Source organism: Massilia agilis, from assembly GCF_024756255.1.
In the GTDB taxonomy this organism is placed as follows: domain Bacteria; phylum Pseudomonadota; class Gammaproteobacteria; order Burkholderiales; family Burkholderiaceae_D; genus Telluria; species Telluria agilis.
The window spans coordinates 1-57,671 of the sequence record NZ_JANUHB010000002.1 but is presented as its reverse complement, the minus strand read 5'-3'; the positions used below and the strand labels follow the sequence as shown (position 1 = coordinate 57,671).

Below are 57,671 nucleotides of genomic sequence, written 5' to 3'. Positions count from 1 at the left end.
TCACCGCGCTGGAAAACGTGATGCTGCCACTCGAACTGCGCGGCGACGACGGCGCGCGCGACAAGGCTGCCGCCATGCTCGAGCGCGTTGGCCTTTCGAGCCGGCTGAAGCACTATCCCAAGTACCTGTCCGGGGGCGAGCAGCAGCGGGTGGCGCTGGCGCGCGCCTTCGTCACCGAGCCGCCGCTGCTGTTCGCGGACGAGCCGACCGGCAGCCTCGATGCCGCCACCGGCGAAGCCGTCATCCAGCTGATGTTCGAGCTGAACCGCGAGCGTGGTTCGACGCTGGTGCTGGTCACGCACGACGCCTCGATCGCGGCCCGCTGCGGGCGCACCCTCACCATCGCCGCGGGCAGGCTCGTCTAGCGAGCCGTCGCCTCGCGCACCAGCCGGTTCAGGATCGTGCGGATCGCGCCGGGCAGTTCGCCCGCCGTCAGGCCGATCGGGCCGATGCCTTGCTCCACCAGCGCGTCCGCCGCGGCGCCATGCATCCACACCGCGCCCAGCGCCGCGGTGTAGGCGCTCCACCCCTGGGTCAGCAGCGCACCGCACACACCACTGAGCACGTCGCCGGTACCGGCGGTCGCCAGGCCCGGATTGCCGGTGGTGTTGATCGCTACGCCGTTGGCCTCGTTCTCCGCAATCACCGTCCCCGAACCCTTGAGCACGACGGTCGCGTCGAAGCGCCCCGCCAGCTCGCGCGCCGCCTCGATGCGGTCGGCCTGCACCACCGCCGAGGTCACGCCGAGCAGGCGCGCGGCTTCAAGCGGGTGCGGCGTGAGCACGGTCGGGGCCTTGCGCTGGGCCAGCTTGCCCTGCAGGTCGGCGTCGCCCGCCAGCTGGTTCAATGCGTCCGCGTCGAGCACCAGCGGGCTGTCGCTGTCGATCAGCTTAAAGAGCAGGCGGCTTGCCGCCGGGGCGTCGCCCATGCCCGGACCGGCAACCACGGTGCGGCCGCTGAAGTCAAAGCTCACGGCGTCGCGGAACATGAGCTCGGGGTGCACGCTGTCGTAGGCCAGGCCTGGATCGAGCGCGGCCACGAACACGCGGCCCGCACCCGCCAGCAGGGCGCCGCGCGCGGCCAGCACCGGCGCGCCCGCCATCCCATGCGCGCCGCCGACGATCACCACGTCGCCAAAGCTGCCCTTGTGCGTGTTCTGCGGACGCCGCGCCAGCGCCAGGTCGGACGCGAACATGCCCACGGCATTGAGCCGGGCATTGGGCGCGACGAAATGGCGCCGCTCGATGCCAAGGTCGTCCACGCGCACGATGCCCGCATGGTCGCGGCCATCGCAGGTGTGCAGCCCCGGCTTGTCGCCGATGAAGGTGATGGTGTGCGTCGCCGACACCGCGACGCGGTCGTCGTTCATGCCGACCACGGCGCCGGTGTCCGCATCGAGCCCGCTGGGCACGTCGAGCGCGAGCACCGGGCAGCCGAAGGTGTCCAGCCGCAGCGCCAGCTCCGCATGGCGCCCCTGCAGCTGGCGCGCAAGGCCAATGCCGAACAGCCCGTCCACGACCAGGCCGAGCTGCGCATGGTCCGGCAGCGCGTCGATGAAGCGCGCGCCGCTGGCCTGCGCGCGTGCCAGTGCATGCGCCGTTTCCGCCGAGGGAGAAGCCGCGCCGGGAAGGTGCAGCACCAGCGCCTCGACGCCGGCCTCGCGCAGGTTGGCCGCCGTCTCCAGCGCGTCGCCACCGTTGTTGCCCGGGCCTGCCACCAGCAAGACCGGGAGGTTGCGGTGCTCGCCAAGCAGTTCCAGCGCAAAGCGCGCCGCGGCCTGGCCGGCACGCTGCATCAGCACGCCTTCGCCAAGCGCCGCGGCGGCGGCATGTTCGATGGCGCGGATCGATTCGACACTGTAGAGCAGGTTGTCCATGTGAGTGCAAAGAAGAGGTTATTCGCCGTTGAGGTGCATTTTCGCTAAAATCCGGAGCCCGCGCGACTAGAATATGCGCTTGGTTGACTTGGCTCGGAGAAAAACATGGACTGGCAGTTCTGGATCGATCGCGGCGGCACCTTTACCGACATCGTGGCGCGGCGCCCGGACGGCCAGTTGGTGACGCACAAGCTGCTCTCCGAGAACCCCGAGCAATACCGCGACGCGGCGGTGGCCGGCATCCGCCACCTGTTGGGCCTGGCGCCAGGTGCGGCGATCCCGGCCGGCCAGGTCGAGGCGGTCAAGATGGGCACCACCGTGGCCACCAACGCGCTCCTGGAACGCAAGGGCGAGCCGACCGCGCTGGCGATCACGCGCGGATTTCGCGACGCGCTGCGCATCGCCTACCAGAACCGGCCGCGCCTGTTCGACCGCCACATCGTGCTGCCGGAGCTGCTCTACCAGCAGGTCATCGAGATCGACGAGCGCATCGGCGCGCACGGCGACGTGGTCACGCCGATCGACGAGGCAGCCGCGCGCGCCGCGCTGCAGCAGGCCTACGACAGCGGCTTGCGTTCGCTCGCCATCGTCTTCATGCATGGCTACCGCTACACCGAGCACGAGGCGGCGGTTGCACGCATCGCACGCGAGATCGGCTTCACGCAGGTCTCGGTGTCGCACGAAGTGAGCCCCCTGATGAAGCTCGTCGCGCGCGGCGACACAACGGTGGTCGACGCCTACCTCTCGCCCATCTTGCGGCGCTACGTGGACCAGGTGGCGTCCGAGCTGCCGGGTGTGAACCTCCAGTTCATGCAGTCCAGCGGCGCGCTGACCGACGCGCGGGCGTTCCAGGGCAAGGACAGCATACTCTCCGGCCCGGCCGGCGGTATCGTCGGCATGGTGCGTGCCAGCCAGCTTGCGGGATTCGACAAGATCATCGGCTTTGACATGGGCGGCACCTCGACCGACGTGTCCCATTTTTCGGGCGAGTTCGAACGCCTGTTCGAGACGCAGGTGGCAGGCGTGCGCATGCGCGCGCCGATGATGAGCATTCACACCGTGGCTGCCGGCGGCGGCTCGATCCTGCACTTCGATGGCAGCCGCTACCGCGTCGGCCCCGACAGCGCCGGCGCCAACCCGGGCCCGGCCAGCTACCGGCGCGGCGGTCCGCTCACGGTCACCGACTGCAATGTCATGCTCGGCAAGATCCAGCCGCAGCACTTCCCGCGCCTGTTCGGGCCTAACGCCGACCAGCCGCTCGACGTGGACACGGTGCGCGAGCAGTTCGGGGCGATGGCGCGCCGCATTGGCGAAGCGACCGGCGCAACGCCGGCACCCGAGGAGGTGGCCGAAGGGTTCATCCAGATCGCGGTCGGGAACATGGCCAATGCGATCAAGCAGATTTCGGTGCAGCGCGGGCACGACGTGACCGAATACGCGCTCACCAGCTTTGGCGGCGCTGGCGGGCAGCATGCCTGCCTCGTCGCGGACGCGCTCGGCATGAAGACGGTGTTCGTCCACAGCCTGGCGGGCGTGCTGTCCGCGTACGGCATGGGCCTGGCCGACCAGGGCGCCATGCGCGAGCTGGCGATCGAGCGCCGCCTGCGCGAGGTGGGCGTGGATGCGCTCGGACAGCAGCTTGCCGAACTGGGTACAGCAGCGCGCAACGAGCTGGTGGCCCAGGGTGTGGCGCCCGAACGGATCGCACTCGTCCAGCGCGTGCACCTGCGCTACGAAGGAACGGATTCGGCGCTGCTCGTGCTGTTTGCGAGCGCGCCCGACATGCAGGCGCAGTTCGAGGCCGCCTACAAGCGCCGCTTCTCGTTCCTGATGCCGTCCAGGGAGCTGGTGGTCGAGGCGATCTCGGTCGAAGCACTCGGGCGCTCCGATGCGCCGCCCGAGGCGGAGCAACCGGCTGCGCAGCGCGCGGACCAACTCGCACCCAACGAGACGGTGCCCATGTTCGGCGGCGGCGAGTGGTGCCAGACTGGCATCTACCGGCGTGATGCGGTCGGGCCGGGCGACGTCATCAAGGGGCCGGCCATCATAGCGGAAAAGAACGCCACCACGGTGGTTGAAGCGGGCTGGCAGGCCCAGGTCACGCCGTACGACCACCTGGTGCTCACGCGCGTGGAAGCGCTGCCAGAGCGGCGCGCCATCGGCACCACGGCCGACCCGGTCATGCTCGAGATCTTCAACAACCTGTTCATGTCGATCGCCGAGCAGATGGGCCTGCGGCTGCAGAACACCGCGTACTCGGTGAACATCAAGGAGCGGCTGGACTTCAGCTGCGCGATCTTCGACGCGGACGGCAACCTGGTGGCCAATGCGCCGCACATGCCGGTGCACCTGGGCTCGATGGGCGAGAGCATCAAGACCGTCATGACAGCCAACGCCGGTAAGATGCGCCCGGGGGACGTCTACGTGCTCAACGACCCGTACCACGGCGGCACGCACCTGCCGGACGTGACCGTGATCTCGCCGGTATTCGACGAGGGCGGGCGCGAGATCCTGTTCTACGTCGGCTCGCGCGGCCATCATGCCGACATCGGCGGCACCACGCCGGGTTCGATGCCGCCGGACTCGGTGCACATCGAGGAAGAGGGCGTCCTGATCAACAACTTCAAGCTGGTCGACGGGGCCGACGGCGTGCTGCGCGAAGCCGGGGCGCGGGCGCTGCTGGCCGGCGCGCGCTACCCGGCCCGCAATCCGGACCAGAACCTGGCCGACCTGCGCGCCCAGGTGGCAGCCAACCAGAAGGGCGTGGAGGAACTGCGCAAGATCGTCGCGCACTTCGGGCTGGACGTGGTGCAGGCCTACATGGGCCACGTGCAGGACAATGCCGAGGAAGCGGTGCGCCGCGTGATCACGGCGCTCAAGGACGGCCACTTCGTGTACGACCTGGACAACGGGGCGCGGATCGAAGTGGCGATCCGCGTGGACCAGCAGGCGCGCAGCGCCGAGGTGGATTTCACCGGCACCTCGGGCCAGCTCCCCAACAACTTCAACGCACCTTCGGCGGTGTGCATGGCGGCGGTGCTGTACGTTTTCCGCACGCTGGTCGACGACGAGATTCCGCTTAACGCCGGCTGCCTCAAGCCGATCAAGGTGATCATCCCCGAGGGCTCGATGCTCAATCCGCGCTATCCGGCATCGGTGGTGTCGGGGAACGTGGAGACCTCGACCTGCATCACCAACGCGCTGTATGGCGCGCTGGGGGTGATGGCGGCGTCGCAGGGAACGATGAACAACTTCACGTTCGGGAACGCGCGTTACCAGTACTACGAGACCATCAGCGGCGGCTCGGGTGCGGGCGAGGGCTTTGACGGGACGGATGTGGTGCAGACGAACATGACCAATTCGCGCCTCACCGATCCGGAGATCCTGGAATTCCGCTTCCCGGTGCGGCTGGAGAGCTACGAGATCCGCCAGGGCTCGGGCGGGGCGGGGCGCTGGCATGGCGGCAACGGCGGGGTGCGCAAGGTGCGCTTCCTGGAGCCGATGACGGCGGCGATCCTGTCGAACAACCGCATCCACGCGCCGTTCGGTATGGCGGGTGGCAGCCCGGGTGCACGCGGCGCGAATACCGTCGTGCGCGCGGACGGGCGCGTGGAGCAGCTGGGACACATCGGCAAGACCGACATGGGGCCGGGGGATGTGTTCGTGATCGAGACGCCGGGTGGTGGGGGCTACGGCACGCCGTAATCAAGCCGTCGTCCGGGCGGGCTCGCCGTCGGCCTTGGAGGTACGGTGCTGCACGCTGTCCATGGGTCCCCGCCTGCGCGGGGACGACGTTGGAGAGGCTGGTATTCGTGTGGCACGAGCGGCTTCTGCCAGCTCAGCATGGGTCCCGGCTTTCGCCGGGACGACGGTGCGTTGGGGCCTCAGGTGGCGATACCGTACTTGCGGCGTGTCGCGTTGTATTCGTCCGTGATCGGCTGCAGCCGCGGGTGCTGCGGGTCGAGCTTGCGGATCTTTTCGATCTGTTCGTGGCACAGTTCGCCCAGCGGGTGGTCCCAGCCCAGTTCGTTCATCTGGCGCAGGATGCCGCCGGTGAGCGCGAGGATGACCTTGAGGTTGTCCGGCGCGATGTGGTAAGCCTCGAGCAGGCTTTGCACCGCGCCCCGCACGTCGCCCATGTTGCGCTTCTCGTCTGCCACCCCCAGCAGCACCTGCGCCTGTGCGCTGAGCTGCTCACCGATCCCGCGTGCCAGGTCGTGCCGCCCGGCGCGCTCGAACACGGCGACCGCCTGGTCGGTCGTGACCTCGCTGTTGACGTCGTTGACGACCGATAGCATGACGTCGGAAGCCTCTGCATCGAGCTTGTGGTCCAGGCAGGAGCGCACCAGCGCCATCTTCATCCCGGACGACAGGCCGCTGGCCGCCTTCAGCGCGTTGGACGCGGCCTTGAGCTCTGCCGCGGCCGCGGTTGGGTTGCCAGCTGCCTCGTGCAGCATCGCCGTGGCATAGGCCTTGCACGCGTCCAGGCCGGGGCTGCCGCGCAGCGAGCGCTCCAGGTCGCGCACCACGCCGGTGGCCTGCTGGCTGTCGCCTTTCTTCACCAGCGCCTTGACCAGGTTGACGTGGTCCTCAGGGTTGCGGAATTCGGAATAGCGCGCCTTGGTCACCACCTGCTTGAACGACTTCTCGGCCGCGGCCACGTCGCCCGCATCCAGCGCCACTTCGCCCAGCTTGCGCAGGCGCCGCACCATGTGTGGCGAAATCGCCACCGCGTTTTCCAGCACCTCCTTGGCGCGGGCGTGCTGGCCCTCGGCTTCGTGGCAGCGCGCCAGCAGGTCGTAGGCGCTCATCAGCTGCGGGTTGGCCTTGATGAGCTCTTCCAGCGCAGTGCGCGCCTCGTCCACGCGGCCCAGCGCGAACATGGCGCGGGCATGGCCCAGGTGCGCCCAGCCGAGCGGGCGGGTGTCGAGGATCTCGCGGTACACCTTCTCGGCTTCGTCGTATTGCTTCAGGCTGACCAGCATCTCGGCGCGCAGCCGCGCGAAATCGGTGGCGTAGCGCGGGTGCGCCGCCTCGGCCTTGACGCAGGAGCGTATCGCCTCGCGCAGGTTGCCCTGGCCGATCAGCTGGAACGTGGGCAGGAAGGCCATGCGCCGCTCGACCGCGCGGCCGATGCGCTGCACCAGCGTCTCCACCGTGAAGGGCTTGAGGATGTAGTCGGTCGGGGTCAGCTCGGCCGCGCTGACGACCTTGCTGTACACCGCTTCGGAGGTGAGCATGATGAAGATCGTGAGCAGGCCGATCAGCTTGTGGTGGCGCAGGTCTTCCAGCAGTTGCTGGCCGTCCTGGCCATCGGCCACGCCCAGGTCGTACTCGCACAGGATGATGTCGTACGACTTCTTCATCAGCTGCTTGATCGCGGTCCCGGAATTGACCGCGTACTCGACCTTGCTGATGCCAGCCTGGTTGAGCATGTTCTGCAGGCTGCTGCGCATACCCGGGTTCGGGTCCACCACCAGCACCGACAAATTGCTGTGTCCTTGCATCTCTCTCGTTGCCCTCTTGGCCGGTAACGCGGGGCGCGTCCGGCTTCTTGTCAGACGCTACAATACCCATTCCTTTGTTCGCGGGCAACTATTCGAGGGGCAGACAGGGTCGGGCAGGGGCGGGCGTTGTATAATAGTGGGCTTCATCCACACCCGCAGCACAGCTGCATCAACCGACTTCCAAGCCATGTTGATTCTGCCGGGTTCCAACGCCCTGTCCGCATTTCGTAGCCAACGCCTCCTCAGCCAACTGCAAGCCGTCGCCCCCGCGATCACGGCTGTAAGCGCCAGGTTCTACCACTTCATCGACGCGAGCAAAGCGCTTACCGCCGACGACACAGCGCGCCTGACCGCGATGCTGTCCTACGGCGAGCCGGCGGCAAGCGGCCAGCAGGACGGCGCGGTCGAGGAATTCTTCGTCATCCCACGCCTGGGCACCATCTCGCCCTGGGCGTCGAAGGCCACCGACATCGCGCACAACTGCGGCATGGCGCACATCCACCGCATCGAACGCGGGGTGGGCTACACGGTCTCGCTCAAGGCCGGCGTGCTGGGCATCGGCGGCGCCAAAAAACTGTCGGAGCAGGAGGCGCCCGCCGTCGCGGCCCTGCTGCACGACCGCATGACCGAGACGGTGCTGCGCAGCGCCTCCGACGCGGCCGGCCTGTTCAGCGAACTGGAAAGCCGCCCGCTCGAATCGATCGACGTGCTGGGCAAGGGCAAGGAAGCGCTGGTGGCCGCCAACGCGGAACTCGGCCTGGCCATGTCGGAAGACGAGATCGATTACCTGGAAGACGCCTTCACCAAGGCCAAGCGCAACCCGACCGACGTCGAGCTGATGATGTTCGCGCAGGCCAACAGCGAGCACTGCCGCCACAAGATCTTCAACGCCGACTGGATCATCGACGGCGTCAAGCAGGACAAGTCGCTGTTCCAGATGATCAAAAACACCCACCAGCTGCAGCCGAAGGGCACCGTGGTGGCCTACAGCGACAACTCCTCGATCATGGAAGGCGCAAGCGTCACGCGCTTCTACCCGCGCGGCGCCGGCCACGAATACGCGCCGTCCAGCGAGCTGACCCACACCCTGATGAAGGTGGAGACCCACAACCACCCGACCGCAATCTCCCCGTTCCCGGGCGCCTCGACCGGCGCCGGCGGCGAGATCCGCGACGAGGGCGCGACCGGCCGCGGCGCCAAGCCGAAGGCGGGCCTGACCGGCTTTACCGTGTCCAACCTGCTGATTCCCGGCGCCGAGCGCGTGTGGGAGAACGCGTCGGACGTGACCGCGCGCACCGGCGAGCGCACCGAAACCGTGTACGGCAAGCCGGAGCGCATCGCCTCGCCGCTGCAGATCATGATCGACGGCCCGCTCGGCGGCGCCGCCTTCTCGAACGAATTCGGCCGCCCGGTCCTGGGCGGTTACTTCCGTACTTACGAGCAGAACGTGGGCGCGGCCGGCGCGGTGTTCGGCTACCACAAGCCGATCATGATCGCGGGCGGCATCGGCAACATCTCGGCCGGGCACACCCACAAGAACGACATCCCGCCGGGCAGCCTGCTGATCCAGCTGGGCGGCCCCGGCATGCGCATCGGCATGGGCGGCAGCGCCGCGTCGTCGATGGCAACCGGCACCAACACCGCCGACCTGGACTTCGACTCGGTCCAGCGCGGCAACCCGGAAATGGAGCGCCGCGCGCAGGAAGTCATCAACGCCTGCTGGACGCTGGGCGCGGCCAACCCGATCATCTCGATCCACGACGTGGGCGCGGGCGGCCTGTCCAATGCCTTCCCTGAGGTGGTGAACGATTCCAAACGCGGTGCCACCTTCGACCTGCGCAAGATCCCGCTCGAAGAAAGCGGCATGGCGCCGAAGGAAATCTGGAGTAACGAATCGCAGGAGCGCTACGTGCTCGCGATCGCGCCGAGCGACCTGCAGGCGTTTGCGGACATCTGCGCGCGCGAGCGCTGCCCGTTTGCCGCCGTGGGCGTGGCCACCGAAGAGCGCCAGCTGCGCCTGATCGACCCGCTGCACGACAACGCGCCGGTGGACATGCCGATGGAAGTCCTGCTCGGCAAACCGCCGAAGATGCTGCGCACCGTGGAGCATGTGGCGCGCGCATTCCCGCCGGTGGACCTGACCGGCATCGAGCTGGAAGAAGCGGCGCGCCGTGTGCTGCTGCTGCCGACCGTGGGCGACAAGAGCTTCCTGATCACCATTGGCGACCGCACCGTGGGCGGCATGAGCGTGCGCGACCAGATGGTCGGCCCGTGGCAGGTGCCGGTGGCCGATTGCGCCGTGACCGCGATGAGCTTTGACGGCTACGTGGGCGAGGCGATGTCGATGGGCGAGCGCACCCCGCTGGCCGTGATCGACGCCGCCGCATCGGGCCGCATGGCGGTGGGCGAAGCGATCACCAACATCGCTTGCGCGCCGGTGGCGGACATCTCCGACATCAAGCTGTCGGCCAACTGGATGGCTGCTTGCGGCCAGCCGGGCCAGGACGCGGCGCTGTTCGACACCGTGAAGGCGGTGGGCATGGAGTTGTGCCCGGCGCTGGGCGTGTCGATCCCGGTCGGCAAGGATTCGCTGTCGATGCGCACCACCTGGCAGGACGAGGGCGAGGCGAAGGCAGTGGTCTCGCCGGTGTCGCTGATCGTGTCCGCGTTCGCGCCGGTGCCGGACGTGCGCCGTTCGCTCACGCCGCAGCTGCGCGCCGACCTTGGCGACACCGCCCTGATCCTGGTCGACCTTGGCCGCGGCAAGAACCGCCTCGGCGCCTCGGCGCTGGCACAGGTGACGCAGCAGCTGGGCGACGCGGCGCCCGACGTGGACTCGCCGGACGACCTGAAAGCCTTCTTTGCCGCCATCCAGCGCCTGAACAAGGAAGGCAAGCTGCTGGCCTACCACGACCGTTCCGACGGCGGCCTGTTCGCCACCCTGTGCGAGATGGCCTTTGCCGGCCGCACCGGCGTGTCCGTCAACCTCGACATCCTGACCATGGAAAGCGAGCACGCGGCCGACCAGGGCGACGCCAAGAACTGGGCGACGCAGGTGGGCGAGCGCCGCAACGACCTGACCCTGCGCGCGCTGTTTGCCGAAGAGCTGGGCGCCGTGATCCAGGTGCGCCATGGCGAGCGCAGCGAAGTGATGAACGTGCTGCGCGAGTTTGGCCTGGGCGCCTGCAGCCACATCATCGGCAAGCACAACGACCGCGGCGTGGTGGAATTCACGCGCGACGCGAAGGTCATCTACAACCAGCCGCGCCGCGAGCTGCACCGCCTGTGGAGCGAAACCAGCTGGCGCATCGCCAAACTGCGCGACAACCCGGCCTGCGCCGACCAGGAATACGACCGCCTGCTGGACGAAGAAGATCCGGGCATGGCGCCCAAGGTCACCTTCGACCTGCTGGACAATGTCGCCGCGCCGTTCCTCGCGACCGGCGTGCGCCCGCGCGTGGCGATCCTGCGCGAGCAGGGCGTGAACTCGCACGTTGAAACGGCATGGGTCATGCACCAGGCGGGCTTCACCGCCGTGGACGTGCACATGAGCGACCTGATCGCCGGCCGCGCCAGCCTCGACGACTTCCACGGCATCATTGCCGTGGGCGGCTTCTCGTATGGCGACGTGCTGGGCGCGGGCGAAGGCTGGGCCAAGACCATCCTGTTCAACACCCAGCTGGCCGACCAGTTCGCGAAGTTCTTCGCCCGCACCGATACCTTTGGTCTTGGCGTGTGCAACGGCTGCCAGATGATGAGTAACCTGAAGTCGATCATCCCGGGCGCGCACGCCTGGCCCAAGTTCACGCGCAACAAGTCGGAGCAGTTCGAGGCCCGTTTCGGCATGGTCGAAGTGCTCGATTCGCCGTCGATCTTCTTTGCCGGGATGGCCGGCACGCAGGCGCCGATCGCGATCGCGCACGGCGAAGGCTATGCGGACTTTTCGCAGACCGGCGACATCAACGCCGCCATCAAGGCGCTGCGCTATGTGGACAACCGCGGCCAGGCCACCGAGACCTATCCGTTCAACCCGAACGGTTCGCCGCAGGGGATCAGCTCGGTGACGACCCCGGATGGGCGCTTTACCGTGATGATGCCGCACGCCGAGCGCGTTTTCCGCACGGTGCAGCATTCGTGGGCGCCGGATTCCTGGGGCGAGGATGGCCCCTGGATGCGGATGTTCCGCAACGCCCGCAAGTGGGTTGGCTAAACCAGAAAGCGCTTCCTCGGAAGCGCTTTTTTTTTGCCGCATTGCATCGGACGAAGTCTACGAAAGTTGACGGGGCGCAAGTTCTCCAGGGACACACCATCTACTGTCTAGGACGGCGCGCCAACCCGCTCCAGCTTGCTAAGGCCGGACGCGGTGGCGCCATGTCCGTTTCGTCAATTTCACTGGAGAAGAGCAATGCGAATCACACCACGCGCCGTTCCCGCTTCACTGCTGACACTCACCCTTGCCGCGGCATCTGCCGCCCAGGCCAGTCCCGGGTATGTGTACACCGTGGTTCCGCTCGGCGCCGGCAATGGAAGCAATGGCCGCGCGATCAACGCGGCCGGCGCTGTCGCTGGAAGCCTGATACCCGGGGTAGGGAACCACGGATTTCTGTATTCCAACGGCGTACTGACCGACCTTGGGTCCCTGCCAGCGGAAAATGCCAGCATCGCCCTCGGCCTGAACAACAAAACCGAGGTGGTGGGCGCTTCCTATACGGAGCCGATCCCCACCACCCGGCACGCCTTTGTCTACAGCGGCGGCACCATGCGGGACATCGGCTCGCTGGCCGGCGGTGCAAGCACTGCGAACGGCATCAACGATGCGGGCGCGATTGTCGGCCAGTCGGTGCTGAACGACCAGTTCCCATTCGCGTTCCTGTACAAGGACGGGGCGATGCAAAACCTGGGCTGCCTTCCCGGCTCGGACAGGAGCAGCGCGCAGGGCATCAACAGCCGCAGCCAGGTCGTCGGCACGTCCGGCGTCGGTCCGGCGCAAGGGCCGAATGGCAACCAGGCGCATGCGGTCCTGTGGATGGACGGACTGATCACGGACCTGGGGACCTTGGGTGGGCTGAACAGCTATGGCACGGCGATCAACGATCGTGGCCAGGTCGCCGGCTACTCGTCGCTGGCTGGTGACGATGGCCCGGAGGCGGACTACCGGGGTTTTATCTGGTCGAAGGGCAAGATGCGTGAGTTGGGGACGCCACCGAACGGCAGGCAAGTCCAGCCGAATGGCATCAACAACCATGCCGACGTCGTTGGCATCTACCAAAAGGGTGGGGCACAGCGTGCCTTCTTGTACGGGGTGCGCGGCAGGATGCACGACCTGACGGCGCTGGTGGACCCGGCCGAGGGATGGGTCATCACTGCTGCCTACGGCATCAATGACGGGGGCCAGATCGCTGGAGAGGCGTGCAATGCGTCCATGTCCTTCTGCACGGCCGTGCGGCTCGATCCGCTGCAGCAGGGCCGGTGGGACGACACCATGGGGGGAATGGCGCAGAGCGAGCCCATGGACGAAGGCGAATGACGGGCCAGGGCGGCGCGTCATGGGTCGCACCGCCATATCAGCGACCGGGGCGCGAAAAAAACGCCCTCGGTCGTTGGACGGGACGGCAACTCGATTCAACTGCCGGTGCCGCACGACAGCCTCTTGCGTATGTAAAGCGGCAATGTTTTCCCTTTGAAATTCAACGACTTACACTGCTGAGTTCCCACAAAATTGGCTGATTGATCACGCTGCATCATGGCTGGGAGCGCCAGCACGTCGCCGTGCGCCCCCAATCAGGAGATTTGCCATGAGTTATCTTGCTGCGTTTTGTCGTTCCCCCATGCGGTTGGCGGTGGCCATGATGGCCATTGCCGCCATCCACGCGAGCCCGGCGCTCGCACAGACTGCCAAACCCGCTGTGACGTCGACCCTGGACGTGTGCGAAGACAGCGCCACCGGCAACTGGCGCTACAGCGGTGTGGTGTCAGTCCGGCCGCCGAGCACCACGCAGACAAGCTACAGCGTGGACTATGCGGTGCAAAACGGAAGCGACCGCACCGGCTATCAGGACGTCTACAAGGTCAATACGCTGAGCGGAACCGATGGCGCGATGAGCTCGGGCGATGTGCGGGTGATTCCCTTCAGCATCAATGCGGCGCCGCTGACGCTGGGCTCCCTGCGTAATGCGGTCCGCGTCCAGTTCTACGAACAGTCCACCGATCCGAAACTGGGCGCGCTGTTCACGGCAGAAAATGACGTGGTTGCCCCGGTCTGTGGCTGCGGTCCCAAAGGCTGCACGCGCACCCAGGGCTACTGGGGCAACAAGCCCGGCGTCGTCTGGCCGAACGGGTGGTATCGCGAGATGAACTTCTACTCCAGCGGCATGACCTGGCAGCAGATCCTGGACACGCCGCCGCGCGGCAACGCCTACATCATCCTGGCCGACCAGTTCATCACAGCGGTGCTCAACCGTAACGCCGGCGCCTCGGCTCCGCAGGGCGTGCAGGACGTGATGGCAGCAGCGCGCGACTGGTTCGCCAGCGGAACCACGCTGCAAACTTGCTCGCCCGGTACGTGCGAGCTGCAGAAGACCTGGGCCGCCACGCTGGACGTCTATAACAACGGCAACTACCCGGGTGGGCCGCCGCATTGCCCTGACTGACGGGTGAAAAAAAAGGCGCCTCAACCGAGGCGCCTTTGCGGTTCTGCGCGTGAGCATCACGCGCCGGACTTTGCTTAGCGGGTAGCGCAGTAGCCCACGTCGCTGTTGGTCGCGCCGGCGGCCAGGTCCTTGTTCCAGTCCGGGCCGGACAGGTGCATGGTGGTGCCGTTCATCGTGTACTTGCCGCTCCACAGGCTGGTGATCGTGCCCTGGATGTTCGGCACATCCACCGCCCAGCTGTACACCTTGCTGCTGGTGGTGTTGGTGACGGCGATGTTGGCGCAGTAGCCGCTGGTCCAGTCAGCCGTGATCTTCACCGTCGAGGTCAGCGCACCCGGCGGCGGGGGCGGCGGCGTTTCCACCGGCTTGGCCGGACGGGTCGCGCAGAAGCCCACCTTGGTCGACTGGCCAATGTGCAGGTTCTGGCTGTAGCTCGGGCCGCTGACCGACAGCTGGCCGTTCGACTGCGACCAGGTGCCGTTCCACAGCGAGGTCACGGTGTCGGCCAGGGTCTCGGTGTAGGTCCACGGGCCGGCGCTCGGGCCGGTGTTGGTCAGCACCATGTCGGCGCAATAGCCGGTGCCCCAATCCGAGGTGATGGTCTTCTGCGCGGTGATCACCGGCGGCGGCGGCGGGTCGAGCGGGTTCGGGTTCGGGCCCGGCTCGGTCGCGTTCGGGTCCAGGAACGCTTTCTTGGTTGCCGTCAGCAGCGGGTTGTTCACGCCATCGGTGGTGCCGTAGTTGACCAGCCAGATGATGGTGCCGGCAGCGCCTTCGCCCGGACGATTCGATAGCGCCCACGCGCCCTTGGCGGCGATGGTGGCCGGCTCCTCGTACGAGATGTAGCCGCTGGTGGTGTCGGTACGCGCAGCCGGCGTGTAGCCGCCCGGATAGGTGCGGTAGCTGGTCTGGGTCTCGTTCTCCCACACGTAGGTGCCGTTGTCCAGGTAGCCCAGCTTGTTAAGCAGGGTCCAGCTCCACACGGTGTCGGTGAACGAGAAGTCGCTCATCGGGTAGCCGTCGGTCGGCTGGCCCGGCTTGACGAACGGCGGTTTGTAGTTCAGGCCGTAGAAGCCGATGCCCATGCCCACCTTCGAGCGTGGCACGCCGGCGTCTTCCAGCATCTGGATCGTGCTGGCCACCGAGGTGGGGCGCGCCTTGCTGGTAGCGGTGGTGAGCGGCGCGAAGGTGCTGCTCTCCCAGCCGTAGTTGAACCACGTGCCGGTGTAGTTCATGATGTTGTACTGGTCCACCAGGGCAGCCAGGCGCTTGACGTGGTCCGAGACCTTTTCGTAGTTCGGGTTCAGCACGCCGCCCGGGAAGGTGATGATCACCGGCTTGTCCTGGTAGCGCGGGCGCGCGTTGGCCTCAAGGCGCAGGTCCTTGATCAACGCTTCGAGCAGGGCCTGGTTCTCGGTGTCCTTCGAGTCGATGCCTTCCCAGTCCACGTCGATGCCGTCGTAGTCATGCTTGACCATGTAGTCAACCAGGTTCTTGACGAAAGTGGCGCGTACGCCCGGCAGGCACGAAGCATGGAAGGCTGCGTTCTCGTTTTCGCCGCCCAGCATGATCAGCGCCTTGGTGCCGACCTGGTGGGCACGCATGACCAGGTAGTCCTCGACCGTCTTCTCCCAGGGAACGCCCGGGCCGTGGTCGATGTCGGTTTGCGAGTCGCCACCGCCCAGGATGACGTCGCCCGGGTTGCCCTGGCCGCCGCCGCCCGGACCGATGCGCCCGAAAACGAAGTGCGTCATGGCGGTCATGTCGACGTGTTCCGGCTTCTGGTACATCGTGCTGCCGGCGAACCAGCCACCGTAGTAGCCGGTCACCCATTTGCCGGTCTGGGCCTGGGCGGCCCAGGGCGCGGTGGCGGCGATCGACAACAGCGTCGCGGCCGCGAGGGATTTGAGTTTGAATTTCATGTGGTCAGCTCCTTTTGGTTATTGCCGTAAAGCAATAGTAAAGAAGCCGCAACGGGAAATCCGTCCGAAAATTGTAATTACACCACGGGTGGGGGATGTTCTAGGTCAAGATGCATACAAATAGACGCCAATTAGGACCCAGATCGTGCGGGCAGTGTGAAACGCATAACCTCTGCTCATCCCGCCATGAGCCCGCCGAATCAACCGGTGCGCGCGCTCCCGGCAGTAGTGACCAATAAAAAGGCGCCTCCAGGGAGGCGCCTTTTCAGGGAAGGGAAACCAGGATTACTGGATCTTGGCCTTCTTCATCAGGGTTTCGCGGAACTGGGCCAGCTGGCGCTGCTGCAGGGCCTCGGCGATCTGGCCTTTGACTTCTTCCATCGGCGGGATCTTGGCGGCGCGCACGTCTTCCAGCTTGATCACGTGCCAGCCAAACTGACTCTTGACCGGGGTTTCGGTGATGGCGCCTTTTTGCAGCGCTACCATGGCCTTGGAGAACTCAGGCACGTACGAAGCCGGGCTCGCCCAGTCCAGGTCGCCACCGTTGTTGGCGCTCGAATCCTTCGATTGCTTGGCCAGGTCGTCCCACTTGGCGCCGCCTTTCAGCTTGGCGATGATGTCCTTGGCCTGCTGCTCGCTGTCCACCAGGATGTGGCGGGCATGGTATTCCTTGTCGCCCACTTGCGACTTGTAGCGGTCGTACTCGGCCTTGATGTCGGCGTCCTTGACCGGGTTCTTCTTGACGTAGTCAGCCAGCATCGCGTTGATGATGATGCTCTGGCGGGCGTTGTCGATCGCAGCCTTCACGTCGGCGCGGTTGCCGACGCCTTGCTTGTCGGCTTCCTGGATCAGCACTTCGCGGCCGATCAGGTCCTTCTTGATCATCTCGCGCAGTTGCGGCGAATCGGTGGCCTTGCCCTGGGCGACCACCTGCTTGACCAGCTGGTCGACCCTGGCCGCGGGAATGGGCTTGCCGTTGACGGTCGCAACGTTCTGCGCGAACACGGGCGCGGCAACCATCGCGGTCATGGCTAACAACAGGCGGGCTGGCTTCAAAATCATTCTTCGGATCCTATAAAAACACGAGACGTGTCGCTGCTCGCGACGAACACCGGCGGCACCCGCCGCCGGCAACGCTACATCTTACTGCACCTTTGCTTTTTTGACCATTTCATCCTGGTAGGCGGCCAGCTTGCGCTGGGCCAGCTCTTCCTGGATTTGCGGCTTCACTTCCTGCAGCGACGGCAGCTTGGCGGCGCGTACGTCGTCCAGCTTGATCACGTGGAAACCGTTGGCGGTCTTGACCGGGGTTTCAGTGACCTGGCCTTTTTGCAGGTTCTTGAAGCCGTTGGCGAACTCAGGCGGGAAGGCTGCCGGGACGGCCCAATCCAGGTCGCCGCCGTTGTTGGCCGTGCCCTGGTCCTTGGACTGCTTGGCCAGATCCTCGAACTTGGCGCCGCCCTTGAGCTTGGCGATGATGTCCTTGGCTGCCTGCTCGCTGTCCACCAGGATGTGGCGCACATGGTATTCCTTGTCGCCGGTTTGCGCCTTGAACTTGTCGTACTCGGCCTGCACTTCGGCGTCGGTGACCGGGTGCTTGGTGATGTACTCGCGTGCCAGCGCGTTGATGACGATGGTCTGGCGGGCGTTGTCCAGCGCTGCCTTCACTTCCGGCTTCTTGTCGTAGCCTTCCTTCATCGCTTCCTGCATCAGCACTTCGCGCGCGATGACTTCTTTCTTGATCTGGTCGCGCAGTTGCGGGGTGTCTTGCGCCTGGCCCTGGGCCACGACCTGCTTGACGATGGCATCCACGCGCGACGACGGAATCGCCTTGCCGTTCACGACGGCGAGGTTCTGAGCGAAGGCGGGAGCTGCGGCAACGGCGATCAGGGCTAACAGCAAGCGAGCTGGCTTAAAAGTCATTATTGATTCCTGTTGAGGGGAGGTTAGCTTGGACGGGGTTAGATTACGTTTTTAACTTCGTGTTTCAATTCTGGACGAGATTTCTTAAACCTGACTGAATTCGCCCTTACGCCAGCTCTGACGGAGCCAGCGCGGTAATCGCCAGTGCGTGAATCTCGGTAGGCATCATATCGTGCACGGAATCATACACCAGTCGGTGGCGCATGACGAGTTTGAGCCCCTCGAAGCGGCTCGACACGATCTTGACGGTGTAATGGCCGCCGCCAGAGGCAGCGCCGGGGTGGCCGGCGTGCTTGGCCGAGTCGTCGCCCAGTTCCAAAACCGCGGGCGACAGCGCCGCCTGCAGGCGTGCGCGCATGCGGTCGATGCGGGTGTCGAGGTTCATGCATCCTCCTTGATGTGCTTCGACAGGAACAGCATCTGCACGAAGATGAAAACGAAGAAGATCGCGGTGAACCCGAACAGCTTGAAGCTCACCCACGCGCTGGTGTCGGCCTTGAACAGGACAAAGGCGACGAACAGGTTCAGCAAACCCATCGCGGCCAGGAAGGCCATCCACGCGTAGCCGACGCGGTCCCACACCGCGTCCGGCAGCTGGATGTTGGCCTCCATGACCTTGCGCATGAGGTTATTGCGAAAGCCGAACTGCGCCACCGACAGCGCCAGCGCGAAGGCCCAGTACAGGATGGTGGGCTTCCACTTGATGAAGGTCTCGTCATGGAAGTAGATGGTCGCCCCGCCCATGACGGCAATGACGCCGAGCGAGAGCCACAGCATGCCATCGACCTTGCGGCCGCGCACGAGCAGGTAGGCTATCTGCAGGACGGTGGCGAGGATGCCGACGGCAGTGGCCAGCAGGATCGGCGATTGCGCCGGCGTCACGTGGCCGCCGCTGATCAGGCCGCCGAGGTATTGCGCCACCAGCGCGTGCGCCGCCTCCTGGTGTCCCTCGCCCAGTTTGAAGACGAGGAAGAACAGGATGACGGGGAAAAGATCGAACAGGAATTTCATAACTGGTGCGGCGTCATTCTCAAGCAGGTTCGAAGCGCAGTGCGGCCGAATTGATGCAGTAGCGCAGGCCGGTCGGCGGCGGGCCGTCCTCGAAGACGTGGCCCAGGTGGGCATCGCACACCGCGCAAATGATTTCGGTGCGCAGCATACCATGGCTGCGGTCGACCTTTTCGATCACGTTGGCCGGATCGATGGCGCGGAAATAGCTTGGCCAGCCGCAGCCCGACTCGAACTTGGCGTCCGATTCGAATAATGGGGTATTGCAGCACACGCAGTAATAGATGCCGTGTTCATGGTGGTCCCAGTATTTGCCGGTGAAAGCGCGTTCGGTGGCGGCATGGCGCGTCACCTGGTATTGCATCGGGTCGAGCTGGGCGCGCCATTCGGCGTCGGTCTTGGTTACTTTGTCGGTCATGGTGGTTCCAGGGTGTCAGGAGGAGCAGCTCACTTCGAGGTGGCTGGCCCAGTCGGGCGGCAGCGCCGCGTAAGACTCGTTGTCGGGTTGTTCGTCAAAAGGCTGCTGCAGTACCGACAGCAGCTTTTCGACCTCGGAAAAATCCCCGTTCTGCGCGCGCTCGATCGCCACCTGCGCCAGGTAGTTGCGCAGCACGTACTTGGGATTGGTGCGCATCATCGCCTCGCGGCGCGCCGCGTCGTCGCTGTTTTCCGTGCGCAGCCGCTCACGGTACTTGTCGGCCCATGCATCGAAGGCGGCGCGGTCGATGAACAGGTCGCGCAGCGGCGCGTCGGTTTCCGGTGCCTGCAGTTGGAGCTTGCCCAGACGCCGGAAAAACAGCGTGAAATCGACGTGGTTGTCCTGCATGAGCTTGAACGTATCGTCGAGGAATTCGCGATCGCCTTCCCGGTTGCTCGCCAGCCCCAGCTTGGCATGCAGCAGTTCGTCGATCTTGCGTGCGAATTCCGGCTGGTACACGTCCAGCGCCTCCTGCGTGTCCTCGACCGTGCCCACCAGCGGCAGCAGGGCGTTGGCCAGCGCGTAGCAGTTCCAGTGGCCGATGGGCGGCTGGTTGGCGTACGAATAGCGGCCGTGCTGGTCGGTGTGGTTGCAGATGTGGTTCGGGTCGAACGCTTCCATGAAGCCGAACGGGCCGTAGTCCAGCGTCAGGCCGAGGATCGACATGTTGTCGCTGTTCATCACGCCATGCATGAAGCCGACTGCCTGCCACTGTGCGATCAGGCGTGCGGTGCGCAGCGTGACCTCCTTGAGCAGCGCCTTGTACGGATTCGGTTCGCCCGCCAGTTCCGGGTAGAACGCCTTGATCACGTAGTCCGCCAGCGTGCGCAACTCGTCGTGCTTGTCGCGGTAGTACCAGTGCTCGAAGGAACCGAAGCGCACGAAGGAGGGCGCCATGCGCGTCACCACCGCCGCGGTCTCGACCGATTCGCGCATCACTGGCTGGGGCGACCCGGTGACCATGAGCGCGCGCGTGGTTGGAATGCCGAGCGCGGCCATGGCTTCGGAGCACAGGAATTCGCGGATCGACGAGCGCAGCACGGCGCGCCCATCGCCCATGCGCGAATACGGGGTGAGGCCGGAACCCTTGAGCTGCAATTCCATCGGGCCGCCCGGCGTGGCAATGTCGCCCAGCAGGATCGCGCGGCCGTCGCCAAGCTGCCCGGCCCACACACCGAACTGGTGGCCCGAATACACGGCCGACAACGGCTGGGCGCGCGCAGGCACCCGGTTGCCGCTGAAAACGGCAACAAAGTCTTCGTTCGCGAGCTGCTGCGCATCCAGTCCCACCAGCGCTGCCGCCGGACCGCTGGCTGCCACGAAGTGCGGGTCGGGCAGGGGAGTGGGCATCAGGCGCGTGTAGAACGCGGGCGGCAATTGGGCGAACGAATTGTCGAGCGGAAGGTCGTCGGCGGTAATAGCGATTCCAGTACAGGTGATTGCAAACGTTTGATGTCAGGATTTTACCGTACGGGGCCGATTCTATTGGGCGGTGACCTTGTTTCAAACGTGCGTTACACCCTGAAACAGCCGCCTGCTGCGGCGCAGCATCGAAAGCGGTTGACGACTGTGCCGCTCGGCATGACACTCGGCTCAGGTTATCAATATGTTCACAGGAGCGCCCATGACCGCATTTCCGATGAGCCCGCTGATCGGGCAAATGATGGACCAGCCCCTGCTCATCTCCAGCATCATCGAATTCGCCGCCCGGCATTACGGCGGCAGTGAAATCGTCTCGCGTCGCGTCGAAGGCGACATGCATCGCTACACCTACCGCGACTGCGCCCGCCGCGCGCGGCAGATGGCGCGCGCGCTCGAAACGCTGGGCGTCGAGATGGGCGACCGGGTGGGCACGGTGGCCTGGAACGGCTACCGCCACATGGAGCTCTACTACGCCGTGTCCGGCTCGGGCGCGGTGCTGCACACGATCAACCCACGCCTGCACCCGGACCAGCTGGCCTACATCATCGGCCACGCCGAAAACAAGGTGCTGTTCTTCGACCTGAGCTTCCTGCCGCTGGCCGAGATCGTCGCCGCGCGCTGCCCCACGATCCGCCATTTCGTGCTGATGAGCGACCGCGCGCACATGCCGGACAAGACCAGCATCGCCAACCTGCTGTGCTACGAGGAACTGATTGACGGCACCGAAGACGGCTACGTCTGGCCGCAGTTCGACGAAAACTCGGCGGCGGCGCTGTGCTACACGTCCGGCACCACCGGCAACCCGAAAGGCGCGCTGTATTCGCACCGCTCGACGGTGCTGCACGCGTATGCCTCGGCCATGCCGAATGCGCTGAACATCTCGGCGCGCGATTCGGTGCTGCCGGTGGTGCCGATGTTCCACGTGAACGCATGGGGACTCCCGTATTCGGTGCTGCTGTCCGGCGCGCGCATGGTGTACCCGGGGCCGGCGCTCGACGGCAAGTCGCTCTACGAGCTGTTCGAGGCCGAGCGCGTCACTTTCTCTGCCGGCGTGCCCACCGTGTGGCTGGGCCTGGTCAACTACGCGCTGCAGAACGATTTGCAGTTCTCCACCTTCCGCCGCACCGTGATCGGCGGCGCGGCATGCCCGCCGGCGATGATGGACACCCTCATCGACCGCTTCAACGTGGAGGTGGTGCATGCCTGGGGCATGACCGAAATGTCGCCGCTGGGCACGACCGCCAACCTGCTGGCCAAGCACCACGAACTGCCGACCGAAGCCCAGCGCGCCGTGCTGCGCAAGCAGGGCCACGCCATCTACGGCGTGGACATGAAGATCGTGGACGACGCGGGTGTGGAGTTGCCGTGGGATGGCGAGACCTCCGGGCATTTGCTGGTGAAGGGGCCCTGGATCATCAAGCGCTATTTCCGCGACGAGGGCGGCGACGTGCTCGAGGACGGCTGGTTCCCGACCGGCGACGTGGCCACCATCGACCCTGACGGCTACATGCAGATCACCGACCGCAGCAAGGACGTGATCAAGTCGGGCGGCGAATGGATCGGCAGCATCGACCTGGAGAACATTGCGATGTCGCACCCCGCCGTGCTGCAGGCCGCGTGCATTGGCGTGGTGCATCCGAAATGGGACGAGCGGCCGCTGCTGGTCGTGGTACGCAGGCCCGAGGCGCAGCTGACCCGCGAAGAGCTGCTGGCATTCTTTGCCGGGAAAGTCGCCAAGTTCTGGATGCCGGATGACGTGGTGTTCGTGGACAGCCTGCCGATGGGCGCAACCGGCAAGATCCAGAAGAACCGGCTGCGCGAGGCCTATCGCGAGCACAGGCTGCCCACTGTCTGACTGACCGACCGTCCCCCCGCCACCGTCGTTCCGGCGCAAGCCGGAACCCATGCTGAGCTTGATTTACCCGGGCATTGAATGATGGCCGCGTACTCGCTGGTTCAGCATGGGTCCCGGCCTTCGCCGGGACGACGGTGCACGCTTTGCATCAAAAATAATACGACCGTACTTTTATCGGTTATAGTTCAGCGATTGCACATCCAACCAGAAGAGGAAGAGACATGAGCGCCGACTACGAAGTGCGCGGCAACGTCGCCGTCATCACGCTGAACAACCCGCCGGTGAACGGACTGGGGCTCGAGACCCGCAGCGCCGCCGTCGAAGCGGTCCGCAAGGCCGGCACGGACCCCGCCGTCAAGGCCATCGTGCTGACGGGCGCCGGCAAGGCCTTCTCGGGCGGCGCGGACATTCGCGAATTCAACTCCCCCAAGGCGCTCACCGAGCCAACCCTGCACACGCTGATCAGCACGGTGGAAAGCAGCGAAAAGCCGGTCGTGGCCGCCATTCACTCGGTCGCCATGGGCGGCGGGCTGGAACTGGCCCTCGGCTGCAGCTACCGCGTGGCCACGCCGGAAGCGCAGATTGCGCTGCCGGAGGTCAAGCTCGGCATCCTGCCTGGCGCCGGCGGCACGCAACGCCTGCCGCGCCTGGTTGGCCTGGACCAGGCGATGCAGATGATCACCACCGGCACCCCGGTCCCGGCCGAGCTCCTCGCCGGCACCGCGCTGTTCGACGAAGTGTACCGGCCGGGGGCTGACTTGCTGGAGTCCGCGATCGCGTTCGCCAACAAGGTGGCGGACCAGCGCCCGCTGCCGAAGGTGCGCGACCGCAAGGTTGAGCATGCCGAGCCCGAATTGTTCATCACCCAGGCGCGCGAAGGCATCAAGAAGGCGGCCGGCCCGTTCCCGGCGCCGGTGGCCTGCGTCGAGGCCCTGATCGCGGCCCTGACCCTGCCGTTCGAGGATGGCCTGAAGGTCGAGCGCGAACTGTTCCTCAAGCTGAAGGAAACCAACGAATCGAAGTCGCTGCGCCACGCTTTCTTCGCCGAGCGCGCGGCCAGCAAGATCCCGGACGTGCCAGCCGACACGCCGACTCGCAAGATTGCCTCGGCCGCCGTCATCGGCGCGGGCACCATGGGCGGCGGCATTGCGATGAACTTTGCCAACGCCGGCATCCCGGTGACCATCCTCGAGATGAAGCAGGAGGCGCTGGATAAGGGCCTGGCCACGGTCCGCAAGAACTACGAAACCTCGGTCAAGCGCGGAAAGCTCACGCAGGACAAGCTGGAGCAGCGCATGCAGCTGGTGACCGGCACGCTGGCGTACGAGGACATCGCCCAGGCCGACATCGTGATCGAGGCCGTGTTCGAGGATATGGCGGTCAAGACCGAGGTGTTCCGCCAGCTCGACAAGGTGATGAAGCCCGGCGCGATCCTCGCCACCAACACCTCGACGCTGGACGTGAACAAGATCGCGGACGTGACCGGCCGTCCGCAGGATGTGATCGGCCTGCACTTCTTCAGCCCGGCCAACGTGATGAAGCTGCTCGAGATCGTGCGCGGCGCAAAGACCGGCAAGGACGTGCTCGCGACCGCGATGGCGCTGTCCAAAAAGCTCAAGAAGACCGGCGTGGTTGCCGGCGTGTGCGACGGCTTCATCGGCAACCGCATGCTGGAACAATACCTGCGGCAGGCCGGCTTTTTGCTCGACGAAGGGTGCACGCCCGAGCAGGTGGACAAGGCCATCGAGAAGTTCGGCTTTGCGATGGGCCCGTTCCGCATGAGCGACCTGGCGGGCAACGACGTAGGCTGGTACATCCGCAAGCGCCGCGCCGTCGAGTCGCCCGAGCTGGTGTACTCGAAGACGGCCGACCTGCTGTGCGAAAAGGGCCGCTTCGGCCAGAAGACCGGCGCCGGCTGGTACGACTACAAGCCGGGCGACCGCCACGCCTACCCGTCGCAGCTGGTCAACGACATGATCGTCGAGTATGCGCGCGAGCAGGGCATCGAGCGCCGCAAGATCAGCGACGAGGAGATCATCGAGCGACTGGTGTACGCACTGGTGAACGAAGGCGCGAAGATCCTGGAAGAGGGCATTGCGCTGCGCGCGTCGGACATCGACATGGTGTACCTGACCGGCTACGGCTTCCCGACCTGGCGCGGTGGCCCGATGTTCTACGCCGACTGCGTGGGCCTGCCCAACGTGCTGCAAGCGATCGAGAAGTACGGGCGCGGGCGCCATGGCGAGGCGTGGGCCCCGGCGCCGCTGCTGGTACGCCTGGCGGTCGAGGGCAAGCGCTTCAACGGCTGATCGTTCTCGCGCGATCATTGTAGGGTGGGCGGGTCTCCCGCCCACGCGTTCAAACGCCGCCCGCAGACACGCTGGCTCGCACCGTCCATTTGAACGCGTGGGCAGCCGAGCTGCCCACCCTACGCGTACCCGTCCTGCATTTACTTTGGTGGCCTTCCACGCTACAGTTCGTTATCTTTATATAACTGGTTGTACGCGTGAAAAATCACCTGCTGATTGCAACAGCCTGCCTGCTGGGACTGCTGGCCACGACCGGCGCCTCGCTGCCGTACCCGATCCTGCCGCCGCTGTTCGCGGCCGGCGCGGCCGATAACCTGAACCACTTCCTCGGCCTGCCGCCGAAGCTGCTGTTCAGCATCGCCTTGCTGATCAACCCGCTCGGGCTTCTGATCGGCAACGCCGTACTCGGGCCGCTGTCGGACCGGTTTGGTCGCCGCAAGGTGGTGCTGGTCACCGCCGCCGGCGCCGCGGTCGGCCATGTGCTGACGGCAGGCGCGCTGGCGATGCAGTCGTACCCGCTGTTTCTCGCCGCGCGCTTCGGCACCGGCTTGCTCGAAGGGCAGGCCCCGGTGGTGCGCGCGCTGCTGGCCGAGCGGCTCGAGGGCGACCTGCGCAACCGGGCGATGTCGCGGTTTAACGGCGCGCTGCACCTGGGCTGGCTGGTGGGACCGCTGCTGGCCGGCGTGACCATCGGCTTTGGCCTGTCGGTGCCGTTCTACGTTGCCGCAGGCGCGCTGCTGCTGGGCGCGACCTTTTGCGCCGTGGCGCTGAACAAGGAAAAGCCGCACGGCGCGGCCGTTTCGTGGTGGTCGGTGGCGCGCGAACGCCATGCGTTCAACCTGCTGCGCCACGACCAGCTGCGCCTGCTGTTCATCATGCAGCTCGCTTACACCTGCGGCGTGACCGGCTTTTACGAGTTCTATCCGCTGTGGCTGGTGGAAGTGGGCCATTTCGACACGCGCGGCATCTCGCTCGTCAACGTCGGGCTGTGCGGCGTGATGACGCTGTCGGCAGCCTTTGCGGGCGGGCCGAGCAAGCTCGATCCGCTGCGCCGTGCCAGCTTTCACGCGATCCTGGTGGCCATCCTCATCGCCAGCGTTGCGCTGGGCAACCTGTGGGTCGGCATGGCCGGCATCGTCCTCTTTGGCCTGCCGCATGCGTTCTACAACGCCACCATCCAGGGCTGGGCGGCGGATCGCTTCGGTGGCCACGGCCAGGGCGCGGTGATGGGGCTGCTGTCCACCACATTCTGCTTTGCCAATATCGTCATGGCCCTTGGTGGCGCCGTGCTGACGCTGTTCGATACGCGGCTGATCCTGCTGGCCGGCGCCGGCCTGAGTGCGTGGGCCGCCTATCGCATGCGCGCGTGGCGCTGGCAGGAAGCGCATGTCCATGCAAGCAACGCGGCTGAAACATGACGACTGGGCGCGGGCAATGCCGACGGCCCGCGCGACGCACAGCAAATTGCACGGCCAGTCGCCGACCGGCCGTGCTTGCCAGGCTGAGCACTCACCGGTCGTCACCATCGCGGCCTTGTGACGCCGGGACCGCAGGACTAACGGTGATCGCCCTTCCGGAGAGGACCCAGGCGCGCTGGCTGGGAGCGAAGCGCGGGGCCAAATAGCCATCGTTGATCTCACGGGTCACGGCAAAACGGCGGTAGGAGGTCGCTGGCAAGAACAACCTGCTGTTGTCCTTGAAGCCGTCGCTGGCGGCGTCCGGATCGCCTTCTGCCGCGGAGATCACGCCGTCACCGTTCTTGTCCACACGCTTGACCTCGGCTGCGTACGCATCGAACAGGCGCTTCGGGAAAGGTACGCCGGGCTCGAACGACGCCAGCCGCAGCCAGGTGTCGAGATAGATCTCGTTTGCCAGGCCACTGGGGATAAAGCGCTGGCGGTACTCGCGCTGGCGCTCCACATCGGCGTCAAAGCGGTCCGGATCGCGCGGCCCGGCGCCCCCAAGCGGCGCCGCCGTGTTCGGATTGTCGCCATAATCGATCGGACTGTTCTTGATGCCGGACGGTCCGGAGCCTGGAATCAACGATGACAGTTCCCCGATCTTGCCAGCTTCGAAGGTGCCTGGAATACCGCCGGTAAAGGGCAATTCGTACAGCGGAAAAATCCAGTTCGTCTGGTAATTGAACTCCCAGTAGCCGTGACAATCGGCCTGCTGCAGGCAATTCATTGCTCCCATCGAGAGCGAGATTGGCAAAACGTTGGTCTGCTTGTGCGGCCAGCGATCGTGCGGGCTTGGGAAATGCGGCTCCTTGCCGTCCAGGGTGAAGATGTGGCCTGACGTGTTGTGATGCGAACCCATCTGGTACAGCACCTTGGCGTCGGCTGCGGTAATTGTGCCGAATTGTGCGTGGCCGTCCTGTCGCGGCGCGGCGACCGGCGGCACGATCACATCGTGGATCATCCACCCTTCGTACCATCCGCTTTCATTGTTGATGACGAAGAGGTTCGAAAAGTCGGAGAACACATCGATGAAGGCCCGGATATCGCTCGGATCCGTAGGCAAGCCCGGCTTGGGCTCGAGCGCGAGCCGTACCGCGCCGATCGTGGGAAGCCCGCAGTTGCCGCCCGTCGCCGTCAGCATCGCCTTGTCATTAATTCCTGGGAACCGCGCCGTAAAGGGATTGGGTTCGAAGCCGGTGGTGTCGAGCAGGTAATACTGGAACAGCATGCTCGGCTTGTCGGCTTCTGCGTAGACCTGGAGCGGAAGGTAGGTATGCGGGCGGCTCGCCATGCGTTCCAGGCGATCTTGCAGCGGGTCGGGCAGGAACCTGACATCGCCTCGGTTGTGTACGGTTGCCACGTCGGCGGCCGCATTGGGGTTGGGATGGCAGGGTGGCGGCGGTTGCTCCGCGCGCGCCTGTGCCGCCGTGATCGTGTAGAGCAAGGTCGAAAGCCCTATTGCAAGCAGGCCTTGCCGTGCCCCGTTTCCAGACCGTTGAGTCGGTTTCATTTTGCCCTCGCTGATTTGTTTGCTTGAACTTGCGAGCCTCGGGCGGGACTACGCCTGGGTCCGCTTGTCCATTGTGTGAAGCGGATCGAGCAGGGGCTTGTGAAGTGTCAGGTTCAATGGCGCGTCATGCCAGCAAATCCGCTTTGGGTTTGTGGCGACGTAACCGGCTTTCCCTTCCGAACCAGCTTAATTCTTCCTGAGCAAGAGCCTGTTTTGCCACTGAGCCATCGGTCTGTGTGAACAAAAAAAAGCCCCGGCGTGCCGGGGCTTTGGCATTGCAGCGGAAGGATCTCAGTCCGCAGCGTAGATGTCGTTGTCCTTGGTTTCACGCACGAACAGCGCGCCGATCACGAAGGTGATGGCAGCGATGACGATCGGATACCACAGGCCGTAGTAGATGTCGCCCTTGAACGCCACCAGCGCGAACACCGTGGTCGGCAGCAGGCCGCCAAACCAGCCGTTACCGATGTGGTAGGGCAGGGACATCGACGAGTAGCGGATCCGGGTCGGGAACATCTCGACCAGCATCGCGGCCACCGGGCCGTACACCATGGTCACGTACAGCACCAGGATAAACAGGAACAGCACCACCATCGGCTTGTTGATCTGCTCCGGATCGGCCTTGGCCGGGTAGCCTGCGGCCTTGATCGCGCCGCCCACATCTTTCTTGAGCGCGGCTTCCTTGTCCTTCGACGCCTGGTCGAAGTTCAGGCCGTCCGGGGTCATGGCCGCGTTAAACGACGGCAGGACCTTGTCGCCCACCTTGATGGTGGCCAGCGAGCCCGGGGCGGCATCGACGCGCGTATAGCTCACCGAGGACGCGGTCAGCATGCCGGTGGCGATGTCGCACGAGGACGGGAACTTGGAGGTGCCGGTCAGGTTGAACTGGAAGTGGCACGATGCCGGATCTGCTTCGACCACCACCGGCGAGTTCTTCAGCGCCGTTTCCAGCGCCGGGTTGCCGTAGTGGGTGATGGCCTTGAAGATCGGGAAGTAGGTCAGCGCGGCGATCAGGCAACCGCCGAGGATGATCCACTTGCGGCCAATGCGGTCCGACAGCGAGCCGAAGAAGATGAAGAACGGGGTGGCCAGAGCCAGCGAGATCGCGATCAGGATGTTCGCGGTCGGGCCGTCGATCTTCAGCGTCTGCGTCAGGAAGAACAGGGCGTAGAACTGGCCGGTGTACCACACCACGGCCTGGCCCATCGTCAGGCCGACCAGGGCCAGGATGACGATCTTTGCGTTCTTCCAGTGCAGGAAGGACTCGGTCAGCGGCGCCTTCGAGGTCTTGCCTTCGGACTTCATCTTGGCGAAGGCCGGCGACTCGTTCATCGACAGGCGGATCCACACCGAGACGGCCAGCAGCAGCACGGACACCAGGAACGGCACACGCCAGCCCCATTCGGCGAAGTCCTTCTCGCCCATGGCGGTACGGGTGCCCAGGATCACCAGCAGCGACAGGAACAGGCCCAGCGTCGCGGTGGTCTGGATCCACGAGGTGAAGAAGCCGCGACGGCCTTCCGGCGCGTGCTCGGCCACGTAAGTTGCGGCACCGCCGTACTCGCCACCGAGCGCCAGGCCTTGCAGGATGCGCAGGCTGACGAGGATGATCGGCGCAGCAACGCCAATGGAGGCGTGGCTTGGCAACAGGCCCACGATGAAGGTCGAACCGCCCATGATCAGGATGGTGATCAGGAAGGTGTACTTACGTCCGATCAGGTCGCCCAGGCGGCCGAACACCAGCGCGCCGAACGGACGCACGATGAAGCCGGCCGCAAATGCCAGGAGCGCAAAGATGAAGGTGACGGTGGGGTCGCCAATGAAGAACTGCTTGGCGATGATCGGTGCAAGCGAGCCGTACAGGTAAAAGTCGTACCATTCGAAAACGGTACCGAGGGACGATGCGAAGATGACTTTCCGCTCTTCCTTGGTGAGCCCCGCAGTGGTAGGCATTGCCTTTCCACCGGCGGTCATGCCAGGTGTGATAGCCATTGTGTTGTCTCCGTGTAGTAATTATCCGGTTTGGATATAGCCGATCCTTCGTCAGCTATCTCGCAGTGTGGAATGTAAAACTTACACGAGTCTTGCTTGAAGCTTACGCGAATCTTACGTTGGGCTGACATTGAGCTTACTCAAAGCACCTTTTTCGGCTTTGACCTTGCTCCCCGTCGTGTTGTCGCATGCTATTCTGCAAATCTTCGTTGGGCGGACGGGTTTCCCGCCACCTTACATATGCAAACAGCTCAGTTCGAGCCCCTGTAATACGGAAAAAATATGATCAAGCACATCGTCATGTGGAAACTGAAAGACCAGGCCGAAGGCGCCGACCGCGCCACCAATGCCCAGGAGATGAAACGCCGTCTCGACGCCTGCGCGCACATCGTGCCGGGCATGCGCAAGTTCGAGGTTGCGCTGGCGCAGCCGGGGTTGGAGGCCACCTACGACGTGGTGCTGTATTCGGAATTCGACAGCAAGGAAGCGCTGGCCGCCTACGCCGCGCACCCGACCCACCAGGCGGTGGTGCCGTTCATCGGCGCGGTGCGCGAAGCGCGCCAGTGCATGGATTACGAAGCCTGATTTTTCGCGCGGAGGCCGCATGCGTACCACCCGGGAGCTGTTTTCGTTGCAGGGCAAAACCGCCATCGTGACCGGCGGCTCGCGCGGGCTGGGCCTGCAGATGGCGCAGGCGCTGGGCGAGCAGGGCGCGCGCCTCGTGATCTCGGCGCGCAAGCAGGACGAACTGGACGAGGCCGTGGCCCACCTGGCGCAGCGCGGCATCGAGGCGCAAGCGATTGCGGTGGACCTGGGGCAGGAGGCGCAGGTGCGGCCCTTTGCCGAACAAGCGGTGGCGCAGCTCGGGCAGGTCGACATCCTCGTCAACAACGCCGGCGCCAGCTGGGGATCGCCGGCCGAGGACTACCCGCTGGACGCGTGGGACAAGGTGATGAACCTGAACGTGCGCAGCATGTTCCTGCTGACCCAGGCGGTGGGCAAGCTGTCGATGATCCCGCGGCGCTATGGGCGCATCGTGAACATCTCGTCGATCGCGGGCCTGGCGGGCAATGCGCCGGGGACGATGCAGACGCTGGCTTACAACACGTCCAAGGGCGCCGTGGTTAATTTCACGCGCGCGCTGGCGGCGGAGTGGGGCCGGTATGGCATCACGGTGAACTCGATCGCGCCGGGCTTCTTTCCGTCCAAGATGACGAAAGGGGTACTGTCGACCATGGGCGAGGAACTGGCCCACGCTGCACCGCTCGGGCGGCTGGGCGACGACGAGGACCTGAAGGGCGCCGTGGTGTTGTTTGCGTCGGATGCGGGCAAGCACATCACCGGGCAGATTCTGGCGGTGGATGGCGGCGTGTCGGCGATCTGAAGTTTCGTTGATCCCTCAGTACGTCGTCCCCGCGCAGGCGGGGACCCATGGACCGCGTGACTCGACGCTCAGCATGGGTCCCCGCCTGCGCGAGGACGACGTTTTACGGCTAACTACTCAGCTACTGCCTGCTCCGGGCACAGCGGCTGCACCACGCGCTCGCTCAGCTCCGGCGGCGCGTCGGCATACAGGCGCACCACGGTGGAGGTGCGCGTTCCATACCCCGGCGAGTTGATGCACACCGCCGACAGCATGCGCTCCATTTCGATGGGCACCCCGGTTTCCGGCAGCCGCATGTCCGGCGCGCGCGTGGTATCGGCCAGCATCTCGAAATAGGCTTCCTCGGGCGCGCCCTGGCACAGCAGGCTGGCAAACTGCGCCTTGGTGCGCATCACCTTCGGCCAGGGATCGTCCAGCAGGCCGTTCGAAATCCCGTAGATGCCGGGCTCCAGCGGCTTGCCGTTGCGCGGGTCGCCCGTGCCCCGGTTCGAAAACCAGTACAGTCCTTCGCGGTCCCCGAGCACCAGGTTGAAGCCGTTGTACACGCCAGAGCCGGGGGCGATGCGCTCGATGTATTCGGCTGCGCTTTGCTCGCCCTGCAGGAAGTCCGCCACCAGCGCGCCGCGGGTGGGCGCATCGGGACGCTTTTCCTGCGGCCCGCGGATATTGGTCAGCGCGGCAAAGCGCGGCCCGTTCGGGCCATCGAGCGTCACGCCCATCCAGCTGCCGCCGCCGCGCAGGTCGCGGCCTGCGATCACCTTGGGATTTTCGGGCCAGGGACCCGCCGGCGTGGCCGGACGGTCGTAGTACTCATCACGGTTGGCTGCCGCAATCACGGGCACGCCCGGGATCACGCGCCAGGCAAAGACAATCAGGCACATGCTGTGAAATCCGTAAAAACTTCGCCGTGGCGCGCGCCGCCTTCAATCAGGTGGTGCACGCCGGCGTCACGCGCGGCCTGTTCCAGGCTCTTTGCGAATTCGTCGGTCACGGATGAATACACTTCCATCCAGGTCTGCACGCCGTTGCTTTCCGCAGGGCGGCGCTGCAGCCGTCCGGCCACACCCAGGTTGGCCTCCACGCGCGCCTGCATGGCACGAACGACCGGTTCCAGCCGCGCGGCGTTCTCCGCACGCACTTTGTAATACACGTACAGGTCGATCATGGCTTACACGTCGAGCGCGTCGAGCGGGTAGGGCATGGGCAGGAAGCGGACCTTGTCGCCGCTGGCTGCGCCCAGGTGTACGTCCTCTTCCAGCGCGGCGAGCTTCATCTCGATCAGGGCGTCCGCCCCGCCGGCGCCGTTGACGGCGGCGTTCACCACCATGCCGCAGGGCTGGTCGGGATCGGCCGTCGAGAACACTTCTTGCCCGGCCTGCGCGGCGGCGTTGTCGATGGTCGCGAGCGCGGTGCGGCGCTTGAGCTTGCCCAGGTACTGGCTGCGCGCCACGATTTCCTGGCCCGGATAACAGCCCTTCTTGAAGTTGACGCCGCCAAGGAGCTCGAGATTGATCATCTGCGGCACGAACTGCTCCTGCGTCTTGGCCGTCACCTGCGGCACGCCGGCGTGGATCGACGACAGGTTCCATGCCTGGTTGCCGCCCAGTGCCAGCGCTTCCTTCAATGCCGGCAGTGCGGCAATGGCGCGCTCGGAGCTTGCCAGCCACAGGTAGCGCGGCGCGCCAAAAGCGTCGGCCACGCGGATCACGGTGCCGGCGTCGCCGGCCACGGTCGCGTAGGGCGCCACCGGCAGCGTGCCGAACTGCTCGCGCAGCGCCGCCTCGCCCTTGCCGCCGCCGATGCCGATCAGGGCCTCGTTTGCGGGATCGAGCGTGGCATCAGCCAGCTTGGCCTTGGCGCGCAGCACGTACATCGACAGGCGCTTTTGCAGCGGCGCCTGCAGCGCGCGCGGCAGCTGCAAATAGATGGCTTCGGCGTCGCGCCACATCAGGAAGCTGCCCAGCAGGCGGCCCTTGGGCGTACAGTAGCCGGCCAGTCGCGCTTCGCCGGGCGCCAGGTGTTCGACGTCGTTGGTCAGCTGGTTGTGGAGGAAGCTGGCGGCATCGAGGCCGGCAACGGAGATCAGTCCCAGGTCGGTGACCGGTGCCACGAACCCATCGGCCAGCTCGGCGGCGCTGAGCGCGCGGCCAAAGTCTTCGACCTGGGTGGCTTCGTCAACGTGGAAACGGGCGCCGTGGGACGCAAGGTAATCTGTCCAGTTACTCATAAACTCGGTTATTTTTGCGTTTAGGCTTTATCATTACGGCCTCATTATAGAGTTGTCGAGAATTTCGCGCCGGACCCGGCGTAATACCCCTACTACCCGAATGGCACTAATAAAAAAACTCATCGTGACCGGCGTGATCGTGTCGGTCGCGGCGGCCGGGGGCTTTTCCTGGTGGGCCAAGCAGCCGATCAGCACGGCCGATGCGGTGATTCCCTTCGCTGTCGAACCAGGCAGCGGCGCCGGTGCTGCGGCGCAGCAGATCGCCAAGGCCGGCGTGCCGATCAACCCTTTCTTGTTTGCGACGCTGGCGCGCATCTCGGGCAAGAGCTCGCGCATCAAGGCCGGCAGCTACGAGCTCAAGCCCAACACCTCGCCCCGCACGCTGCTTACCCAACTGGTGCGCGGCGAGTTCGCTCAGGAATCGGTCACGATCATCGAAGGCTGGACCTTCCGCCAGATGCGCCAGGTGATCGCCGCCGCGCCCAGCCTCAAGCATGACGCGGCCGACCTGTCGGACAAGGAGCTGCTGCAGAAGATCGCACCGCAACTGCCGTACAAGTCGCCCGAAGGGTTGTTCTTCCCGGATACCTACCTGTTTGCGAAAGGCTCGAGCGAGCTGCAGATCTTCCGCCAGGCACACCAGGCCATGATGGACCGCTTGAAGGCGGCATGGGAAAAGCGCGACCCCAACCTGCCGTATGCGAATCCGTACGAAGCGCTCATCATGGCCTCGATCGTCGAGAAGGAAACCGGGCAGAAGTCCGAGCGCCCGATGATCGCGGGCGTGTTCGTGAACCGCCTGAAGGCCGGCATGCTGCTGCAGACCGATCCCACCGTCATCTACGGCATGGGCGAGAAGTACGAGGGCAAAATCCGCAAGAAGGACCTGGAAACGGACACCCCTTACAATACCTACGTGCGTGCCGGCCTGCCGCCCACGCCGATCGCGCTGCCGGGCGTGCAGTCGCTGCAGGCGGCGCTGTCGCCGGCCCGCACCGAAGCGCTGTACTTCGTCTCGCGCGGCGATGGCACCAGCAAGTTTTCCGACAACCTGACGGACCACAACAAGGCCGTCAACCGATACCAGCGGCAGGCTCCATGACGCAGCAGACCACGGCAATGCCGGGCAAATTCATCACTTTCGAAGGCATTGACGGCGCGGGCAAGTCGACCCACATCGGCTTTGTCGTCGACTTCCTGGCCGCGCGCGGCAAGACCGTCGTGTCCTCGCGCGAGCCTGGCGGCACCCGCCTGGGCGAAAAGCTGCGCGAGCTGCTGCTGCACGAGAAAATGCACGTCGAGACCGAGGCGCTCCTGATGTTCGCGAGCCGCCGCGAGCACCTGGCGCAGGTGATCGAGCCGGGCATCGAGCGGGGCGACTGGGTGCTGTCGGACCGCTTCACCGATGCCAGTTTCGCCTACCAGTCGGCCGCCGGCGGCATGGACCGCGACAAGATCATGGCGCTGGCGCAGTGGGTGCACGCCAAGCGCTGGCCCGACCTGACGCTGCTGTTCGACGTGCCGGTGGAAGTGGCGCGCCAGCGCCTTGACGCCGAGCGCACGCTCGACAAGTTCGAGCAGGAGAAGGCGGACTTCTTCTCGCGCTGCCGCAACGAGTACCTGCGGCTGGCCGGCGAGCACCCGGGGCGCATCGTCGTGATCGATTCAACGAAGAGCATCGACGAGACGCGCGCGGCCATTGCGGCGGCGCTGGAGCGGCTGCTGTGACCGCGATCTATCCGTGGCAGCAGGCCGCGTGGGACCAGCTGCAGCACATGCGCGAGCGGCTGCCGCACGCGATCCTGTTCTACGGCGCGGAAGGCACCGGCAAGACCGGCTTCATCGAGGCCTTCGCCCAGTCGCTGTTATGCGAGAACGTGCGGCCGGATGGGCACGCCTGCGGCGAATGCGCCTCGTGCGGCTGGTTCGCGCAGCAGAACCATCCCGACTACCGGCGCGTGCGCCCCGAGGCGCTGGAAGACGAGCCGGCCGCCGCCGAGGGCGAGGACGCGGACGGCGACAAGAAGAAGTCCGCCAAGAGCGCATCGAAAGAGATCAAGATCGAGCAGATCCGGTCGCTGGCCGACTTCATGAATATCTCGACCCACCGGCAGGGCTTGCGCGTGGTCGTGCTGTACCCGGCCGAGGCGCTGAACATGCCGGCGTCCAATGCGCTGCTCAAGACGCTGGAAGAGCCGCCACCCGGCACCGTGTTCCTGCTCTCGTCCAACAGCATCGACCGGCTGCTGCCGACCATCCTGTCGCGCTGCCGCAAGTTCGCGCTGCCGATGCCGGCGCACGACGAGGCGCTGGCGTGGCTCCAGGCGCAGGGCGTGCAGGACGCCGACAGCTGGCTGCGCGAGCAGGGCGGCGCGCCGCTGCTGGCACTGGCCCAGGCCGAGTCCGGCAACCGCGAGGAACTGGACGTGCTGCTGCACCTGCTGGCCCGCCCCAGTGCGGACGCCGCGCTGAAGGCCGCCGAACGGCTGTCCAAGGCGCCGCTGTCCTCGCTGGTGGCGTGGGAGCAGCGCTGGCTGTACGACTTGCTCTCTTGCAAACTTTCGGGCACCGTGCGCTACTATCCCCGTTATCAGAGGGAGCTTGCGGCCCTGGCCGCCAGCGTGCACACTGCCAATGTACTGAAGGCAATCAAGGGCGCCACCGAGCGCCGGGCCGTGGCCGACCACCCGTTGTCGCCAAAATTGTTTGTCGAAGATATGCTGCTTGAGTACACTGCGTGCTGCACATGAAAGGATACCGATGAGCGGCAACCCGAACGACACCAGCAGCCCAGCCAACCAGCCGCGGCCATCGGTGTTGTCGCTTGCCATCAAGGAAAAAGCGGCGCTGTACGCGGCCTATATGCCGTTTTTGAAGAATGGCGGCATCTTCGTGCCGACCAACAAGCCGTACAAGATCGGCGACGAGATCTACCTGATCCTGACGCTGATGGACGACCCGACCAAGTTCCCGATCGCCGGCCGCGTCGCCTGGATCACGCCGGCGGGGGCCAACAATAACAAGGCGCAGGGCGTCGGGGTACATTTCCCGGCCGACGAATCGGGCCAGCGTGCCCGCCTGCGCATCGAAGAAATCCTCGGCGCCGCGCTGCGTTCGTCGCGCGCCACGCATACCCTCTAGTCTTTTCGTTTTATGCCGTCCTACGTTCACCGCATCGCCCGCATCGAAGACCTGCCCGTCATCGTCGATATTTACAATTCCACCATTGCTTCGCGTGAAGTGACCGCCGATACCGAGCCGATCACCGTGCAATCGCGCGAGGGCTGGTATGCCGACCACACGCCGGACCGGCGCCCGCTGTGGGTCATCCATCGTGCCGACGATACCGCGGCAGCGCCGGAGATCGTGGGCTGGCTGTCGTACTCCAATTTCTATGGCCGGCCGGCGTATTCGGGCACGGCCGAGCTGTCGATCTATGTCGCGGAGAAATGGCGCGGCAAGGGCGTGGGCCGCTATTGCCTGGAAGAGGCGATTGCGTTCGCGCCGCAGGTCAAGGTGCACACCTTGCTGGGATTCATCTTCGGGCACAACAAGCCGAGCCTGGAACTGTTCCGCAAGTTCGGCTTTGAGACCTGGGCGCATTTCCCGCGCGTGGCCAACCTGGACGGCATCGAGCGCGACCTGGACATCCTGGGCAAGCGGGTGGCCTGACGCCAGCGCCGCTGGCCAGTCGGCTCAGCATGGGTCCCCGCGTGCGCGGGGACGACGTGCTGGCAATACCACCACACGAAGCGCCGTCGTCCCCGCGCAGGCGGGGACCCATAGACCATCAGCTTTGCCGCAGCGCCGGTAACGGCCAGTTTGGCGCGGTTTGCCCCCGCGCCGTACAATGGCGGGATGTACATCGATTCCCACTGCCACATCAATTTCCCCGAGCTCGCGGCGCGCATGCCCGAGGTGCTGGCCAAGATGGCCGAGAACAAGGTCAGCCATGCGCTGTGCGTGTCGGTGGACTTGCCGGATTTCCCGCAGGTGCTCGCGCTGGCCGAGCAATATCCTCACATCTACGCCTCGGTCGGCGTGCACCCGGACTACGAGGACACGCCTGAGCCCACGGCCCTGCAGCTGGTCGAGCTGGCCAAACACCCGCGCATCGTCGCCATCGGCGAGACCGGCCTGGACTATTACCGGCTCGAAGGCGACCTGGAATGGCAGCGCGAGCGCTTTCGCACCCACATCCGCGCCTCGCGCATCGCCAAAAAGCCGCTGATCATCCATACCCGTTCGGCAAGCAGCGACACGATCCGCATCCTGCAGGAAGAGGGCGCAGCGCCAAACAAGGGCGGGGTGGCCGGCGTGATGCACTGCTTTACCGAGTCGCTGGAAGTGGCCCAGGCAGCCATGGAGATGGGCTTCTATATTTCCTTTTCCGGCATTGTCACCTTCAAGAGCGCCAAGGAACTGCAGGCGGTGGCCAAGGCCGTTCCGCTTGAACGGATGTTGATCGAAACCGACTCGCCGTATCTCGCGCCGGTGCCGTACCGTGGCAAAATGAACGAGCCCGGCTTTGTGCCGCATGTGGCCGAGTTCATCGCCACGCTCAAGGACGTGCCGCTGCGCGAGGTGGCGCAGCAGACGACGGATAACTTCTTCAAGCTGTTCAACGTGCCAAGGGACTGACCATGACCACACCGCGCCGCGCCATCTTCCGCAGTTTCCTGTTCTCGGTTTGCATGCTTGTCGGCGCGGCGCAGGCCGCCACCAGTGCCCAGGTGGCGGAGTTCTTCCGGGCGGTGCAAACGGACGACGCGCGCACGGTCAAGTCGATGCTGGCCGGCGGCTTCGACGCCAACAGCCTGAACCCGGTCGGCGGCGAGCCGGCACTGGTGCTGGCGGCCCGCGAGGGCGCGATGCAGGTGCTCGACACCTTGCTGGCCCATCCTGGCACCAGGATCGATACGCCCGCCGTCAACGGCAACACCGCCCTGATGATGGCGGCCTTCAAGCACAACATGCCGGCGGTACAGGCGCTGCTGGCCAAGGGCGCCGCCGTCAACCGCGACGGCTGGACCCCGCTGCACTACGCGGCGGCCGGCGGCGACAACGAGATCGCCCGCCTGCTGCTCAAGCACGGCGCGAAGATCGATGCGCTCTCGCCGCGTGCCAGCGGCGCCTATACCCCCTTGATGATGGCCGCGCGCGAAGGCCACGACAGTACCGCGCTGCTCCTGATCGACAGCGGGGCCAATCCGGGACTGACCAATTCCGAAGGCCTGACGCCTGCCCAGCTGGCCGAGCGTGCCGGCAAGAGCCAGGTGGCTGCCGCCATCGCCGCGCGCGCCGCCCGCCACTGAAAAGCGGTCGTCGCCGCCAATCGACGAAATGGCACGGAAAACCGTGCCACCTCGGCGCATACCCCGCGTGCATTGCCTTGGATAATCCAAGATAGCAAACACACAAGCGCATGACGCGCAGACAAAGGGGAAGCCAATGCTCAATGAGCGAGAGATCGAGAGCTGCTACCTGGGACAGTTCATCCCGGTGCACTACCATCACAACATGCTGATGGACCAGAACCGCATGCACGCATTCAAGTGCGCCATCGACCATGTGGTGTTCCCCGGCGCCACGGTCCTGGAACTGGGCGGCGGCACGGGCGTGCTTTCGTTCTTCGCCGCGCAAAAGGCCGACAAGGTGTATTGCGTCGAATTCAACCCCGACCTGGTGCAGGAAGCCCGGCGTTTCCTGGCGCAGAACCAGCGCGGCGACCGCGTGGAGGTGATCCACGCCGACGCGTTCGACTACCTGCCGCCGGAGCCGGTGGATGTGGTGATCTGCGAGATGATCCACGTGGGCATGCTGCGCGAAAAGCAGGTGGACGTGATCGAGGCCTTCAAGCAGCGCTATTTCGAACGCTTTGGCGGCCCGCTGCCGATGTTCATCCCCGAAGCGGTGCTGATGGCCGTGCAGCCGCTGCAGAAAGACTACAATTTCGAAGGCTACGTCGCGCCCATCATCCAGTTCGAGGAAACGACCGTGTTCCAGTCGGGCACCGTACAGCTCGGCCAGCCGGTCATCTACAGCGTGCTGGACTTTACGACGGCGGTGGACCCGATGATCGGCTTTGACGGCCAGTTGCTCATCGAGCAGGCCGGCGAGCTGAACGCGCTGCGCTTCATCACCAAGAACGTGTTGTCCGTGGTAGAGGAGCGCGGCAGCACCATCGACTGGCTCAACCACTACATGTGCCTGCCGCTCGCGCAGCCGCTGCGGGTGGAAGCGGGCGACATCGTCCAGCTCTCGTTCCGCTACCGCGCCGGCGGTTCGATCCCGTCGCTGCAGGCATCGATCCGCACCGAGCTGGCGCATTCGGCCGCTTCCATGCCGCAGGTGGAGTTCGCGTAAGCAGGCGGGGCGGGCGCTCCCGTTCGCCCCCCGTTTTCCCCCGCCGGTCGGCCCGGCACGCCATTCGTCGCACCGCGATTGAAACGCGTCGGCCGCGCCCGTACAGTCACGCTACCGATGTTTTTCAAGTCAGGGAGCGAATGATGCTGGGTTTCCTCGTGTGGCTGCTGTTGCTGTTCCTGTGCTGGCCGATCGCGCTGCTGGCGCTCGTGCTGTATCCTGTGGCTTGGCTGGTCTGCCTGCCGTTTCGCCTGGTCGGCATCGGCGTCGAGGCTGTGTTCGCCTTGCTGCGCTCGATCGTGATGCTGCCGGCGCGCGTGCTGGGTGGCGGTTCTGTCCGCTAAGTAGTGCCTCCCAGCAGTGTGGTCCAATTAACAGACGGTCGGGTCGCGATCGCCTACTGTGATTGTTCCCTCCTTTAACACAGGAACCGACAATGCGACTGGACATTTACCGCAGGGCCGAACAGGACGGCAAATTCTCGTATCTGGCAGTGCCGGAAGCGCGCAACATCCCCGAAGAGGCCACCAACACCGACTGGGAGGTGGAGGCGCGCGCCATCGAAGTGGATGACAACGCCGACCAGATTCCCGATTACGATATCGACAACCTCTACGGCCAGATCCGCGAGAAAGGCTACGCCGTCACCTCGACCTTCCACTGACCCGACACACGCCGCCGCGCCTGTTGCGCCGGCCCGACGCAGCCGGCGGCGCGCAGCGCGGCTCCCGCCGGAACGCCCCCCGGCCCCGCTTGGGCGGTGGCGGTTGTGGTATCCTTGCGCCTCGATTAATGAAGAGGCCAGCCGTACCTGGCGGCTGCAATTGGGGGCGCGATGAAGTGGGCGGTAGTTGGTTTTCTCATTCTCTCGATCCTGCACATTCACTTTCGCGGCAGGGTGCGCCTGCCGTTCGGCCGGCAGCTGTTCGACCATTCGTCGTTCATGGCGCCGATCAATATCTGGATGCACCTGTTTTCCCGGGTGCCGAACACGCCGTTCATTCCCGTTTCCGAGTTTCCCGAGCTGGCGCCGCTGCAGCAGAACTGGCAGGTGATCCGCGCCGAGGCCGAGAACCTGGTCGCGCTGCAAAAGATCAAGGCCGCCGAAAAGAACGATGACGCGGGCTTTAACTCCTTCTTCAAGAACGGCTGGAAGCGCTTCTACCTGAAGTGGTACGACGCCAGCCACCCGTCGGCCGAGCGCCTGTGCCCTGAGACCTACAAGCTGCTGCAAAGCATCCCGTCGGTCAAGGCGGCCATGTTTGCCGAGCTGCCGCCGGGCGGCAAGCTCAACCCGCACCGCGACCCGTTTGCCGGCTCGCTGCGCTACCACCTGGGCCTGGCCACGCCCAATGACGACCGTTGCTTCATCGACGTCGACGGCCAGCCGTACAGCTGGCGCGACGGACAGGGCGTGATCTTCGACGAAACCTTCATCCACTGGGCGATCAACGGCAGCGAGAGCGACCGCATCATCCTGTTCTGCGACGTCGAGCGCCCGATGCGCTTTGGCTGGATGCAGGCAATCAACCGCTGGCTCGGCCGCACGATGATGACGGCCGCCGCCTCGCCCAACGAAAGCGGCGACCAGACGGGCCTGGTCAGCAAGCTGTTCCGCGTTTCCTACGTGATGGGCCAGTACCGCCGCCGCTACAAGGCCTGGAACAAGACCGCGTACAAGCTGACCAAGGTGGCCCTCATCGTCGGGCTGGCTGCCCTGATCTACTGGATCTGAGCCCGGGCGCGGGCCACCCCGCGCGCGGGCGGCGGGTAGAATGGTCCATCGGCCGCTGCGCCGGAGCCAACGCAGCGGTTTGTGGCTTTGGCTCTGACGATTTTTCCGGAGGCGGCATGGACCACGCTCACAAGAACTTCATCCCCCCCGTCATCGTGCGCGCGCACGACCTGGTGCGCGCATGAGCGACGCGCACCATACGGATTCGACCATGCTGGCGATGGTGCTGGAGCGGCCCGGCGAGCCCTTGAAGGCAACCAGGCTGCCGATTCCCGCGCCCGGACCGGACGAGGTGCTGGTGCGCGTGCTGGCCTGTGGCGTGTGCCGGACCGACCTGCATATCGTTGACGGCGAACTGCCGCCGCACCGGCTGCCGCTGGTTCCGGGGCACGAGATCGTCGGCATCGTTGCCGCCGCGGGTGCGCAGGTACAGGACCTGCGCGTTGGCCAGCGCGTCGGCATTCCGTGGCTGGGCGGCGCCTGCGGCCAGTGCGAGTGGTGCACGAGCGGGCGCGAGAACCTGTGCGAGTCGGCCAGCTTCACCGGCTATGACCGCGATGGCGGCTACGCCGAGTACACGGTGGCCCGCGCCGACTTTTGCCTGTTGCTGCCTGGACTGTACGACGACCGCCACGCGGCGCCCCTGCTGTGCGCCGGGCTGATCGGGTACCGGGCGTATGCGATGGCGGGGCAGGGCCGGCGGCTGGGCCTGTACGGGTTCGGGGCGGCCGCGCACATCATCGCCCAGCTCGCCGTGGGGCAGGGCAGGGAGGTGTTTGCCTTTACCCGCCCTGGCGACGAGCACTCGCAGCAGTTTGCCCGCTCGCTTGGCGCAAGCTGGGCGGGCGCGTCGGGAGATGCGCCGCCAAAACCGCTCGACGCGGCCATCCTGTTCGCGCCCACCGGTGCGCTGGTGCCGCAGGCGCTGGCCGCCAGCAACAAGGGCGCGACCGTAGTCTGCGCGGGCATCCACATGAGCGACATCCCGTCGTTCCCGTATTCTTTGCTCTGGGGCGAACGCTGCGTACGGTCGGTCGCCAACCTGACGCGCGCGGACGGTACGGCGTTCATGGCGCTCGCCTCGCAAGTGCACATCCGGACCTCGCCCGTCGTGTATCCGCTGGCGCAGGCGAACCAGGCACTGGAGGACTTGCGCGCGGGCCGCTTTGACGGTGCCGCCGTGCTCGTCCCGGGTTAGCCAGCGGGTTAGGCCGCCGCCGGCATGCCGTCTGCGGGCACGCGTGTGCACAAGGATTCAAGCGCCCACGCTGCAGCGTCAGGCGCTTGCCGTGCCGGCGCTGCTCGCCCTGGCTGCTAACGGAAGACCAGGACCGGCAAGGTGCTGTGCGTCAGCACCTTTTGCGTTTGGCTACCGAGCAGCACGCCCTTGATGCCCTTGCGCCCGTGCGAGGCCATGGCGACCAGGTCGCATCCCTTGTTGTGCGCCGTGGTGATGATGGCGGTGTAGGGCTCGTCCGCATCCACCGTGACGCTGTCAAAGGGGATGCCGGCATTGCGCGCCAGCTCTTCCACCGGCGCGAGGCATTCGGCGCAAATCCGGTCGCGGTTGCGCCGGTATTCCTCGTACGCCTCGTCCACCACGATGGGTTCGTAGCTGAACAGGTGCAAGGGCGCGCTGGAATGGAGGATGGTCAGGCGCGCGCCGATGTCGGCGGCGAAGCGGACGCAGTGAGCGGCCGCCACCAGCGATGCCGGAGACCCGTCTGTCGGAAAGAGGATGTGCTTGAACACGGTTTTTCCTTTTGCCCGAGAACTCCGAGCAGTGTGCACCCGCCCCGCACCGCGTACGTTTGATGGCCATCAATCGTGTGACCCGGCGACTAGTGCGCCATCAGCACCGGCACGGTCATTGCATCGAGGACGGTGCGGGTGACGCCGCCCAGCAGCAGTTCGCGAAAGCGCGCGTGGCCATAGCCACCCATCACCAGCAGCCCGGCTTGCTGGTCGGCGGCCAGCGACAGCAGGGCATTGCCGTCGCTGATGTCCACCCTTTCCTCGAGCACGTTGGCGCGCACGCCGTGCCGGCCGAGCCAGGCGCCCAGGTCGGCGGCATGTGCGGCAAGGGTGGCCGCGCCGCCACGCTCGAACTGCACCACGGTGACCGAAGCGGCCAGGCACAACAGCGGTAGCGCATGGCCCAGCGCGCGCGTTGCCTCGATGCTTTCGTCCCACGCCACCAGCGCCTTGCCGCCCGGCGACCACGACCGGTCGGTGTACGGCGCCAGCAACAGCGGCCGCGCACTGTTGAGCATGACGAATTCCGGCAACGCGCGCACGGCACCGGCAACCTCGTGCGCGGGGTCGGTCTGGCCCAGCACCACCAGGTCGGCGTAGCGCGACATCAGCACCAGCGCGCCCTCGGGGTCGTCCGCGACCAAACGCGGCTCGCGCGAGGCGATGCCCTCGGCGGCAGCGATTGCCTCGAACTCGTCCAGCGCGCGCTGCGCGTGCTCGTGCAGCGACGCCGCGTACGGCGACACGACGGTACGGGCGAGCGCTGCCGTGGAATCGGGAGCGATAAAGCGCGACACCCCGGTGGCCGCCACGCCGACCAGGTGCGCGCCCTGTGCGCGGGCCAGCGCGCACGCCAGCCGAACCCGGGCTGGCGCGTGCACGGACGTGTCGGCATGCACGACGATGGTCTTGTAGCGCATGAGGCTTCCTTCCGCATTCACTGAGCGGGTAAGATGATCGCTCGGGGCGCGATGCGCCGTTTGATGTAGCTCATTGGCGCGCTGGCCTGCGCCCTTACGCTGTCAGCTTCGGCCGGACGGAGGAGAATGCATGAGTGTACGCAACCTGCAGTACCTGTTCGACCCGCACTCGGTGGCCGTCATCGGCGCGTCCGATCGGCCGCACAGCGTCGGCGCTACGGTGTTTCGTAACCTGCTGGCAGGTTCGTTCCGCGGGCCGGTGTACGCGGTCAACCCCAGGCATCGCACCGTCGCCGGCCGCCAGGCCTATCCCGACGTGGCGGCGCTGCCGGCCGCGCCCGAACTGGCCGTCATCTGCACGCCCGCGCCCACGGTGCCCGGCATTATTGCGGCGCTGGCCGCGCGCGGCACGCGGGCGGCCATCATCATCTCCGCCGGTCTTGGCGCGGCCTCCGGAACGCCTGGCGTCACCTGGCTGCAAGCGGCGCTCGACGCGGCGCGGCCCAAGCTGTTGCGCATCCTCGGCCCCAATTGTATCGGCCTGATCGTGCCTGCGATCGGGCTGAACGCGAGCTTTGCCCACACCAACGCCTTGTCCGGCCGCACGGCCTTCGTCTCGCAATCGGGCGCCCTTGTCACGGGCGTGCTCGACTGGGCCAAGTCGCGCGGCATCGGCTTTTCGCGCTTCATTTCCCTGGGCGAGGGGGCGGACGTCGATTTTGGCGACGTGCTCGATTACCTTGCCGGTGACCCGCTCACCCAGTCGATCCTGCTGTACATCGAGGATGTGCGCCACGCGCGCAAGTTCATGTCGGCCGCGCGCGCGGCCGGCCGCAGCAAGCCCACCGTCGTGCTCAAGGCTGGCCGGGTGGCCGAAGGGGCCCGCGCCGCAGCCTCGCACAGCGGCGCGCTGGCCGGCAGCGACGCCGTGTACGAGACCGCCTTCCGCCGCGCCGGCATGCTGCGCGTGATGAGCACCGAGGAATTGTTTGACGCCACCGAAACGCTGGCCCATGCGCGGCGCGGCCACGGGGAGCGGCTGGCGATCCTGACCAACGGCGGCGGCCCGGGCGTGATGGCGACCGACGAGCTGATATGCGGCGGCGGGACGCTCGCCACCCTGTCCACCGACACGCTCGCGCGGCTGGATGCGCTGCTGCCGCCATCGTGGCCGCGCGCAAACCCGATCGACATCATCGGCGACGCGCCGCCCGAGCGCTACCGCGACGCGCTGCAGGTAGTGCTGGAGGCGCCCGAGGTCGACGCCGTGCTGATGATCCATTGTCCCACCGCCATTGTGTCCAGCGCGGAGATCGCGCGCGCTGTCGTACCACTAACCCGCAACACGTCCAAGAACGTGTTCGGCTGCTGGCTGGGCGGGGACGCGCTGGCGGACGCGCGGCGAATGTGGGCCAGCGCCAGGCTGCCAGCCTACGATACGCCCGAGGACGCGATCGATGCCTTCCTGCAGATCGTGCGTTACCGCCACAACCAGCAATTGCTGATGCAAGTGCCGCCGGCAGCGCCTGCCGGCCAGCAGCCCGAGCCCGGCGTCGCCCGTGCCCTGGTGCGCGCCGCGCTCGCGTCGGGGCGCCAGATGCTGACCGAGCCGGAGTCAAAAGCGCTGCTGGCAGCCTACGGCATCCCGGTGGTCGACACGCGCAGCGTGGAAACCGTCGCCGGAGCCGTCGAGGCAGCGCATGCGATCGGCTTTCCGGTGGCGCTCAAGATTCTGTCGCCCGACGTGACCCACAAGACCGACGTCGGCGGCGTGGAGCTCGACCTGCCGGACGCCGCCGCGGTGCAGGCGGCCGCGCACGCAATGGCCGGGCGGCTGGCGCATTTCAAGCCCGGCGCGCGCCTGCTGGGCTACACCGTGCAGGCGATGGCAAGGCGGCCCGACGCGCTCGAGCTGCTGGCGGGCACCGCGACCGATCCGGTGTTCGGGCCGGTGATCGTGTTCGGCCAGGGCGGTATTGCGGTCGACATCACGGCCGACCGCGCGCTCGCCTTGCCACCGCTGGACATGGTGCTGGCGCACGACCTGCTGCGCCGCACCCGGGTGTCGCGCCTGCTGGGCGGCTACCGCAACCGCCCGGCGGTGGATACCGAAGCCGTGAGCGCCGTGCTGATCCGCCTGTCGCACCTGGTGACCGACATACCCGAGGTGCTGGAGCTGGACATCAATCCGCTGCTGGCAGACCACAACGGCGTCATCGCGCTCGATGCGCGCGTGCGCGTGGCCCCGGCGCCGCCGGGCGCCGAGCCGTACAGCCGGCTGGCGATCCGGCCCTATCCGCAGGAACTCGAACGGACCGTCACCTGGCAGGGGCAGCCGCTCACGATCCGCCCGGTGCGGCCGGAAGACGCGCCGGCCCACGTCGCGTTCTTCAACCGCCTCACGCCCGAGGACGTGCGCCTGCGCATGTTCGTGCGCCTGCGCGAGCTGTCGCCCGCGCAGCTGGCGCGCTTCACCCAGATCGACTACGACCGCGAGATGGCCTTCATCGCCACTCGCGTGGGTCCGGACGGCGAGCCGGAAACGCTGGGCGTGTCGCGCGCCGTGGCCGACCCCGACAACGTGAAGGCGGAGTTTGCGGTGACGATACGCTCGGACCTGAAAGGGCAGGGGCTGGGCACGCTCCTGATGCAGGTGCTGGTCGACTACTGCCGCGACAAGGGCATCCGCGAACTGGTCGGCGAGGCGCTGGCCGAGAACGTGGCGATCCTGCGCCTCGCGGCGCGGCTGGGTTTCCACAAAACCCAGCTGCCCGGCGAGGAAATTGTCAGCATGTGCCTCAACTTGCAAGGCCCAGGCGTCGCGCGGCCCGCCGTGCCAGCTTGAGCAAATCGAACCAGAGCACGCTGCTGGCGCCAATCGCGCAGGCCGTGCCCAGGGCCGCCAGCGGCACCGGGCCGAAGTAGAACAGCTCGGCAATGAAGGGCACCAGCACCGCCAGCGCCAGGATCGCGCAGGCGGCCACGCACACCGCCCAGGCGATCGGGTTGGGCGTGAACATGGCGCCGATGCTGGTGCGGCTGCGCGAACGGTTGGAGAAGATCAGCCCCACGTCGGCCAGCACCAGCGCGCAGAAGCCGAATGCGCGCGCCTGCGACGGCTCCAGGTGCCGCACCGCCCATCCGTAGGCCAGCAGCACCGTGAGCAGCACCACCACGCCCTGCGCAAAGCCGTAGGCCAGCGCGTCGGGCCCGAGCAGTGGCGCGTCGGGCCGGCGCGGCTTTTCGCGCATCAGGTCGCGTTCCGGCGGCTCGTTTTCGAACGCGAGCGCGCAGGTGGGCGCAATCAGCAGCTCGAGGAAGACGATGTGCACCGGGTACAGGAAGATCGGCCAGCCCAGGAGCACGGGCAGCAGCGCCATGCCGGCGGTAGGCACGTGGACCGAGACGATGTAGATCATCGCCTTGCGCATGTTCGCGAAGATATGGCGGCCCAGCCGCACGCCGGCCACGATGGACGAGAACTGGTCGTCCAGCAGCACCAGCGAGGCCGCCTGGCGCGCCACGTCGGTGCCGCGCTGGCCCATCGCCACGCCGACATGCGCCGCGCGCAGGGCCGGCGCGTCGTTCACGCCGTCGCCGGTCATGGTTACCACCTCGCCGCTGGCACGCAAGGACTGCACGATGGCCAATTTCTGCTCGGGTGCGACCCGGGCGCACACGTTGGTTGTGCGCAAGCGTTCGGCCAGGGCGGCGGGGGCGAGCGCGGCCAGTTCGTCCCCGGTGACCGGTTCGCTGTCGCCAAGGCCGGCGTCACGGGCGATGTGGCGCGCGGTGGCCGGATAGTCGCCGGTAATCATCACCACGCGGATGCCTGCCCGCTGGCACTCGGCGGTGGCGGCGGCAATGCCCGGACGCAGCGGGTCGGCAAACCCGACCAGCCCCAGCAGCGAAAAGTCGAAGGCATGTGCCTCGCTCGGCCACGGCGGGCCATCGTAGGCTGCGGTCGCCACCGCCAGCACCCGCAGCCCCTCGGCCGCGAGCGCATCCACTTGCGCGAGCACACGGTCGCGCACGTCCGCGGGCAGGTGGCACAGGTCGATGATGGCTTCCGGCGCGCCCTTGGCCCCGACAGCCGCGCTGCCCTCCGGGTCGCCGACCCATGCGTGCGACACCGCGCGCATGCCGGCCGTCATGCCGAATTCGGCCGCCTGGGTCCATTCCGGGTGCAGGTGTTCGGTGGCGCGCAGCGCGCGCTGGCCAAGCCGCTGAACCGCCTTGTCCATCGGCTCGGCCGAGTCGGCGGGGCTGGCCAGCAGGGCGAATTCGAGCAAGCGGTGGTAGGGCTCCGGCAGCGCGTCGGTGGCCTCGTTCACTCTGAGCATTTGGCCATCGGCAAAGAGCGCGGCCACGCTCATCCGGTTTTCGGTAAGCGTGCCGGTCTTGTCGACACACAGCACCGAGGTGGTGCCCAGCGTCTCGATGGCGGACAGGCGCCGCGTGAGCACGTTGACGCGGGCCAGGCGCCACGCGCCGAGCGCAGGGAACACGGCCAGCACCAGCGCAAATTCCTCTGGCAGCAACGACAGCGCCAGCGCGATGCCGGCCAGCAGGGAATCAAGCCAGCTGCCGCCGGTTGCGCGGTAATAGGCCACCAGGAACACGCTGACCGCGGCGCCGGCGGTCGCAAACACGGTGATCAGGCGCCCCACCTGCCGCTCCAGCGGCGAGCGGCCGCGCCCGACATCGCTCAGCGCGGCGCCGATGCGCCCGATGTGGCTTGCCGCTCCGACCGCCGTCACGCGCAGCAGGCCGTGGCCCTGCACGACGGTGGTGCCCGAAAAGGCGTACGGCGTATCCTGGCCACCGGCGGGACCGACCGCGCCTTGCAGCAGCGCCTGCAACGCCGTGCAGGGCTGTGTGGACTTGGCCACGGTTTCCGACTCACCCGTGAGCAGCGATTCGTCCACGGCCATGCCTTCGGCGCGCACCAGCACACCGTCCGCCGGCACGCGGTCACCCTCGCGCAGCAGGCACAGGTCGCCACGCACGACTTCGCGGCTGTCGATGAGTTCCCATTGGCCATTGCGCAGCACGGTGGCCTTGGGGCTGGACAGCTCGCGCAGCGCTTCCAGCGCGCGCTCGGACTTGCCTTCCTGGTACAGGTCGATGGCGACGGTCAGCAGCACCATGGTCGCCAGCAGCGCGCCTTCGCGCGCGTCGCCCAGCAGCAGGTAGAGCAGGGCCCCGCCCGTGAGCAGCAGGAACATCGGCTGTGTGACAGCCTCGCGCACCAGCGCCCAAGCGCCGCCCCGCGCGCTTGCCGGCAATGCGTTCGGTCCTTCCGTGGCCAGGCGCTGGCCGGCTTCGTCCGGGCTTAGCCCTTCTTCGTATTCTGTGCTGTCCATCTGGCCGTCGTGCCACGCCTCCAATGCCTGAGTTGGATGCCAGTTTAGCAGACGGCGAGCGGGCGCAAACAGGTTGCGCCCGGCACTAGCGATAGACCAGCACCGGAATGTCGCTGTGCACCAGCACCTTCTGTGTCTCGCTGCCCAGCAGCACGCCCTTCAGGCCGCGCCGGCCGTGCGAGGCCATGATGATCAGGTCGCACTTGCGTTCCTTGGCTGTCTGCAGTATCGCTTCGTACGGGTCGTCCGAGACCACCTGCGCCACTGCGCAGGGCACGCCAGCGGTGCGGGCGGCATCGGTGACAAAGGACAGGTACTTGTCGGCCTGCTTGCCGGTGGCGGCCTCGAACTCCGGTTCGGTGTCCTCGAGCATGTCGGTCTTGTACGTGAACGTGTGGAACTCCGGCCGCACGGTCAGGCCGACCACCTGCGCCCCGATCTCCTTGGCGAAGCTGATCCCAGCCAGCACGGCGCGCTCGGACAGGTCGGAACCGTCCGTCGGTAACAGGATTTGCTTGAACATGATGGCTCCTCGATTGTCCATGCCGCACAGGCGGCACGCTGCAGCCGCGCGGCGACGGGCGGGCGGCGGCATCGACGAACAGTCTGGCGCGGCAGGCGGCCGAGGGCTTGATTGCGCTCAAAGTCGCGGCCTCGATCGGCCCGCGTGAATCGGGCGATGGCGTGGCGCTGGCTGCAGTTGAACGCGTGGGCAGAATCTGCCCACCCTACACGGTGCGTGTTCGTAGCGTCGGCGGGTCTCCCGCCCACGTGTTCAACCAGCGCAGGCCAGCCCGTCAGCGCGGACGCTGGCGATGGAACACCAGCGGGCTGTACGGAATCGCGGACGGGGGAGGGGAATTGAGGATGCCCGGCTTCATCGCGCCGACCACATGCATTTCGCACGGCTTGCAGTCGAAGCGCAGCGTGTAGCGTTCGCCGCCGTTCACCAGCGTCATCGGCTCGGCGCGCACCTGTCCCTGCACGCCCTGCACACCCTTGGCCTGCTTGGGGCAGAGGTTGAACGCGAAGCGCAGGCAATGCTTGGTGATCATCAGCGACACCTCGCCCGGCTCCTCGTGCGCCTCGTAGGCAGCGTCGATCAGCTGCACCCCGTGCTTGTGGTAGAACGCGCGTGCCTTTTCGTTGTACACGTTGGCCAGGTAGCTCAGCTGGGTCTCCGGATACACCGGGCGCGGCTCGGCCGGCGCCTTGCGCTGCGGACGCTCCCAGGCCGCCAGGCGTGCCGCCTCGTGAGCGGCAATTGCGTCGCGGCGTAGCGCATTGATCACGCCCGCCGGCACGAACCATGGCTGCGACAGCGCCAGCTCGACCTGCCGGGCCTCGAACATGGTGTTGCCCAGCTTGCCCAGGCTGGCGCGCAGCGCGGATTCGGCCTGGGCGGCCTCGCGCGCCGGCTGCAGCTCGATGGCGGCATGCGTCACCGTCTCGATGCCGTCCTCGTCAACGAGCGCAAGGGACAGGCCGCCCGCGTACTCGGACAACGCCAGGTCCAGCGCCACGCGCCGCTCCGACGACTTCTTCTGCAGCGCGCCTTCCCACTGGTGGTCGCGGTTGCGGTGCACCTCGGTTCCGCTCTTCAAACCCGCGAGCGTCGCCATCGGTTCGTTCGGGTACACGCGCCAGCGCTGGCCGTCCTCGCTTTCCCCGAGCAGCTCCACGCTGTTGGCCTGGATGCCGACGGTGGCGCGCTTGTACATGTAGTTCAGGCCATCGCCATTGGCCATCGGGGCGTTGGTGACCAGGTCGAAATGATCGGCGCCGATGCGGCTCACCGTCCCCAGCAGCACGCCCACGTACTTGGGCGAATCGAAGGCGCCGATATCGTCCTGGCGGCCGTTGGCGAAGTAATCGGTGTGCCCGCGGTGGAAGTTCTTGTCCACGTCCGGCGTGAACAGCACGCGCGTGCGGCCGCTCGAGGCGCGCTCAAATTCGGGACGGCGCTCCAGGATCTCGTCCAGCAGCAGCCGGTAGTGGGCCGTGATGTTCTTCACATAGCCCATGTCCTTGTAGCGCCCCTCGATCTTGAACGAACGGATGCCCGCGTCGACCAGCGCTTCCAGGTTGCGGCTCTGGTCATTGTCCTTCATCGACAGCAGGTGCTTTTCGTACGCCACCACACGGCCCTGGCCGTCGGTGAGGGTGTAGGGCAGGCGGCAGGCCTGCGAGCAGTCGCCGCGGTTGGCGCTGCGGCCGGTGTCGGCGTGCGAAATGTAGCACTGGCCCGAGAACGCCACGCACAGCGCGCCGTGGATGAAGTATTCGAGCGGCGTGTCCACCGCCTCGCGCACCTTGCGGATCTGTTCCAGCGACAGTTCGCGCGCCAGCACCAGCTGCGAAAAGCCGACGTCGCCCAGGAAGCGCGCCTTGTCGACGGTGCGGATGTCGCACTGCGTGCTTGCGTGCAGCTGGATCGGCGGCAGGTCCATCTCCAGGAGGCCCATGTCCTGCACGATCAGCGCATCCACGCCGGCCTCGTACAGCTGCCAGATCTGCTTGCGCGCCGCTTCGAGCTCGGCATCGTGCAGGATCGTGTTCAGGGTGACGAAGATGCGGGCGCGGTAGCGGTGCGCAAACTCGACCAGGCTGGCGATGTCCTCCAGCGTGTTGCTCGCGTTGTGGCGCGCGCCGAACGCCGGCCCGCCAATGTACACCGCGTCGGCGCCGTGCAGGATCGCCTCGCGGCCGATCTCGGCGGTTTTGGCGGGCGACAGGAGTTCTAGCTGGTGGTCGAGCAGTGACATGGCGGGTTCCTCGGGAGAAGCGCGGAATTATAGCGAAATCAACCACTTATTGTCAGTGGCAAGCGCGCAACCGCCATGTGGTGGCGGGCTCAGATCGCGCCCAGGGCCTTGAGCTCGTCGTAGCCCACGCGTACCGTCGGCAGCGTGATCGAGCCGCCGGTGAGCAGGCCGATGCGCAGCGCCTCGATCACTTCCTTGCCCGAGGCGCCGGCATTCTTGGCGTTACGCACATGAAAGCGCAGGCAGGTCTCGCAGCGCTCGACCACGGAGATCGAGACGCCGGACAGTTCCTTGTATTTCTTGGGAATCGCACCTTCGCCCCAGGTCGTCGCGTACATGTCGCGGAACTGCGCGGTGAATGCGGGGTCGTTCGTGCCCATCAGGTCTTCCTTCTGGGCCGGCGCCTTGTCGGCGGCTTGTGCTGCCACGCCGGCGCACAGCGCGGCGAGGATGACGAACGTGGTGCGGATGCGATGCATGCTGTCTCCTTCTGTTGTGAGAGGCAAGCATCCTAGCAACGCATTGGCAGCATAGCAACATACATACTGCAAAGAAACGCCGGCAGGCGCCGGCGTTCCCGGGGACAAAGCGTTACAGCTTGTCCGGATGCGATCCGGTCGCCTTGTAGATCGACTCCAGCACGTCCTTGCCCACGCGCGGCTCCACCTGCTTGTACACCGGCAGCATCGCCTTCTTCAGTGCCAGCTTTTCATCCTTGGTCAGTACCACGATCTGGGTCCGGCCCGATGCCTTGATCCTGGCCAGCGAGTCAGCCTCTTCCTGGGCCGCGATCTGGTTGAAGTAGGCCGTGGTGTCCTTGACCACGCCGTCCATCACGGAGCGCAGGTTCGGCGGCAAACCATCCCAGAACTTCTTGTTCGCGATGAGCACGTAGGCGTGGTAGCCGTGGTCGGTCACGCTCAGGTACTTCTGCACTTCGAAGAACTTTTGGGTGTAGATGTTCGAGTAGGGATTGTCCTGGCCATCGACCACGCCGGTCTGCAGCGCCTGGTACACCTCCGAGAATGCCATCACTTGCGGGTTCGCGCCCAGCGCGCGCATTTGCGCGTCCATGACTTTGGACGACTGGATGCGGATCTTCATGCCGCGAAAGTCGTCGGGCTTTTTCAAGGGCTTGTTGGCCGTCATCTGCTTGAACGCGTTGTCCCAGAACGCCAGGCCCTCGATGCCTTTGGCGTCAAGCTTGGCCAGCAGGCTCTGTCCCACCGGGCCTTGCGTGACCTTGCGCGCCATGTCCATGTCGTCGAACAGGTAGGGCAGGTCGAGCGCCTCGAACTCCTTCACGCCCAGCGGGCCGAACTTGGAAAAGGTCGGGGCCAGCACCTGCACCGCGCCCATCTGCAGCGCGTCCAGCTCTTCCTTGTCCTTGTACAGCTGGCTGTTCGGGTACACCTGCACCTGGACCTGGCCGTGGGTGCGCTCTTCTGCGATCTTCTTGAAGTACTCGGCGGCCTTGCCCTTCGGGGTGTCGGTGGCGACCACGTGGCTGAACTTGATGACGATCGGCGCGGCCCATGCCGAAGCGGCGCTGGCAAAGGCACCCAGCAAGACGACCCAATGCTTGAGTTTCATGTTGTCTCCTCGTGTTGTTTTGTTTTGTTTTTGCCGCCCCGCGCCACGGGACGGCATGCTGCCGGCGGCTTAGCCTTGCAGCAGTTGCGCGATCGCGTCGCCCACCTGCACGGTGTTGGCGTTGCCGCCCAGGTCCGCGGTGCGCGGGCCGTTCTTCAGCGATTGCTCGATCGCGGTGAGGATGGCGTCGTGCGCGTCGCGGTAGCGCTGGCCGTCCGCGCCCGGCGTGTCAGCCAGGAAGGACAGCATCATCGCGCCCGACCAGATCTGCGCGATCGGGTTGGCGATGCCCTTGCCCGCGATGTCCGGGGCCGAGCCATGAACCGGCTCGAACAGGGACGGGAAGTTGCGGTCCGGGTTCAGGTTGCCCGACGGGGCCAGGCCGATCGTGCCGGTGCAGGCCGGCCCCAGGTCGGACAGGATGTCGCCGAACAGGTTGGAAGCAACCACCACGTCGAAGCGCGTCGGCTGCAGTACGAAGCGCGCGGTCAGGATATCGATGTGCTGCTTGTCGACCGCCACGTCCGGGTAGTCCTTGCCGATGGCGTCGGCGCGGCCGTCCCACCACGGCATGCTGATTGCGATGCCGTTGGACTTGGTGGCCACCGTCAGGTGCTTGCGCTGGCGCGCATTGGCCAGTTCGAATGCGTATTTGAGCACGCGGTCGGCGCCGTGGCGCGTGAACACCGACTCCTGGATCACCATCTCGCGCTCGGTGCCCGGGAACATGATGCCGCCCAGGTTGGTGTACTCGCCTTCGGTGTTCTCTCGCACCACGTAGAAGTCGATGTCACCGGGCTTGCGGTTGGCCAGCGGGCAGGGCACGCCGTCGAACAGGCGCACCGGGCGCAGGTTGATGTACTGGTCGAATTCGCGGCGGAACTTGAGCAGCGAACCCCACAGCGAAATGTGGTCCGGCACCGTGGCCGGCCAGCCGACCGCGCCGAAATAGATCGCGTCCATGCCGGACAGCTGCTCCTTCCAGTCGTCCGGCATCATGGTGCCGGTCTTCAGGTAGTAGTCGCAGCTCGCCCATTCGAAATGGGTGAACTCGAGATCCAGGCCAAAGCGGCGCGCGGCCACTTCCAGCACCTTGAGGCCTTCCGGCAGGACTTCCTTGCCGATACCGTCGCCGGCGATTGCGGCGATCTTGAACTTACGTGTCATGGCTTACCTTTCAAAAACGACCAGCAAATCATACGCCCGATCACGCGTGTACAATCAGCCTGTCCGTGAATCCACCATCAACGTAATGTGAATAATCTTCCCGACCTTGGGGACCTCCGGGTCTTCGTCGAAACGGCGCGACGTGCCAACTTTGCGCGTGCGGCCGAGGCCCTCGACGCGTCCGCGGCCTACGTGACCAAGCGCATCCAGGTGCTCGAACAGAACCTCGGGGTCAAGCTGTTCCACCGCAGCACCCGCAAGGTGGTGGTGACGGAGGAGGGCGAGCGCATCTACCAGTGGGCGCAGCAGATCCTAGATGCGGTGGACGGCATGGTGGCCGAGGTGAGTGTCGGCCGTGCCGAGCCGCGCGGCGCACTGCGCATCTGCAGCAGCTTTGGCTTTGGCCGCAACATCGTGGCGCCGGCGATTTCGCAGCTGTCGGCGCGTTATCCACAACTGAAGATCCGCTTCGAGGTGTTCGACCGGCTGGTCGATATCACCAGCGAAGGCTTCGACCTGGACGTGCGCGTGGGCGACGAAATCGCACCGCACCTGATCGCGCGGCGGCTGGCCCCGAACCACCGGGTGCTGTGCGCGGCGCCAGCCTACCTGGCCCGGCGCGGCACGCCGCGTACATTGGGCGAACTGGCGAGCCACGACTGCCTGATCATCAAGGAGCGCGACCACCCGTTCGGCGTCTGGCGCCTGCGCGACGGCACGCGCGAAGAGGTCATCAAGGTAACGGGGCCGCTGTCGTCGAACAACGGCGAGGTGGTGGTGCAGTGGGCCGTGGACGGGCGCGGCATCGCGCTGCGGTCGATGTGGGACATCGCGCCGCTGCTGGAATCCGGCAAGCTTGTGCGCGTGCTGCCGGAGTTCACGCAGGAGGCCAACGTGTGGGCGGTCTACCCGTCAAAGCTGGGCAACTCGGCCAAGCTCAGGGTGTGCGTGGACTGGCTGCAGGAGTCGCTGCAGGCGTTGATCGCGCAGCGCCAGGGCTAGCGCCCCGTCGCTGCCGCTTATCGCGCCATGATCGCGCCGCGATAAAGCGCATCGGTGATGTGCTCCTGGAAGCGCGCCTCCGACGAGAACTTGCCGGGCTGGAGCTCGGGATTGGCGCCCACGCCGCTGCTCACGTAGATCATGCCGTTCTTCGCCTGCCGGTCGAACACGAACAGCGCGTTCAGGCCCCACGACCAGCCGAGGTGGCCCACACCCGTAAAGCCGCCGCCTTCCACCAGCCGGTCCCCGCTCGCGCGGCCGTTCTTCACTTCGCTCACATCGATGAAGTGCTGGTTGCCCAGGCCCCAGGCATGGTACAGGCCGTGGAAGTAGTCGCTGTCGCCGTTGCCCTCGTTGCCGGCGCCGCCCAGGGTCCACTGGCGGCTGAACATCAGGTCCACGGTCTCTGGCTTGAGCACTTGCGTGTGCTTGTCGCGGCCGCCGTTCATCAGCATCAGCATGATCTGCGCAAGCTCGTTGGCGGAAATGCGCAGGCTACCTTGCGGCCCGAAGATCGAGCCGTTGGTGCCGATCACGTAGCGGTCCAGGCCCGCTGGCCCGGCCGGGGCCTCGTTGCCGAAATCGTCGGCCTGGGCAATCCACGGGCCGTTCGGGTCCCATACCTCGTTGCCATCCTTTTCGCGCTTGCGGTACAGCGTGGCGACGTCGTTGACGTTGGCCGGGGCGAAATCAGCCAGGTAGAAGCCGGCCTTGAGCCGCATGGGGTCGAACACCAGGCGCCGCATCAGGCGGTCGAAGCGTTCCCCGCCGGCGCGCTCCATGACGGTGGCGATGATGCCCCAATTGAAGTTCACGTATTCGAAATACGTGCCGGGCGCTTGGGTGCTCGACCACATGTCGCCCTTGCCGTAAAAGCGCCCGCCGGGCACCAGCACGTCTTTGAGGTTTACATCGGGCGCCCATTTGAAGCCGCCTTCGTCGCGCAGCGACGAGGTATGCGTGAGCAGCATGCGCAAGGTGATCGGCCGGTCCGGGAAGTGCGGGTTGCGCAGGCGGTAGCCCAGGTAATCGCTGATGTCCGCGTCGAGCGACAGGCGGCCCTGCTCGACCATCTTCATCGTGCCCAGCGCCGTCACGAATTTGGACACCGACGCGATCCGGTACATGGTATTGGCGTCCGCTGGCTGCGCGGGCGCCGTCGCGGTGGCCAGGCGCTTGCTGCCCAGCTGCTGGGCATACACGATTTCGCCGTGACGGATCGCCACGACGGACAAGCTGGCCAGCGGCATCGCCGGATCGCTCACGATGGCCTGCAACTGGCGTGTCAGGCCGGCTGCCTGCGGTTCGGGCAGCGCGGCGGCCGACGCCGTGGTCGAGAGGATGGACAGGGCAAGCATCGTGAGCGCCAATTTCATGAAGTCTCCGAATAAGTTTTGATAGTGCCGGGTAGGGTGGGCAGGTCTCCTCCCCACGCGTTCAGGTGACGCCTGTTGTAGTTGGACGCGTGGGCAGCAAGCT

The 57,671-nt window shown here is 66.1% G+C and carries 47 protein-coding genes (1 of these 47 running past the window's edge); 24 read left to right on the top strand and 23 right to left on the bottom strand.

Translation table 11 applies throughout. The annotated features are described in order from the left end of the window. Positions 1-365, top strand: partial view of an ABC transporter ATP-binding protein gene (locus tag NX774_RS07160; RefSeq protein WP_258821500.1) — the 3' portion only. It extends 352 nt beyond the left edge of the window; only the last 365 of its 717 coding nucleotides appear in the window; its start codon lies beyond the left edge, outside the window; the stop codon is at positions 363-365. Here the strand turns inward: NX774_RS07160 and NX774_RS07155 are convergent. Then, positions 362-1,876, bottom strand: coding sequence for an NAD(P)H-hydrate dehydratase (locus tag NX774_RS07155; protein ID WP_258821499.1), 1,515 nt, complete (start codon positions 1,874-1,876; stop codon positions 362-364). The two genes, NX774_RS07160 and NX774_RS07155, sit on opposite strands and share 4 nt — an antisense overlap. Positions 1,877-1,981: 105 nt before the next feature. Between NX774_RS07155 and NX774_RS07150 the strand changes: the two genes are divergently transcribed. Then, positions 1,982-5,581 (top strand): hydantoinase B/oxoprolinase family protein, encoded by a 3,600-nt coding sequence (locus tag NX774_RS07150; protein WP_258821498.1) that lies wholly within the window; start codon positions 1,982-1,984, stop codon positions 5,579-5,581. 179 nt (positions 5,582-5,760) lie between these two features. Here NX774_RS07150 and NX774_RS07145 read toward each other — a convergent pair whose 3' ends face one another. After that, complete coding sequence (locus NX774_RS07145; protein WP_258821497.1) at positions 5,761-7,383, bottom strand: tetratricopeptide repeat protein; 1,623 nt, start codon at positions 7,381-7,383, stop codon at positions 5,761-5,763. Positions 7,384-7,570: 187 nt separating this feature from the next. Here NX774_RS07145 and purL point away from each other — a divergent pair, with 187 nt between their 5' ends. The 3 genes from purL (at position 7,571) to NX774_RS07130 (ending at position 14,033) form a co-directional block, all read left to right on the top strand. Continuing rightward, positions 7,571-11,593, top strand: a complete 4,023-nt coding sequence (purL, locus tag NX774_RS07140) for a phosphoribosylformylglycinamidine synthase (protein ID WP_258821496.1) — start codon at positions 7,571-7,573, stop codon at positions 11,591-11,593. Positions 11,594-11,788: 195 nt separating this feature from the next. Further along, a complete protein-coding gene (locus tag NX774_RS07135) occupies positions 11,789-12,910 on the top strand; it encodes a hypothetical protein (RefSeq protein ID WP_258821495.1) in 1,122 nt (373 codons plus the stop codon). A 268-nt stretch (positions 12,911-13,178) separates the two neighbouring features. Further along, positions 13,179-14,033 (top strand): hypothetical protein, encoded by an 855-nt coding sequence (locus NX774_RS07130; protein ID WP_258821494.1) that lies wholly within the window; start codon positions 13,179-13,181, stop codon positions 14,031-14,033. A gap of 74 nt (positions 14,034-14,107) precedes the next feature. On the opposite strand, the gene NX774_RS07125 is transcribed toward NX774_RS07130, so the two are convergent. From NX774_RS07125 to NX774_RS07095, 7 genes are all read right to left on the bottom strand, one after another. Beyond that, positions 14,108-15,955, bottom strand: coding sequence for a glycosyl hydrolase family 18 protein (locus NX774_RS07125; protein ID WP_258821493.1), 1,848 nt, complete (start codon positions 15,953-15,955; stop codon positions 14,108-14,110). 285 nt (positions 15,956-16,240) lie between these two features. Beyond that, positions 16,241-17,017, bottom strand: a complete 777-nt coding sequence (locus NX774_RS07120) for a peptidylprolyl isomerase (protein ID WP_258821492.1) — start codon at positions 17,015-17,017, stop codon at positions 16,241-16,243. A gap of 81 nt (positions 17,018-17,098) precedes the next feature. Then, a complete protein-coding gene (locus NX774_RS07115; RefSeq protein ID WP_258821491.1) occupies positions 17,099-17,878 on the bottom strand; it encodes a peptidylprolyl isomerase in 780 nt (259 codons plus the stop codon). 106 nt (positions 17,879-17,984) lie between these two features. Further along, positions 17,985-18,263 (bottom strand): BolA family protein, encoded by a 279-nt coding sequence (locus tag NX774_RS07110; protein ID WP_258821490.1) that lies wholly within the window; start codon positions 18,261-18,263, stop codon positions 17,985-17,987. Further along, the gene (locus tag NX774_RS07105) at positions 18,260-18,889 is read right to left on the bottom strand and encodes a septation protein A (protein ID WP_258821489.1); all 630 of its coding nucleotides are present in this window, start codon (positions 18,887-18,889) and stop codon (positions 18,260-18,262) included. Before NX774_RS07105 ends, NX774_RS07110 begins: the two co-directional genes overlap by 4 nt. A gap of 19 nt (positions 18,890-18,908) precedes the next feature. Then, positions 18,909-19,304, bottom strand: a complete 396-nt coding sequence (gene msrB, locus NX774_RS07100) for a peptide-methionine (R)-S-oxide reductase MsrB (protein WP_258821488.1) — start codon at positions 19,302-19,304, stop codon at positions 18,909-18,911. A gap of 15 nt (positions 19,305-19,319) precedes the next feature. Beyond that, positions 19,320-20,804 (bottom strand): protein adenylyltransferase SelO, encoded by a 1,485-nt coding sequence (locus NX774_RS07095; protein WP_441294962.1) that lies wholly within the window; start codon positions 20,802-20,804, stop codon positions 19,320-19,322. A 184-nt stretch (positions 20,805-20,988) separates the two neighbouring features. On the opposite strand from NX774_RS07095, the gene NX774_RS07090 reads away from it, so the two are divergent. The 3 genes from NX774_RS07090 (at position 20,989) to NX774_RS07080 (ending at position 26,368) form a co-directional block, all read left to right on the top strand. Then, positions 20,989-22,641 (top strand): 3-(methylthio)propionyl-CoA ligase, encoded by a 1,653-nt coding sequence (locus NX774_RS07090; RefSeq protein WP_307731153.1) that lies wholly within the window; start codon positions 20,989-20,991, stop codon positions 22,639-22,641. Positions 22,642-22,862: 221 nt separating this feature from the next. After that, the gene (locus NX774_RS07085) at positions 22,863-24,950 is read left to right on the top strand and encodes a 3-hydroxyacyl-CoA dehydrogenase NAD-binding domain-containing protein (RefSeq protein ID WP_258821487.1); all 2,088 of its coding nucleotides are present in this window, start codon (positions 22,863-22,865) and stop codon (positions 24,948-24,950) included. Positions 24,951-25,147: 197 nt separating this feature from the next. Continuing rightward, positions 25,148-26,368 carry an MFS transporter gene (locus NX774_RS07080; RefSeq protein ID WP_258821486.1) on the top strand — a complete coding sequence of 407 codons (1,221 nt, stop codon included), beginning with the start codon at positions 25,148-25,150 and terminating at the stop codon, positions 26,366-26,368. 91 nt (positions 26,369-26,459) lie between these two features. On the opposite strand, the gene NX774_RS07075 is transcribed toward NX774_RS07080, so the two are convergent. Then, complete coding sequence (locus NX774_RS07075; protein ID WP_258821485.1) at positions 26,460-27,920, bottom strand: hypothetical protein; 1,461 nt, start codon at positions 27,918-27,920, stop codon at positions 26,460-26,462. Positions 27,921-28,211: 291 nt separating this feature from the next. Beyond that, the gene (locus NX774_RS07070; RefSeq protein WP_370660406.1) at positions 28,212-29,912 is read right to left on the bottom strand and encodes an MFS transporter; all 1,701 of its coding nucleotides are present in this window, start codon (positions 29,910-29,912) and stop codon (positions 28,212-28,214) included. A gap of 282 nt (positions 29,913-30,194) precedes the next feature. On the opposite strand from NX774_RS07070, the gene NX774_RS07065 reads away from it, so the two are divergent. Together NX774_RS07065 and NX774_RS07060 are read left to right on the top strand one after the other, a co-directional pair. Next, the gene (locus tag NX774_RS07065; protein WP_258821484.1) at positions 30,195-30,497 is read left to right on the top strand and encodes a Dabb family protein; all 303 of its coding nucleotides are present in this window, start codon (positions 30,195-30,197) and stop codon (positions 30,495-30,497) included. A gap of 19 nt (positions 30,498-30,516) precedes the next feature. Continuing rightward, on the top strand, positions 30,517-31,296 hold the full coding sequence (locus NX774_RS07060) for an SDR family oxidoreductase (protein WP_258821483.1): 780 nt from the start codon (positions 30,517-30,519) through the stop codon (positions 31,294-31,296). A gap of 113 nt (positions 31,297-31,409) precedes the next feature. Here the strand turns inward: NX774_RS07060 and NX774_RS07055 are convergent, their stop codons facing one another. From NX774_RS07055 to ygfZ, 3 genes are read right to left on the bottom strand one after another with little or no spacing between them, the layout of a single operon-like run. After that, a complete protein-coding gene (locus NX774_RS07055) occupies positions 31,410-32,177 on the bottom strand; it encodes an NRDE family protein (protein WP_258821482.1) in 768 nt (255 codons plus the stop codon). Next, positions 32,168-32,461: a DUF4936 family protein gene (locus NX774_RS07050; RefSeq protein WP_258821481.1), complete on the bottom strand. Its 294-nt coding sequence runs from the start codon at positions 32,459-32,461 to the stop codon at positions 32,168-32,170. Before NX774_RS07050 ends, NX774_RS07055 begins: the two co-directional genes overlap by 10 nt. A 3-nt stretch (positions 32,462-32,464) precedes the next feature. Continuing rightward, the gene (gene ygfZ / locus NX774_RS07045) at positions 32,465-33,523 is read right to left on the bottom strand and encodes a CAF17-like 4Fe-4S cluster assembly/insertion protein YgfZ (RefSeq protein WP_258821480.1); all 1,059 of its coding nucleotides are present in this window, start codon (positions 33,521-33,523) and stop codon (positions 32,465-32,467) included. 100 nt (positions 33,524-33,623) lie between these two features. On the opposite strand from ygfZ, the gene mltG reads away from it, so the two are divergent. The 12 genes from mltG (at position 33,624) to NX774_RS06985 (ending at position 42,822) form a co-directional block, all read left to right on the top strand. After that, positions 33,624-34,625 carry an endolytic transglycosylase MltG gene (mltG, locus tag NX774_RS07040; protein WP_258821479.1) on the top strand — a complete coding sequence of 334 codons (1,002 nt, stop codon included), beginning with the start codon at positions 33,624-33,626 and terminating at the stop codon, positions 34,623-34,625. After that, positions 34,622-35,251: a dTMP kinase gene (gene tmk / locus NX774_RS07035; protein ID WP_258821478.1), complete on the top strand. Its 630-nt coding sequence runs from the start codon at positions 34,622-34,624 to the stop codon at positions 35,249-35,251. Before mltG ends, tmk begins: the two co-directional genes overlap by 4 nt. Then, entirely contained in the window at positions 35,248-36,273 is a 1,026-nt protein-coding gene (locus tag NX774_RS07030) for a DNA polymerase III subunit delta' (protein ID WP_258821477.1), read from the top strand. The genes tmk and NX774_RS07030 overlap by 4 nt, the downstream gene beginning before the upstream one ends. A 10-nt stretch (positions 36,274-36,283) precedes the next feature. Next, on the top strand, positions 36,284-36,664 hold the full coding sequence (locus NX774_RS07025) for a PilZ domain-containing protein (protein ID WP_258821476.1): 381 nt from the start codon (positions 36,284-36,286) through the stop codon (positions 36,662-36,664). Positions 36,665-36,676: 12 nt separating this feature from the next. After that, complete coding sequence (locus NX774_RS07020) at positions 36,677-37,195, top strand: GNAT family N-acetyltransferase (RefSeq protein WP_258821475.1); 519 nt, start codon at positions 36,677-36,679, stop codon at positions 37,193-37,195. 186 nt (positions 37,196-37,381) lie between these two features. After that, positions 37,382-38,164 (top strand): TatD family hydrolase, encoded by a 783-nt coding sequence (locus tag NX774_RS07015; RefSeq protein WP_258821474.1) that lies wholly within the window; start codon positions 37,382-37,384, stop codon positions 38,162-38,164. Positions 38,165-38,166: 2 nt separating this feature from the next. After that, the gene (locus tag NX774_RS07010; RefSeq protein WP_258821473.1) at positions 38,167-38,838 is read left to right on the top strand and encodes an ankyrin repeat domain-containing protein; all 672 of its coding nucleotides are present in this window, start codon (positions 38,167-38,169) and stop codon (positions 38,836-38,838) included. 136 nt (positions 38,839-38,974) lie between these two features. Next, positions 38,975-39,889, top strand: a complete 915-nt coding sequence (locus NX774_RS07005; RefSeq protein ID WP_258821472.1) for a class I SAM-dependent methyltransferase — start codon at positions 38,975-38,977, stop codon at positions 39,887-39,889. A 143-nt stretch (positions 39,890-40,032) separates the two neighbouring features. After that, positions 40,033-40,233 carry a hypothetical protein gene (locus NX774_RS07000; RefSeq protein WP_258822711.1) on the top strand — a complete coding sequence of 67 codons (201 nt, stop codon included), beginning with the start codon at positions 40,033-40,035 and terminating at the stop codon, positions 40,231-40,233. 92 nt (positions 40,234-40,325) lie between these two features. Beyond that, positions 40,326-40,553 carry a DUF6139 family protein gene (locus NX774_RS06995; RefSeq protein WP_258821471.1) on the top strand — a complete coding sequence of 76 codons (228 nt, stop codon included), beginning with the start codon at positions 40,326-40,328 and terminating at the stop codon, positions 40,551-40,553. Positions 40,554-40,724: 171 nt separating this feature from the next. Further along, positions 40,725-41,624 (top strand): lipid A hydroxylase LpxO, encoded by a 900-nt coding sequence (gene lpxO / locus NX774_RS06990; RefSeq protein ID WP_258821470.1) that lies wholly within the window; start codon positions 40,725-40,727, stop codon positions 41,622-41,624. 211 nt (positions 41,625-41,835) lie between these two features. Next, positions 41,836-42,822, top strand: coding sequence for a zinc-dependent alcohol dehydrogenase family protein (locus NX774_RS06985; protein ID WP_258822710.1), 987 nt, complete (start codon positions 41,836-41,838; stop codon positions 42,820-42,822). Between the two features lie 116 nt (positions 42,823-42,938). Here NX774_RS06985 and NX774_RS06980 read toward each other — a convergent pair whose 3' ends face one another. Next, positions 42,939-43,376, bottom strand: a complete 438-nt coding sequence (locus NX774_RS06980; protein WP_258821469.1) for a universal stress protein — start codon at positions 43,374-43,376, stop codon at positions 42,939-42,941. Positions 43,377-43,465: 89 nt separating this feature from the next. Beyond that, positions 43,466-44,299: a universal stress protein gene (locus NX774_RS06975; RefSeq protein ID WP_258821468.1), complete on the bottom strand. Its 834-nt coding sequence runs from the start codon at positions 44,297-44,299 to the stop codon at positions 43,466-43,468. Between the two features lie 130 nt (positions 44,300-44,429). On the opposite strand from NX774_RS06975, the gene NX774_RS06970 reads away from it, so the two are divergent. Further along, the gene (locus tag NX774_RS06970; protein ID WP_258821467.1) at positions 44,430-47,144 is read left to right on the top strand and encodes a bifunctional acetate--CoA ligase family protein/GNAT family N-acetyltransferase; all 2,715 of its coding nucleotides are present in this window, start codon (positions 44,430-44,432) and stop codon (positions 47,142-47,144) included. On the opposite strand, the gene NX774_RS06965 is transcribed toward NX774_RS06970, so the two are convergent. The 6 genes from NX774_RS06965 to NX774_RS06940 form a co-directional block, all read right to left on the bottom strand. Next, a complete protein-coding gene (locus NX774_RS06965) occupies positions 47,098-49,665 on the bottom strand; it encodes a cation-translocating P-type ATPase (RefSeq protein WP_258821466.1) in 2,568 nt (855 codons plus the stop codon). The two genes, NX774_RS06970 and NX774_RS06965, sit on opposite strands and share 47 nt — an antisense overlap. Positions 49,666-49,750: 85 nt before the next feature. Further along, positions 49,751-50,188, bottom strand: a complete 438-nt coding sequence (locus NX774_RS06960) for a universal stress protein (RefSeq protein ID WP_258821465.1) — start codon at positions 50,186-50,188, stop codon at positions 49,751-49,753. A 274-nt stretch (positions 50,189-50,462) separates the two neighbouring features. Then, positions 50,463-52,430, bottom strand: a complete 1,968-nt coding sequence (locus NX774_RS06955; RefSeq protein WP_258821464.1) for a peptidase U32 family protein — start codon at positions 52,428-52,430, stop codon at positions 50,463-50,465. Between the two features lie 89 nt (positions 52,431-52,519). After that, positions 52,520-52,909, bottom strand: a complete 390-nt coding sequence (locus NX774_RS06950) for a carboxymuconolactone decarboxylase family protein (protein ID WP_258821463.1) — start codon at positions 52,907-52,909, stop codon at positions 52,520-52,522. Between the two features lie 112 nt (positions 52,910-53,021). Further along, positions 53,022-54,023 (bottom strand): TRAP transporter substrate-binding protein, encoded by a 1,002-nt coding sequence (locus NX774_RS06945; protein WP_258821462.1) that lies wholly within the window; start codon positions 54,021-54,023, stop codon positions 53,022-53,024. Positions 54,024-54,092: 69 nt separating this feature from the next. Beyond that, the gene (locus NX774_RS06940; protein ID WP_258821461.1) at positions 54,093-55,190 is read right to left on the bottom strand and encodes a tartrate dehydrogenase; all 1,098 of its coding nucleotides are present in this window, start codon (positions 55,188-55,190) and stop codon (positions 54,093-54,095) included. An 87-nt stretch (positions 55,191-55,277) separates the two neighbouring features. Here NX774_RS06940 and NX774_RS06935 point away from each other — a divergent pair, with 87 nt between their 5' ends. Beyond that, positions 55,278-56,192 (top strand): LysR substrate-binding domain-containing protein, encoded by a 915-nt coding sequence (locus tag NX774_RS06935; protein WP_258821460.1) that lies wholly within the window; start codon positions 55,278-55,280, stop codon positions 56,190-56,192. 17 nt (positions 56,193-56,209) lie between these two features. Here the strand turns inward: NX774_RS06935 and NX774_RS06930 are convergent, their stop codons facing one another. Then, positions 56,210-57,568 (bottom strand): serine hydrolase domain-containing protein, encoded by a 1,359-nt coding sequence (locus NX774_RS06930; protein WP_258821459.1) that lies wholly within the window; start codon positions 57,566-57,568, stop codon positions 56,210-56,212. Positions 57,569-57,671: the final 103 nt, after the last annotated feature.

What these genes read in the sequence shown, in the direction of transcription:
- NX774_RS06945 (WP_258821462.1), bottom strand. Translation starts at nt 54,023, where the DNA reads ATGAAACTCAAGCATTGGGTCGTCTTGCTGGGTGCCTTTGCCAGCGCC.
- NX774_RS06995 (WP_258821471.1), top strand. Translation starts at nt 40,326, where the DNA reads ATGCGACTGGACATTTACCGCAGGGCCGAACAGGACGGCAAATTCTCG.
- NX774_RS07000 (WP_258822711.1), top strand. Translation starts at nt 40,033, where the DNA reads ATGCTGGGTTTCCTCGTGTGGCTGCTGTTGCTGTTCCTGTGCTGGCCG.
- NX774_RS07015 (WP_258821474.1), top strand. Translation starts at nt 37,382, where the DNA reads ATGTACATCGATTCCCACTGCCACATCAATTTCCCCGAGCTCGCGGCG.
- NX774_RS07055 (WP_258821482.1), bottom strand. Translation starts at nt 32,177, where the DNA reads ATGTGCCTGATTGTCTTTGCCTGGCGCGTGATCCCGGGCGTGCCCGTG.
- NX774_RS06975 (WP_258821468.1), bottom strand. Translation starts at nt 44,299, where the DNA reads ATGCGCTACAAGACCATCGTCGTGCATGCCGACACGTCCGTGCACGCG.
- msrB (WP_258821488.1), bottom strand. Translation starts at nt 19,304, where the DNA reads ATGACCGACAAAGTAACCAAGACCGACGCCGAATGGCGCGCCCAGCTC.
- NX774_RS07070 (WP_370660406.1), bottom strand. Translation starts at nt 29,912, where the DNA reads ATGGCTATCACACCTGGCATGACCGCCGGTGGAAAGGCAATGCCTACC.
- NX774_RS07135 (WP_258821495.1), top strand. Translation starts at nt 11,789, where the DNA reads ATGCGAATCACACCACGCGCCGTTCCCGCTTCACTGCTGACACTCACC.
- NX774_RS07025 (WP_258821476.1), top strand. Translation starts at nt 36,284, where the DNA reads ATGAGCGGCAACCCGAACGACACCAGCAGCCCAGCCAACCAGCCGCGG.
- purL (WP_258821496.1), top strand. Translation starts at nt 7,571, where the DNA reads ATGTTGATTCTGCCGGGTTCCAACGCCCTGTCCGCATTTCGTAGCCAA.
- NX774_RS07145 (WP_258821497.1), bottom strand. Translation starts at nt 7,383, where the DNA reads ATGCAAGGACACAGCAATTTGTCGGTGCTGGTGGTGGACCCGAACCCG.
- NX774_RS06970 (WP_258821467.1), top strand. Translation starts at nt 44,430, where the DNA reads ATGAGTGTACGCAACCTGCAGTACCTGTTCGACCCGCACTCGGTGGCC.
- NX774_RS07125 (WP_258821493.1), bottom strand. Translation starts at nt 15,955, where the DNA reads ATGAAATTCAAACTCAAATCCCTCGCGGCCGCGACGCTGTTGTCGATC.
- NX774_RS07105 (WP_258821489.1), bottom strand. Translation starts at nt 18,889, where the DNA reads ATGAAATTCCTGTTCGATCTTTTCCCCGTCATCCTGTTCTTCCTCGTC.
- NX774_RS06960 (WP_258821465.1), bottom strand. Translation starts at nt 50,188, where the DNA reads ATGTTCAAGCAAATCCTGTTACCGACGGACGGTTCCGACCTGTCCGAG.
- NX774_RS07050 (WP_258821481.1), bottom strand. Translation starts at nt 32,461, where the DNA reads ATGATCGACCTGTACGTGTATTACAAAGTGCGTGCGGAGAACGCCGCG.
- NX774_RS07005 (WP_258821472.1), top strand. Translation starts at nt 38,975, where the DNA reads ATGCTCAATGAGCGAGAGATCGAGAGCTGCTACCTGGGACAGTTCATC.
- NX774_RS07155 (WP_258821499.1), bottom strand. Translation starts at nt 1,876, where the DNA reads ATGGACAACCTGCTCTACAGTGTCGAATCGATCCGCGCCATCGAACAT.
- NX774_RS06985 (WP_258822710.1), top strand. Translation starts at nt 41,836, where the DNA reads ATGCTGGCGATGGTGCTGGAGCGGCCCGGCGAGCCCTTGAAGGCAACC.
- lpxO (WP_258821470.1), top strand. Translation starts at nt 40,725, where the DNA reads ATGAAGTGGGCGGTAGTTGGTTTTCTCATTCTCTCGATCCTGCACATT.
- NX774_RS07060 (WP_258821483.1), top strand. Translation starts at nt 30,517, where the DNA reads ATGCGTACCACCCGGGAGCTGTTTTCGTTGCAGGGCAAAACCGCCATC.
- ygfZ (WP_258821480.1), bottom strand. Translation starts at nt 33,523, where the DNA reads ATGAGTAACTGGACAGATTACCTTGCGTCCCACGGCGCCCGTTTCCAC.
- mltG (WP_258821479.1), top strand. Translation starts at nt 33,624, where the DNA reads ATGGCACTAATAAAAAAACTCATCGTGACCGGCGTGATCGTGTCGGTC.
- NX774_RS07115 (WP_258821491.1), bottom strand. Translation starts at nt 17,878, where the DNA reads ATGACTTTTAAGCCAGCTCGCTTGCTGTTAGCCCTGATCGCCGTTGCC.
- NX774_RS07130 (WP_258821494.1), top strand. Translation starts at nt 13,179, where the DNA reads ATGAGTTATCTTGCTGCGTTTTGTCGTTCCCCCATGCGGTTGGCGGTG.
- NX774_RS07020 (WP_258821475.1), top strand. Translation starts at nt 36,677, where the DNA reads ATGCCGTCCTACGTTCACCGCATCGCCCGCATCGAAGACCTGCCCGTC.
- NX774_RS07110 (WP_258821490.1), bottom strand. Translation starts at nt 18,263, where the DNA reads ATGAACCTCGACACCCGCATCGACCGCATGCGCGCACGCCTGCAGGCG.
- NX774_RS07090 (WP_307731153.1), top strand. Translation starts at nt 20,989, where the DNA reads ATGACCGCATTTCCGATGAGCCCGCTGATCGGGCAAATGATGGACCAG.
- NX774_RS06955 (WP_258821464.1), bottom strand. Translation starts at nt 52,430, where the DNA reads ATGTCACTGCTCGACCACCAGCTAGAACTCCTGTCGCCCGCCAAAACC.
- NX774_RS06950 (WP_258821463.1), bottom strand. Translation starts at nt 52,909, where the DNA reads ATGCATCGCATCCGCACCACGTTCGTCATCCTCGCCGCGCTGTGCGCC.
- NX774_RS06930 (WP_258821459.1), bottom strand. Translation starts at nt 57,568, where the DNA reads ATGAAATTGGCGCTCACGATGCTTGCCCTGTCCATCCTCTCGACCACG.
- NX774_RS07065 (WP_258821484.1), top strand. Translation starts at nt 30,195, where the DNA reads ATGATCAAGCACATCGTCATGTGGAAACTGAAAGACCAGGCCGAAGGC.
- NX774_RS06965 (WP_258821466.1), bottom strand. Translation starts at nt 49,665, where the DNA reads ATGGACAGCACAGAATACGAAGAAGGGCTAAGCCCGGACGAAGCCGGC.
- NX774_RS07075 (WP_258821485.1), bottom strand. Translation starts at nt 27,920, where the DNA reads ATGAAACCGACTCAACGGTCTGGAAACGGGGCACGGCAAGGCCTGCTT.
- NX774_RS06940 (WP_258821461.1), bottom strand. Translation starts at nt 55,190, where the DNA reads ATGACACGTAAGTTCAAGATCGCCGCAATCGCCGGCGACGGTATCGGC.
- NX774_RS07150 (WP_258821498.1), top strand. Translation starts at nt 1,982, where the DNA reads ATGGACTGGCAGTTCTGGATCGATCGCGGCGGCACCTTTACCGACATC.
- tmk (WP_258821478.1), top strand. Translation starts at nt 34,622, where the DNA reads ATGACGCAGCAGACCACGGCAATGCCGGGCAAATTCATCACTTTCGAA.
- NX774_RS07120 (WP_258821492.1), bottom strand. Translation starts at nt 17,017, where the DNA reads ATGATTTTGAAGCCAGCCCGCCTGTTGTTAGCCATGACCGCGATGGTT.
- NX774_RS07010 (WP_258821473.1), top strand. Translation starts at nt 38,167, where the DNA reads ATGACCACACCGCGCCGCGCCATCTTCCGCAGTTTCCTGTTCTCGGTT.
- NX774_RS07085 (WP_258821487.1), top strand. Translation starts at nt 22,863, where the DNA reads ATGAGCGCCGACTACGAAGTGCGCGGCAACGTCGCCGTCATCACGCTG.